This window comes from Lachnoanaerobaculum sp. MSX33 (genome assembly GCF_000512995.1).
Taxonomy (GTDB): Bacteria; Bacillota; Clostridia; order Lachnospirales; family Lachnospiraceae; genus Lachnoanaerobaculum.
The window spans coordinates 1-57,671 of sequence record NZ_AZXX01000007.1; the positions used below are offsets into that span (position 1 = coordinate 1).

The 57,671-nt window shown below is 36.0% G+C and carries 43 protein-coding genes and 1 tRNA gene (1 of these 44 running past the window's edge); 21 read left to right on the forward strand and 23 right to left on the reverse strand.

Annotation, left to right across the window (positions count from 1 at the left end; genetic code table 11):
- Positions 1–32 precede the first annotated feature (32 nt).
- From carB to HMPREF1495_RS00610, 3 genes are read right to left on the reverse strand one after another with little or no spacing between them, the layout of a single operon-like run.
- Complete coding sequence (gene carB, locus HMPREF1495_RS00600) at positions 33–3,224, reverse strand: carbamoyl-phosphate synthase large subunit (RefSeq protein ID WP_034211180.1); 3,192 nt, start codon at positions 3,222–3,224, stop codon at positions 33–35.
- A gap of 1 nt (position 3,225) precedes the next feature.
- Positions 3,226–4,293, reverse strand: a complete 1,068-nt coding sequence (locus HMPREF1495_RS00605) for a carbamoyl phosphate synthase small subunit (protein ID WP_034211181.1) — start codon at positions 4,291–4,293, stop codon at positions 3,226–3,228.
- Between the two features lie 51 nt (positions 4,294–4,344).
- Positions 4,345–4,932 carry a uracil-DNA glycosylase family protein gene (locus HMPREF1495_RS00610; protein ID WP_007594882.1) on the reverse strand — a complete coding sequence of 196 codons (588 nt, stop codon included), beginning with the start codon at positions 4,930–4,932 and terminating at the stop codon, positions 4,345–4,347.
- A 203-nt stretch (positions 4,933–5,135) separates the two neighbouring features.
- Between HMPREF1495_RS00610 and HMPREF1495_RS00615 the strand changes: the two genes are divergently transcribed.
- From HMPREF1495_RS00615 to HMPREF1495_RS00630, 4 genes are all read left to right on the forward strand, one after another.
- Positions 5,136–5,215, forward strand: a tRNA-Leu gene (locus HMPREF1495_RS00615).
- A 173-nt stretch (positions 5,216–5,388) separates the two neighbouring features.
- A complete protein-coding gene (locus tag HMPREF1495_RS00620) occupies positions 5,389–6,690 on the forward strand; it encodes a DUF1576 domain-containing protein (protein WP_034211183.1) in 1,302 nt (433 codons plus the stop codon).
- 75 nt (positions 6,691–6,765) lie between these two features.
- Complete coding sequence (locus HMPREF1495_RS00625; RefSeq protein ID WP_007594886.1) at positions 6,766–7,302, forward strand: acyl-CoA thioesterase; 537 nt, start codon at positions 6,766–6,768, stop codon at positions 7,300–7,302.
- Positions 7,302–8,165 (forward strand): DUF3881 family protein, encoded by an 864-nt coding sequence (locus HMPREF1495_RS00630; RefSeq protein WP_007594896.1) that lies wholly within the window; start codon positions 7,302–7,304, stop codon positions 8,163–8,165. The genes HMPREF1495_RS00625 and HMPREF1495_RS00630 overlap by 1 nt, the downstream gene beginning before the upstream one ends.
- 116 nt (positions 8,166–8,281) lie before the next feature.
- Here HMPREF1495_RS00630 and tuf read toward each other — a convergent pair whose 3' ends face one another.
- The 5 genes from tuf to HMPREF1495_RS00655 form a co-directional block, all read right to left on the reverse strand.
- Positions 8,282–9,481: an elongation factor Tu gene (tuf, locus tag HMPREF1495_RS00635; RefSeq protein ID WP_007594898.1), complete on the reverse strand. Its 1,200-nt coding sequence runs from the start codon at positions 9,479–9,481 to the stop codon at positions 8,282–8,284.
- Positions 9,482–9,587: 106 nt separating this feature from the next.
- Complete coding sequence (gene fusA, locus HMPREF1495_RS00640; RefSeq protein ID WP_034211185.1) at positions 9,588–11,705, reverse strand: elongation factor G; 2,118 nt, start codon at positions 11,703–11,705, stop codon at positions 9,588–9,590.
- 14 nt (positions 11,706–11,719) lie between these two features.
- Positions 11,720–12,190 carry a 30S ribosomal protein S7 gene (rpsG, locus tag HMPREF1495_RS00645; protein WP_007594900.1) on the reverse strand — a complete coding sequence of 157 codons (471 nt, stop codon included), beginning with the start codon at positions 12,188–12,190 and terminating at the stop codon, positions 11,720–11,722.
- Positions 12,191–12,330: 140 nt separating this feature from the next.
- Positions 12,331–12,750 (reverse strand): 30S ribosomal protein S12, encoded by a 420-nt coding sequence (gene rpsL / locus HMPREF1495_RS00650; protein ID WP_007594901.1) that lies wholly within the window; start codon positions 12,748–12,750, stop codon positions 12,331–12,333.
- Between the two features lie 220 nt (positions 12,751–12,970).
- The gene (locus HMPREF1495_RS00655; protein WP_034211188.1) at positions 12,971–19,408 is read right to left on the reverse strand and encodes a MucBP domain-containing protein; all 6,438 of its coding nucleotides are present in this window, start codon (positions 19,406–19,408) and stop codon (positions 12,971–12,973) included.
- A 497-nt stretch (positions 19,409–19,905) separates the two neighbouring features.
- Between HMPREF1495_RS00655 and HMPREF1495_RS00660 the strand changes: the two genes are divergently transcribed.
- Positions 19,906–20,448, forward strand: coding sequence for a biotin transporter BioY (locus tag HMPREF1495_RS00660; protein WP_007594905.1), 543 nt, complete (start codon positions 19,906–19,908; stop codon positions 20,446–20,448).
- Positions 20,449–20,486: 38 nt separating this feature from the next.
- On the opposite strand, the gene HMPREF1495_RS00665 is transcribed toward HMPREF1495_RS00660, so the two are convergent.
- From HMPREF1495_RS00665 to HMPREF1495_RS00725, 13 genes are all read right to left on the reverse strand, one after another.
- The gene (locus HMPREF1495_RS00665; RefSeq protein WP_007594907.1) at positions 20,487–20,990 is read right to left on the reverse strand and encodes a DUF4446 family protein; all 504 of its coding nucleotides are present in this window, start codon (positions 20,988–20,990) and stop codon (positions 20,487–20,489) included.
- Positions 20,991–20,994: 4 nt separating this feature from the next.
- On the reverse strand, positions 20,995–21,924 hold the full coding sequence (locus HMPREF1495_RS00670; protein ID WP_034211189.1) for a ParB/RepB/Spo0J family partition protein: 930 nt from the start codon (positions 21,922–21,924) through the stop codon (positions 20,995–20,997).
- 2 nt (positions 21,925–21,926) lie between these two features.
- Positions 21,927–22,697 carry a ParA family protein gene (locus HMPREF1495_RS00675; RefSeq protein WP_007594911.1) on the reverse strand — a complete coding sequence of 257 codons (771 nt, stop codon included), beginning with the start codon at positions 22,695–22,697 and terminating at the stop codon, positions 21,927–21,929.
- Positions 22,698–22,868: 171 nt separating this feature from the next.
- Positions 22,869–23,813, reverse strand: coding sequence for an alpha/beta fold hydrolase (locus tag HMPREF1495_RS00680; protein ID WP_034211190.1), 945 nt, complete (start codon positions 23,811–23,813; stop codon positions 22,869–22,871).
- A 386-nt stretch (positions 23,814–24,199) separates the two neighbouring features.
- Positions 24,200–24,925: a 16S rRNA (guanine(527)-N(7))-methyltransferase RsmG gene (gene rsmG / locus HMPREF1495_RS00685; RefSeq protein WP_034211191.1), complete on the reverse strand. Its 726-nt coding sequence runs from the start codon at positions 24,923–24,925 to the stop codon at positions 24,200–24,202.
- Positions 24,918–26,807, reverse strand: a complete 1,890-nt coding sequence (mnmG, locus tag HMPREF1495_RS00690) for a tRNA uridine-5-carboxymethylaminomethyl(34) synthesis enzyme MnmG (RefSeq protein ID WP_034211192.1) — start codon at positions 26,805–26,807, stop codon at positions 24,918–24,920. Before mnmG ends, rsmG begins: the two co-directional genes overlap by 8 nt.
- A 32-nt stretch (positions 26,808–26,839) precedes the next feature.
- The gene (mnmE, locus tag HMPREF1495_RS00695; protein WP_034211193.1) at positions 26,840–28,210 is read right to left on the reverse strand and encodes a tRNA uridine-5-carboxymethylaminomethyl(34) synthesis GTPase MnmE; all 1,371 of its coding nucleotides are present in this window, start codon (positions 28,208–28,210) and stop codon (positions 26,840–26,842) included.
- Between the two features lie 100 nt (positions 28,211–28,310).
- Positions 28,311–29,243 (reverse strand): RNA-binding cell elongation regulator Jag/EloR, encoded by a 933-nt coding sequence (jag, locus tag HMPREF1495_RS00700; RefSeq protein WP_034211195.1) that lies wholly within the window; start codon positions 29,241–29,243, stop codon positions 28,311–28,313.
- Between the two features lie 10 nt (positions 29,244–29,253).
- On the reverse strand, positions 29,254–30,510 hold the full coding sequence (locus HMPREF1495_RS00705) for a YidC/Oxa1 family membrane protein insertase (RefSeq protein WP_034211197.1): 1,257 nt from the start codon (positions 30,508–30,510) through the stop codon (positions 29,254–29,256).
- A gap of 56 nt (positions 30,511–30,566) precedes the next feature.
- The gene (gene yidD, locus HMPREF1495_RS00710; RefSeq protein WP_007594919.1) at positions 30,567–30,803 is read right to left on the reverse strand and encodes a membrane protein insertion efficiency factor YidD; all 237 of its coding nucleotides are present in this window, start codon (positions 30,801–30,803) and stop codon (positions 30,567–30,569) included.
- On the reverse strand, positions 30,784–31,137 hold the full coding sequence (gene rnpA, locus HMPREF1495_RS00715) for a ribonuclease P protein component (protein ID WP_007594920.1): 354 nt from the start codon (positions 31,135–31,137) through the stop codon (positions 30,784–30,786). Before rnpA ends, yidD begins: the two co-directional genes overlap by 20 nt.
- A gap of 162 nt (positions 31,138–31,299) precedes the next feature.
- Complete coding sequence (rpmH, locus tag HMPREF1495_RS00720; RefSeq protein ID WP_007594921.1) at positions 31,300–31,434, reverse strand: 50S ribosomal protein L34; 135 nt, start codon at positions 31,432–31,434, stop codon at positions 31,300–31,302.
- 118 nt (positions 31,435–31,552) lie between these two features.
- Positions 31,553–32,182 carry an ECF transporter S component gene (locus tag HMPREF1495_RS00725; protein WP_007594922.1) on the reverse strand — a complete coding sequence of 210 codons (630 nt, stop codon included), beginning with the start codon at positions 32,180–32,182 and terminating at the stop codon, positions 31,553–31,555.
- Between the two features lie 520 nt (positions 32,183–32,702).
- Here HMPREF1495_RS00725 and dnaA point away from each other — a divergent pair.
- From dnaA to tpiA, 13 genes are all read left to right on the forward strand, one after another.
- Positions 32,703–34,091, forward strand: coding sequence for a chromosomal replication initiator protein DnaA (gene dnaA, locus HMPREF1495_RS00730; protein WP_034211209.1), 1,389 nt, complete (start codon positions 32,703–32,705; stop codon positions 34,089–34,091).
- 192 nt (positions 34,092–34,283) lie between these two features.
- Positions 34,284–35,393, forward strand: a complete 1,110-nt coding sequence (gene dnaN / locus HMPREF1495_RS00735; protein ID WP_034211211.1) for a DNA polymerase III subunit beta — start codon at positions 34,284–34,286, stop codon at positions 35,391–35,393.
- Positions 35,394–35,402: 9 nt separating this feature from the next.
- Positions 35,403–35,615 (forward strand): RNA-binding S4 domain-containing protein, encoded by a 213-nt coding sequence (locus HMPREF1495_RS00740; protein WP_007594926.1) that lies wholly within the window; start codon positions 35,403–35,405, stop codon positions 35,613–35,615.
- Positions 35,590–36,681, forward strand: a complete 1,092-nt coding sequence (gene recF, locus HMPREF1495_RS00745; RefSeq protein ID WP_007594928.1) for a DNA replication/repair protein RecF — start codon at positions 35,590–35,592, stop codon at positions 36,679–36,681. The genes HMPREF1495_RS00740 and recF overlap by 26 nt, the downstream gene beginning before the upstream one ends.
- Before the next feature lie 278 nt (positions 36,682–36,959).
- A complete protein-coding gene (locus HMPREF1495_RS00750) occupies positions 36,960–37,223 on the forward strand; it encodes a SemiSWEET family transporter (RefSeq protein WP_007594929.1) in 264 nt (87 codons plus the stop codon).
- A 156-nt stretch (positions 37,224–37,379) separates the two neighbouring features.
- A complete protein-coding gene (gene gyrB, locus HMPREF1495_RS00755) occupies positions 37,380–39,293 on the forward strand; it encodes a DNA topoisomerase (ATP-hydrolyzing) subunit B (protein ID WP_034211213.1) in 1,914 nt (637 codons plus the stop codon).
- 16 nt (positions 39,294–39,309) lie between these two features.
- Positions 39,310–41,784 carry a DNA gyrase subunit A gene (gene gyrA, locus HMPREF1495_RS00760; protein ID WP_034211215.1) on the forward strand — a complete coding sequence of 825 codons (2,475 nt, stop codon included), beginning with the start codon at positions 39,310–39,312 and terminating at the stop codon, positions 41,782–41,784.
- Positions 41,785–41,796: 12 nt separating this feature from the next.
- Positions 41,797–43,068 carry a diaminopimelate decarboxylase gene (locus HMPREF1495_RS00765; protein WP_034211217.1) on the forward strand — a complete coding sequence of 424 codons (1,272 nt, stop codon included), beginning with the start codon at positions 41,797–41,799 and terminating at the stop codon, positions 43,066–43,068.
- A 48-nt stretch (positions 43,069–43,116) separates the two neighbouring features.
- Complete coding sequence (locus HMPREF1495_RS00770) at positions 43,117–45,774, forward strand: glycosyl hydrolase family 28-related protein (protein WP_034211227.1); 2,658 nt, start codon at positions 43,117–43,119, stop codon at positions 45,772–45,774.
- Positions 45,775–46,075: 301 nt separating this feature from the next.
- Entirely contained in the window at positions 46,076–47,734 is a 1,659-nt protein-coding gene (locus HMPREF1495_RS00775; protein ID WP_034211229.1) for a Na/Pi cotransporter family protein, read from the forward strand.
- A 123-nt stretch (positions 47,735–47,857) separates the two neighbouring features.
- On the forward strand, positions 47,858–48,889 hold the full coding sequence (gene gap / locus HMPREF1495_RS00780) for a type I glyceraldehyde-3-phosphate dehydrogenase (protein WP_034211231.1): 1,032 nt from the start codon (positions 47,858–47,860) through the stop codon (positions 48,887–48,889).
- A 76-nt stretch (positions 48,890–48,965) separates the two neighbouring features.
- Positions 48,966–50,180, forward strand: coding sequence for a phosphoglycerate kinase (locus tag HMPREF1495_RS00785; RefSeq protein WP_034211233.1), 1,215 nt, complete (start codon positions 48,966–48,968; stop codon positions 50,178–50,180).
- A 55-nt stretch (positions 50,181–50,235) separates the two neighbouring features.
- On the forward strand, positions 50,236–50,985 hold the full coding sequence (gene tpiA / locus HMPREF1495_RS00790) for a triose-phosphate isomerase (RefSeq protein ID WP_034211235.1): 750 nt from the start codon (positions 50,236–50,238) through the stop codon (positions 50,983–50,985).
- Between the two features lie 91 nt (positions 50,986–51,076).
- Here tpiA and HMPREF1495_RS00795 read toward each other — a convergent pair whose 3' ends face one another.
- Positions 51,077–52,678 carry a response regulator gene (locus tag HMPREF1495_RS00795; RefSeq protein WP_034211237.1) on the reverse strand — a complete coding sequence of 534 codons (1,602 nt, stop codon included), beginning with the start codon at positions 52,676–52,678 and terminating at the stop codon, positions 51,077–51,079.
- Positions 52,675–54,456 carry a sensor histidine kinase gene (locus HMPREF1495_RS00800; RefSeq protein WP_034211239.1) on the reverse strand — a complete coding sequence of 594 codons (1,782 nt, stop codon included), beginning with the start codon at positions 54,454–54,456 and terminating at the stop codon, positions 52,675–52,677. Before HMPREF1495_RS00800 ends, HMPREF1495_RS00795 begins: the two co-directional genes overlap by 4 nt.
- A gap of 191 nt (positions 54,457–54,647) precedes the next feature.
- Here HMPREF1495_RS00800 and HMPREF1495_RS00805 point away from each other — a divergent pair, with 191 nt between their 5' ends.
- From HMPREF1495_RS00805 to HMPREF1495_RS00815, 3 genes are all read left to right on the forward strand, one after another.
- On the forward strand, positions 54,648–55,913 hold the full coding sequence (locus HMPREF1495_RS00805; RefSeq protein ID WP_034211241.1) for an ABC transporter substrate-binding protein: 1,266 nt from the start codon (positions 54,648–54,650) through the stop codon (positions 55,911–55,913).
- An 85-nt stretch (positions 55,914–55,998) separates the two neighbouring features.
- Complete coding sequence (locus HMPREF1495_RS00810; protein ID WP_007594961.1) at positions 55,999–56,877, forward strand: carbohydrate ABC transporter permease; 879 nt, start codon at positions 55,999–56,001, stop codon at positions 56,875–56,877.
- A gap of 12 nt (positions 56,878–56,889) precedes the next feature.
- On the forward strand, positions 56,890–57,671 hold the 5' portion of the coding sequence (locus tag HMPREF1495_RS00815; RefSeq protein ID WP_007594962.1) for a carbohydrate ABC transporter permease. It continues 73 nt past the right edge of the window; the window shows 782 of its 855 coding nt (coding positions 1–782); the start codon lies at positions 56,890–56,892; its stop codon lies beyond the right edge, outside the window.

A 57,671-nucleotide genomic window follows, 5' to 3' on the forward strand; every position in this document is an offset into this window, starting at 1 on the left:
AGTGGTTTTACAGCTTTAAGCCGTCTGTGTACTTACAGCTTTGTAATATCCACTACATCTGTTTTTTGCTCTTTGTTTTCCAAAGAACTTACCAGCACTTTTGCAGTATCAAGTGAGGTGAGCACATTCACTCCGGTCTCTATGGCATTTCTTCTTATTATAAATCCGTCTTTACTTCTTGCCACTCCCTGTTTAGGTATATCTATGACAAGGTCTATCTCATGACTTAGTATAAGATCCAGTATATTCGGACCCTCCTCCTCAAGCTTTCTTACATAAATTGCATTAATTCCTCTTTCATTTAAAAACTTTGCCGTACCGCTTGTGGAATATATCGTATATCCGAGATCGGAAAATCTTTTGGCAATTTCCACGGTTTCAGCCTTTTCGCTGTCTCTGACTGTAATAATCATTTTCTTATGCCTCGGCAATCTTATTCCGGCTCCTACAAAAGCCTTATACAAAGCTTCATTAAAACTTTTTCCTATACCTAAACATTCACCTGTGGATTTCATCTCAGGCCCCAGAGAAATATCTGCTCCCTTTATCTTTTCAAAAGAAAATACCGGCATCTTTATAGCTGTTAATTTTGATTCCTTTGCAAGCCCTGTTCCAAATCCCATATCACTTAATTTTTCTCCGCATATCACTCCTGTTGCAATAGATATTACAGGTATACCTGTCACTTTACTGATATATGGAACGGTTCTTGATGAACGCGGATTTACCTCTATAACATAAACCTTCTCACCGTCAACAATGAACTGTATATTTATCATCCCCTTTACATGTAAAGCCTTAGCCAACCTCTTGGTATAAAAAGCTATCTTATCCTTTATAGCAAGACTTAAGGTCTGTACCGGATATACACTTACAGAATCGCCTGAATGTACTCCTGCTCTTTCTATATGTTCCATAATCCCCGGAATAAGTATATCCTCTCCGTCACATATGGCATCCACCTCTATTTCTTTTCCTACAATATATTTATCTACCAGTATAGGATGATCCTGTGCGATTCTGTTTATAATATCAATGTACTCCTTAGTATCGCTGTCATTTATTGCTATTTGTATACCCTGACCTCCAAGTACATAAGAAGGTCTTACAAGCACCGGATATCCGAGTCTGCCTGCCGCCTCCAGTGCATCTTTAACCGTATATACAGTTTCTCCGCTTGGTCTGGGGATTTCACATTCTCCAAGTATTTTATCAAAAAGCTCTCTGTCCTCTGCGGCATCCACATCCTTTGCATCTGTGCCAAGTATCTTTACTCCCATTTTTATCAGGCTTTCCGTCAGCTTAATTGCAGTCTGCCCTCCAAATTGCACCACAGCACCGTCAGGTTTTTCTATATCCGCTATACTTTCAACATCTTCAGGTGTAAGAGGCTCAAAGTAAAGCTTGTCTGCAATATCAAAGTCCGTACTTACAGTTTCGGGATTGTTATTTATTATAACGGTCTCATACCCCCTTTTTCTAAACTCTAGAGTGCAATGTACACTGCAAAAGTCAAACTCTATTCCCTGTCCGATTCTTATAGGACCCGATCCAAGTACAAGTACTTTTTTCTTTTTATTTGATTTTGCCTCATTTACTCCGTCATAGCAGGAATAATAATAAGGTGTTTGTGCCTCAAACTCTCCGGCGCAGGTATCAACCATCTTATAAGCCGCTCTTATGCCTAACTTAAGCCTTAGATTCTTTATATCCTCTTCATTTTTTCCTGAGAGTATTCCTATAAGTTTATCTGTAAATTCAAGCCTTTTTGCCTCCCTTAAAAGCTCTTTTTCAAGGCTTTCACATGACAGCCTCTTTTCCATCTTTACAATATTGAAGATTTTTGAAATAAACCAATTATCAATTTTTGTTATCTTATATATCTCATCAAATGAAATTCCTTTTCTGAGTGCTTCGGCAATTACCCATATCCTCTTATCATCTACTTTTTTGAGCTCTTCTTTTAAACCGGCTGTATCAAAACCGCTGTAGTCATAGCTTAAAAGACTGTCTACATGTTGCTCCAGTGAGCGTATTGCCTTCATAAGAGCACCTTCAAAATTGGTGCATATGCTCATCACCTCACCGGTTGCCTTCATCTGTGTACCAAGAACTCTCTTTGCACTTATAAACTTGTCAAACGGCAGCCTTGGCATCTTAACAACCACATAATCAAGCATAGGTTCAAATGCCGCACAGGTCTTTTTTGTTACGGCATTTTTTATTTCATCCAAAGTATATCCAAGTGCAATTTTTGCCGCCACCTTTGCTATCGGATATCCTGTTGCTTTACTTGCAAGAGCTGAGGATCTTGAAACTCTCGGATTTACTTCTATTACACAGTATTCAAGGCTTTCGGGATTCAAGGCGTACTGAACATTGCATCCTCCTGTGATTTCAAGCTCTGTGATGATATTTAAAGCCGAGCTTCTAAGCATTTGATATTCCTTATCACCAAGAGTCTGACTCGGTGCCACCACTATTGAATCTCCGGTATGTACTCCCACAGGATCTATATTTTCCATATTGCAGACAGTGATAACATTACCTATACCGTCACGCATTACCTCATACTCTATTTCTTTCCAACTGGCAATACATCTTTCTACAAGTACCTGACCCACCCTTGAGAGTCTGAGTCCGTTTTCAAGAGTTTCTCTAAGCTCTTTTTCATTGTATACTATGCCTCCTCCGGATCCTCCCAGAGTATATGCAGGTCTTAATACCACAGGATAACCAAGAGACTTTGCATAGTTTATTCCGCTTTCAACGTCCTCAACCACATTTGATGCGGCTATGGGTTCTCCTATCTTTTCCATGGTTTGCTTAAATGTATCTCTGTCTTCCGCCTTTTTTATGGTTAATGCCGTAGTACCTATCAGTTTAACATTCTCATTTTCAAAAAATCCCTCTTCATAAAGCTCCATTGCCAGATTAAGCCCCGCCTGACCTCCAAGAGTCGGTAATACCGAATCAGGTTTCTCTCTTCTTATAATCTCTTTTATATAATCCGTAGTCAAAGGCTCTATATACACCCTGTCTGCAATATCCTTGTCCGTCATTATTGTGGCAGGATTTGAATTTATCAATACAACCTCCACTCCCTCTTCCTTTAAAGAAAGGCAGGCCTGAGTACCTGCATAGTCAAACTCGGCGGCCTGTCCTATTACTATCGGTCCCGAACCTATCACCAATACTTTTTTAATATCTTTATTTTTCGGCATGTCAGTCCTCCATCATCTTCATAAACTTATCAAACAAATATGAACTGTCTCCGGGTCCGGGGCTTGCCTCAGGATGGTATTGAACAGTAAATATATTCTTATTTATATATCTTAATCCCTCATTTGTTGAATCATTTACATTTATAAATGCCGGCACACATACATTTTTGTCTAATGTACTCTCATCCACCGCATATCCGTGATTTTGTGAAGATATGTATGTTCTTCCGGTTTCCAAATCCTTTACCGGATGATTTCCGCCTCTATGTCCGTACTTTAATTTATACGTATCGGCACCTGTTGCCAATGCCATAAGTTGATGCCCGAGGCAGATTGCAAATATCGGAATATCAGTATCATAAAGCTTTTTTATTTCTTTTATTATAGCTGTATTTTCCTTAGGGTCTCCTGGACCGTTGCTTAACATAATACCGTCAGGTCTTAAATTTATTATATCCGCTGCACATGTATCATATGGCACAACTATTACTTCACAACCTCTTTTTTGCAGTTCTTTTGCAATGCTTTTTTTGGCTCCGAAATCCATCAAAACAACCCTCTTTTTATTTCCCGGTAGAGTATATATTTTTTCTGTAGAGGTTTTCTTTACCACTCCCTTTACTCTGTATTCATTTATCCTTTGAGTGATTTGAGCCATGTCAAAAGATGATTCACATACTATCATCCCGTTCATAGTTCCATACTCTCTAAGCCTCTTTGTCAAATCTCTGGTATCAATACCGCTAATACATGGAATATTATTTGATTTTAATAAATTTTGAACACTGTCTTCATTCCTGAAATTAGATGCGAACTCAGATAATTCTCTTACTATAAATGCGTCTACCCACGGTCTATTTGATTCTTTATCGTCATAACAAACACCGTAGTTTCCAATCAACGGATATGTCATAACAACAGCCTGTCCGGCATATGACGGGTCGGTCAATACCTCCAAATACCCTGTCATGGAGGTATTAAACACTATTTCACTGACCACATTCTTATCAGCCCCGACACTTTTTCCCTCATACATACTTCCATCTTCCAAAATCAGATATGCTTTCATTTTTCCCTCGACTAAAAATATTGTTAAATTTGAAATGTTTTATTTGGTTTATTACTTCAGATATTCTTTGATTTTATTTTTTAGAATCGGTACTACATCTTCTTCAAACCACGGATTTTTCTTCAGCCATATCATATTCCTTGGTGAAGGATGTACTATAGGTAAATACTTCGGTAAGTATTCATTATATGCTTTTACGGTCTCTGTCAGATTGGACTTTTCTTTATCGCCCAAATAGTATTTCTGAGCGTATTGTCCTATTAGAATAATTAGATCAACTTTAGATAATTCTTTTAATATTTTTGGATGCCACTTGGCTGCAAAATCTTTTCTTGGAGGTAAATCTCCGCTTTTACCTTTTCCTGGATAATAAAAGTCCATCGGTACAATGGCGAAGATATCAGATTCATAAAAAGTCTTTTCATCTACCCCCATCCATTCTCTTAGCCTGTCACCGCTTTTATCAAACCAGTACTTTCCGGCCTCCTGTGCTTTGATTCCCGGAGCCTGACCTACAATCATTACTCTGGCATTCTCCGGTGCCGAAAACAGCGGCTCTATTCCGGCTTTTGTAAATTTTTCATTTTCCTTGTCCGACATTATCTCATCAAATATCTTTTGAACATTTCCTGAAAACATAAGTCTCCTTATCCACATTTAAAAATGACTATCAACATTTGTCTTGCAGCGCATATACTCCCGTACACATCTTCATATATGATATGCCATAAAATAGAGATTTTCAAACTGAAAATAAATTCGTAATTCTAAAAAAAATACAGATTGATATTCTACATTATTATTGACATCAATTTTGTTTTAAAGTATAATTTTTCAAGTATGCGGGTGTGGTGGAATTGGCAGACACGCAAGATTTAGGTTCTTGTGGGCGACCGTGCAGGTTCAAGTCCTGTCACCCGCAGTAAAGCTGTTACTTATGTAGCAGCTTTTTTAATATTGTAAATTTCTTATATTTTTCTTTATACCGACTAAAACATTTGACTAAACTATCCTGTATTAATTATAATTATAATAAAAAAGATAGAGGATAGCATACAAAAATAACTAATTGCAATCCTGAAACGGGAGTTTCTTATGGCGTTTTTGGATCATTACAGAGCCACCAAAACATTAACTTATACTCAGAGATTTTTGCTCATCTCTACAGTACCTATTTATTTTATGGTTTTTGCATTGATTTTTTCCCCGATAGATGAAATCTTACCGGGATTATGGCAGATAATCATACAACCCGACCTTTTGATTACAGATTATATTGTTGTCGGAGGAATAGGTGCGGCATTTTTTAATGCAGGAACGCTCACACTTATTTTACTTTTCCTTTTACACCATTTTAAGGTAGAGTTTGACAGACATATTGTTGTGAGTTCCTACCTTATTTTCGGTTTCTCGCTCTTTGGAAAGAACGTGGTAAATATTTGGCTGATACTCTTCGGATTCTTTATTTATGCCAAACTGCATGGATATTCACTTAAGAAATATATCTATTATGGATTATACGGAACCAGCCTTTCACCTGCAATTACTTTGGTAATGCAGACCTTGCATAGTAATCCTGTAATTGAAATCATTATTGCAAGTATTACCGGACTTCTTATAGGATATGTATTGCTTCCTATATCCATTCATGTAAAATCTTCACATAAGGGATATTCTCTTTACAATGTAGGATTTTCATCAGGTATTATAGCTACAGTGCTTGTATCCATATTCCGCTCTTTCGGTATAGATATTGAAACAAGACTTATCTGGGACAGATCACATACTCCGCTTTTTGCGGTTGCACTGTTTGTACTGTTTTCATATATGATTATACTTGCAATAATACTTGACGGCAAAAAATTAATACCTTCATACTTCAATCTTTTAAAAGAAACCGGAGTGCATGGAACTTATAAACACGAATATTCAGATGCCGTATATATCTTTAATATGGCTGCAAACGGAATAATTGCTACTTTATTTGTCTTGTTTACAAAAGGTGATTTAAACGGACCTACTATCGGATCTATATTTACAATTGTAGGATTTTCTCCGGCAGGTAAACATATGAGAAATATCCTACCTGTAATGGTGGGTGTATGCTTCTCGGCATTCTTAAAACAATGGTATATCAATGATCCGGCACCTACACTTACCCTCCTTCTTTCCACCACTCTCGCACCTATTGCAGGAGAGTTCGGTATTATAGCAGGGCTTATAGCAGGTTTTATACATTCATCGGTAGCTTTAAATGTAGGTATTGTTTATAAGGGATTGAATCTTTACAATAACGGCTTTGCAGGCGGTATCGTAGCTATTTTCATGGTTCCTGTCATAGAGTCGATTATTGAAAAAAGAAAAAATGATAAAGAAAAAAAATTAAATAAATCGTAGTTATTAAGTATAGGCTTTAGTTTATAATAAATTTATTATAAATTAAAAGCCTATAAATTTTAAACAGGAGTAAATATGGAAAATATAACTGATGATATGATTCAAAATCTTTCACCATGGAATGACGGTATAAAACCCGGTGATATTACAAAAACCGTAAAAGAGTCGGCATGTGAACAGGCCTATCAAGTCAGTCCAAGGTATTTAAATGCGGCAGGCAGACTCTTTGGAGGAGATCTGCTCTCATGGATAGACCTTACAGGCGCCCTTGCAGCAAAGAGACATTGCAATATGCCTGTTTCCACTGTTGCCATTGACAATATACATTTTGCCAAGCCCTTGCACCTTGGTGATATTGCCATTCTTATTTCGAATGTAACTCACGTAGGAAACAGCACTATGGAAGTCAGAGTAAACAGCTATGTTGAGGATCTTGCCACCGGTCACAGATCGCTTGTAAATACGGCATATCTGGTATATGTGGCATTAAAAGATGAAAAACCTTCAAGAGTACCGAGACTTATACCTGAAACCGATATAGAAAAACGTGAATGGTTTGCCGGTGAAAAAAGAAACGAAATAAGAAAATCCCGTAGAAAAGAGGGAATATAATGCAAAATTATATAAGAAGCATCGGTTTCTCAATGTATAAAAAGAAGACGGAAGTCAGGGAACTTCTGGATAAGATTCAGAGAGAAAATATAGCATCTGCAAAGATTATAGTCACTACTGAAAAAGAAAGACTCTGGGAGATACGAAAGAATATCTCTCCTTCACTCGGACTTTGTATATTCGGTTATCTCGAAAATCTCGGTATCTTTGTCAGAGAAGGTTATTTTCCCTATATAAAAGATACTGCTGTCAGTTCTACTGCCAAATGCAGCATTGAAAGACATATAGACAGTACTTTTTATTCAGGTATGATTGATGATAACAGACTTGGTATGTCTTTGATATTCAGACTTTCAAACAGCTTTGACTATCTGGACAATATAAGTACAAGAATAAAGTCAACCGTTCTTTACGGATTCTGCGCAGACGGAAAAATATTATTACCGATAAAAAAGACCTTGGCACAGATGGAAATCTCAAAGCAGAAGCTTATGAACAGAAATATGCTTATAGAAGCAGCAAAACTGGGGGATGAAGCCGCTATAGATACCCTATCCACCGATGATTTGATTACTTACACCACTTTAAATACAAGAATACAAAATGAAGACCTCTACAGTATAGTGGATACTCTCTTTATGCCCTTCGGTATGGAAACCGATATGTATAGTATTATAGGCAATATTTTGGATATAAGTCAGGAAGAAAATTCCATTACCGGAGAAAGTGTATTGCTTCTTAAAATAGAATCCGGTGATATTATATTTACGGTAGCTATAAAAAAGGATGATTTACAGGGCGAAGCCCGAATAGGACGACGTTTTAAAGGCAATGTATGGCTGCATGGTAAAATAAATATTTAAACAAAAAAGGACTCCTTCGGGAGTCCCTTTTTTATACGCAGGTATTATAGATTACCTAGTACCATCCCTGATACATCACTGTATAACCGATATAATACCCTTTGTTCTATTTTAAATTACTCGATGATAGATGCAACTCTACCTGAACCTACTGTTCTACCACCCTCACGGATAGCGAATCTAAGACCCTGCTCGCAAGCAACAGGATGGATAAGCTCGATAGTCATCTCTACGTTGTCACCAGGCATGCACATTTCTGTACCTGCAGGAAGGTTACAAACACCTGTAATATCTGTTGTTCTGAAGTAGAACTGTGGACGATAGTTGTTGAAGAAAGGTGTATGACGTCCACCCTCGTCCTTTGTAAGAACGTAAACCTGAGCTGTGAACTTCTTATGGCAAGTTACTGAACCCGGCTTAGCAAGAACCTGACCTCTTTCGATCTCTGTTCTCTGAACACCTCTAAGAAGTGCACCGATGTTATCTCCGGCCTGAGCCTGATCAAGAAGCTTTCTGAACATCTCGATACCTGTAACAACAGTTGACTTCTTATCCTCATGGATACCAAGAATCTCTACTGTATCGTTAAGGTTAAGTGTACCTCTCTCTACTCTACCTGTAGCAACTGTACCACGACCTGTAATTGTAAATACGTCCTCAACAGGCATAAGGAATGGCTTATCTGTCTCTCTCTCAGGATCAGGAATATAGCTGTCAACAGAATCCATAAGTGTCATGATCTTATCACCCCACTCACCGTTTGGATCCTCAAGAGCCTTAAGAGCTGAACCCTGAACGATAGGTGTATCATCACCAGGGAACTCATACTCGTTAAGAAGATCTCTGATCTCCATCTCTACGAGCTCAAGAAGCTCCTCATCGTCAACCATATCACACTTGTTCATGAATACAACGATATATGGAACACCTACCTGTCTTGAAAGAAGGATATGCTCTCTTGTCTGAGCCATAACACCGTCTGTAGCAGCAACTACAAGGATAGCTCCGTCCATCTGTGCAGCACCTGTGATCATGTTCTTTACATAGTCAGCGTGTCCGGGACAGTCAACGTGTGCATAGTGTCTCTTCTCTGTCTCATACTCGATATGAGATGTTGAGATTGTGATACCTCTCTCTTTCTCCTCAGGAGCCTTGTCGATCTTATCGAAATCAACGATCTTGTTTGTCTCTGAAGGTAATCTTGTAGCAAGAACCTTTGAGATAGCTGCTGTAAGAGTTGTTTTACCGTGATCTACGTGTCCGATTGTACCAATGTTAGCATGAGGCTTTGTTCTATCAAATTTTGACTTTGCCATTGTTAATTCCTCCTTGAATTAAACCTAAAATTAATAGTAAATTTTGTTTTATTATATAGTATTAGCCAGGATTTAGCAAGTTAATAAACTTTCTCAACCCGGGTTTTTAAGATTTCTTATCATTAAGAACTTTTTCTTGAACAGACTTTGGAACCTGCTCATATTTTTCAAAGAACATAGAGTAGTTTCCACGACCCTGAGTTCTTGAACGAAGGTCTGTTGAGTAACCGAACATCTCTGAAAGCGGAACAAATGCATTTACCTGCTTACCGCTTGGGATATCCTCCATACCCTCTATACGACCTCTTCTTGAGTTGATATCACCGATAACATCACCCATGTACTCCTCAGGCATTGTTACTTCGACCTTCATGATAGGCTCAAGAAGTACAGCACCGGCCTTGCTCATAGCATCCTTGAATGCCATAGAACCTGCTATATGGAATGCCATTTCTGATGAATCGACTTCATGGTATGAACCGTCATATACATTTGCATGTACACCGAGTACCGGGAATCCTCCAAGGATACCTGACTTTGTAGCCTCCTCGATACCCTCGCCGACTGCAGGTATATATTCCTTAGGAATAGCACCACCGACAACGGTTGACTCGAACTTGAATGTCTCTTCTCCGTTCGGATCCATCGGTTCAAACTTAACTTTACAGTGACCGTACTGACCACGTCCACCTGACTGTCTTGCATACTTGGAATCAACGTCAACAGCCTTAGTAAATGTTTCCTTATAAGCAACCTGTGGTGCACCTACATTTGCTTCTACATTAAACTCTCTAAGAAGTCTGTCTACGATAATCTCAAGGTGAAGCTCACCCATACCTGATATAATGGTCTGTCCTGTTTCAGTATCTGTCTTAACTCTGAATGTAGGATCTTCCTCAGCCAGCTTAGCAAGTGCATCGATCATCTTTGCCTGACCTGCCTTTGTCTTTGGCTCGATAGCGATATCGATAACCGGCTCAGGGAATTCCATTGACTCAAGGATTACAGGATGCTGTTCGTCACAGATTGTATCACCTGTTGTTGTAAGCTTAAATCCTACAGCAGCTGCGATATCTCCTGAGTAAACCTTGTCAATTTCTGTTCTCTTATTTGCATGCATCTGAAGGATACGACCGACTCTCTCCTTCTTACCCTTTGTAGCGTTGAGTACATATGAACCACCGTTAAGTGTTCCTGAGTAAACTCTGAAATATGCCAACTTTCCTACGAAAGGATCTGTCATAATCTTAAATGCCAAAGCTGAGAAAGGCTCCTCATCTGATGAATGTCTCTCAATTTCATTACCGTCAAGGTCAACACCCTTAATTGCAGGGATATCTGTCGGTGCAGGCATGAATTCAACTATAGCATCAATAAGCTTCTGAATACCTTTGTTACGATAAGCTGTACCGCAACATACAGGGATTGCCCTGTTCTCACAAGTTCCCTTTCTGAGAGCAGCCTTAAGCTGTTCTACTGAAGGCTCCTCACCCTCAAGGTACATCATAGTAAGTTCGTCATCAAGCTCACAAATCTTTTCAACAAGTTCCCCATGGTATAACTCAGCTTCGTCTTTTATCTCATCCGGTATATCAACGATAGATATGTCATCACCCTTGTCGTCATTGTAAATATAAGCTTTCATTTCGAAAAGATCTACAATTCCCTTGAAATCATCTTCTTTTCCGATAGGAATCTGAAGCATGATTGTGTTTTTACCAAGTCTTGTATGAATCTGCTCTACAGCTGCATAATAATCAGCACCCATAACGTCCATCTTATTGATGAATGCCATTCTAGGTACATGATATGTATCCGCCTGTCTCCATACATTTTCAGACTGTGGCTCTACACCTTCTTTTGCAGAGAATACACCTACCGCACCGTCAAGTACACGAAGTGATCTCTCTACCTCTACTGTAAAGTCAACGTGTCCCGGAGTATCGATAATGTTTATACGATTTTCCTTCTCACCCGGCTTTACTTTGTTAAATTCCTGTAATGTCCAGTGGCAAGTTGTAGCAGCTGAAGTAATTGTAATACCTCTCTCTGCCTCCTGCTCCATCCAGTCCATTGTAGCGGTACCCTCATGGGTATCACCGATCTTATAATTTACACCAGTATAATATAGGATACGCTCAGTAAGTGTGGTTTTACCGGCATCTATATGAGCCATGATACCAATATTTCTGGTTCTCTCTAAAGGATATTCTCTTCCAGCCAATTGGTTTCCTCCTATTAGAATCTATAATGAGCAAATGCCTTATTAGCCTCTGCCATCTTATGCATATCTTCTTTTCTCTTCACTGCAGCACCTGTGTTGTTTGCTGCATCCATTATCTCATTTGCAAGACGATCGATCTGTGTCTTCTCGCCTCTTTTTCTTGAAAAGAATGTAAGCCATCTAAGAGCAAGAGCTTGTCTTCTCTCAGGTCTTACCTCGATAGGAACCTGATATGTAGCTCCACCGATTCTTCTCGCTTTTACCTCAAGTACAGGCATGATATTGTTCATAGCTTCCTCGAAAACCTCTACAGGATCCTTTCCTGTCTTATCGGAAACCTTATCAAATGCTCCGTACACAATCTTCTGTGCAACACCCTTCTTACCGTCTAACATGATAGTATTTACAAGCTTTGTAACTACCTTGTTATTGTATAAAGGATCTGCTAATACATCTCTTTTTAGTGTATGTCCTTTACGTGGCACGTTTCTTCCCTCCTTAATATTTAATTAGATCTCAGGTACTCGCTTTTTGCGTCCTCGTGCCTATATTTTTTGCAACCAACAAAAAATCGGCACTATCTAATTTGAAAGCTTTGCTTTCTTTTAAAAGACTAGCTTTTTTCTTATTTCTTATCTTTTGGTCTCTTAGCACCGTACTTTGAACGAGCCTGTTTTCTGTTAGCGACACCTGCAGTATCTAAAGTACCACGAATAATATGGTATCTTGTACCTGGCAAGTCCTTTACTCTACCTCCACGGATAAGCACAACGCTATGCTCCTGAAGGTTATGTCCCTCTCCCGGGATATAGCTTGTTACTTCGATTCCGTTAGAAAGACGAACTCTGGCAATCTTACGAAGCGCTGAGTTAGGCTTCTTAGGTGTTGCAGTCTTAACAGCTGTACAAACTCCTCTTTTCTGTGGTGAAGAGATATCGGTTGACTTCTTGTGAAGTGAGTTGAATCCCTTCTGAAGAGCAGGAGCTGTAGACTTTTTAACTGAAGTCTGTCTGCCTTTTCTAACTAACTGGTTAAATGTTGGCATTCCTTTTTCCTCCTTTTTTATTGGTTGCTTTACATTTTTGTTTTAGTGAACATCATCGCCTATTCACTGTATGTGCAAATATCATCGCCTACTTACACAGTATTTAATTCTACTAAAATAAATCTGTATTGTCAATTGTATTTACCTGTGATAAATCTGACTATTTTCTTACAATGTAACAATAAGTCCCGACCTTTCAGCCGGGACTTATTTAAAAGATTTAATCTTCCTTATTCTTTACTCTTGCAAAGGCCGTCAAAGATATTGTAAGCATCAACAGATAAATATATATATTGTTTCTGTCTTCTGTCTTCGGTACAGGCAGCTTCTCTCTTCCTACCGCACTTCCTTTTGCGACAACCTGTCTGTCTACGTTTGCAGGCTGTGCATTTGGAGTTTCTATAGGTTTATCTTCAGGATTCTCTTTCTTTATTCCTGAATCTATAAGCTGTACCACTCTTTCAGCTCTTATATTTGCATTTGAGCTTCCTCCGGAACTTCCTCCTCTTCCTGCATTTGATCTTGTTGCTGTTGACGGTGTCGCTCTGTTCGGTCTTATGATGTAATCATTGTTTCTGTCTCCCGGTATTGTTACATTGCTTGGGGTTGCAGGTATCAGAGGGTTTGGTATTATGATTACACTTGGATCCTTTAAGTATACATATGTTACTTCCTGATCATCCACTCTAAAGATTCCGTCTGTATTTCCTTCCGATCTTAAGAAGTGATAGCCGTTTATCTCTATTGCACTTGTACTGTATGGTAAGCCAAGTTTTCTGCTTCCGTTTAATACATCATCCGCACTTAAGCTTCTTCCTGCCGGATCTACATAATGGATTGTTACATTTCCGGCATTCTTTCTTCTATATACATACACTACTGTTTGCTCATCCTCAGTAAATACTCCGCTTGCATTTGCAGGCATACTTATTAAATCCAGATTTTCTATTGTTTCTACATCTGTTGTATAGTTAAGGCCAAGCTTTCCTGCTCCGTCTATTACCTTTGGTGAAACCAAGTCTTCTCCGCTTTCCTCATCCACATAGAATACTTTGACGTTTCCTCCGTTTTTTCTTCTATATGTATAAGTTACTGTCTGTGGACTTGATGTTATTACTCCGCTTGCATTTGCAGGCATACTTATAATTTCATAGTGAGCTATTGTCTTTGCTGTTGTTGTATATGGTAGGCCTGCATTTTCCACTCCTGATATATTCTCAGCATTTGCAAGCTCTACTCCGGCCTCATCTACATATACGGCTTTTACTTCTCCTCCATCCTTTCTCTTATATACATAAGTTACATTCTGGCTTGAAGTTGTGTATACTCCGTTTGCATTTGCAGGTAGGCTAAATATCTCATAGTCAGGTATTGTAGCCATACTTGTGCTGTAGGCAAGACCAAGCTTTCTGCTTCCGTCAAGTACTTCATTTGCTATAAGATCACTTCCGTCATACTTTGATATATGATGTACTGTTACATCTCCCGCATTCTTTCTTGCATACTCGTAGTTTACTGTCTGTGTTCCTACATTAAACACTCCTGTTGCATTTGCAGGTACTGTTATAAGATCGTATAGATTTATGTTTTCACTGTTTGTACTGTATGGTAAGCCAAGCTTTCTTGTACCGTTAAGTATTGTAGAGGCATATAATACATCACCTGTTCCAACCTCTATATGATTTACAATTACATCTCCGGCATCTCTTCTTCTGTATACATATGATACCGTTACATTTGTATTTGAGAAGGTGCCTGATTTATTTGCAGGTACTGCTACTAAATCATAGTCTGCAAAGGTCTTTACCTCCGTATCATATGGGAGTCCGAGCATTCCGTCTCCGCTTTGTCCTACAGGGGCATGAAGTGCGCTTCCGTCCGCTTCGTCAGTATATGTTGCTATTACATTTCCTGCATTCTCTCTCTGATAACGATAGGTTACTACTATTTCCGCTCCGGTTTGGTATGTTCCTGTTGCATTTGCAGGCATACCGCCCACAAGCTCATAGTTTGGTAAATCTGCTGCTGTCTTTGCTGCTGTTGTATAAGTAAGTCCAAGTCTTCCTGTTCCGCTTAATACTTCATCCGGGGCAAGGCTTGCTCCTGTTATTGCATTTATATGCTTTACTCTTACATTTGCAGCATCTCCACGCTTATATTTGTATTCTACAAGCACATTTCCGGTTCCGAAAGTTCCGGATTTGTTTGCAGGTACCGCTATAAGATTATAGTTTGCAAAGCTCTTTTGATCTGTATCATAAGCAAGACCAAGTTTATTTGTACCGCTTTGTACTACAGGGGCATGAAGTACATCGCCTGTTATATCATCTACATATGTTGCCGTTACATCACCTGCATCCTGTCTCTTATAAAGATATATTATCTCTACAGGTGTTGCCTGCTCTATATAGCTTCCCGTTACCGATGCGGGAACTCCCGCTACCAATTCATAGTTTGGAAGCTGTGCCGTTGTTCTTGCCTGTGTTGTGTACGGTAATCCAAGTTTTCCTGTTCCGTCCAATACCTCATTAGGATAAAGCACTGCGTTACTTCCCTGCTCCAGATGCTTTACTATTACATTTGCAGCATTCTTTCTTCTATATACATAGTTTACTGTCTGCTCTGTTGTAGTAAATGTTCCTGTCGCATTTGCAGGATTTGCTGTTAACTCATAGTTTGCTACCGTTTTTGCTACTGTAGTATATGGGAGTCCAAGCTTTCCTGCTCCGTTTTGTGTCTCTTCAGTTGCAAGTACCGTATTTGTTGTATCCTCTAAATACTTTGCTACTACATTTCCTGCATCCTTTCTCTTATAGTAATAAGTGATGGTTATAGGTGCTGTAGTATATACTCCGTTATCATTTGTCGGAAGATTTGTTGTATCAAGGTCAAAGTTTGCTATTGTTTCTGCACTCTCTGAATATGGGAGACCAAGCTTCTTTGTTCCGTCAAGTATCTTATCTGCATGTAACTGAGTATTTGTACCTGTTTCCAAGTACTTAACTGTTATATTTCCTGCATTCTTTCTTCTATAGTAGTAATCCACTGTCTGAGCTGCTGCTGTGAAGGTTCCGTTCTTATTTGCCGGCTGGGCTACCAACTCATAATTATTTATGGTTTCCTCATTTGTAGTATATGCCAATCCAAGCTTATTTGCTCCGGACTGTACTACTGTGGTCGCAAGCTCTGTTGTAGTATTCTCCTCATAGTGATGCACTGTCACATCTCCCGCAGCCTTTCTTACATAGTAGTAAGTTACTGTGGTATCTGTAAGTCCATACTCTCCGGTTGCATTTGTCGGAAGTGGAGTCTCCGCCTCATAGAAGTTATCTGTTACAGGGACTGTTGTATATGGTGTGCCGTTTGGCTGTCTTGTTGTTACCGTCGGTGAAAGTTCGGTATTGTCATCCCTCTTTATATGCTTTACAACAAGATTTGTATATACCGACTTAAGTCCCAAGTTCTTTATTTTATTTGTATTTGTTCTTGTAAGAGGAACATCAAGTTCTACCCAGTTTACATTCGGTACAGGTACCTGATTTTCCTTCATCTTTGACGGAAGACTTACTGTATTGGTAAAGTCATTTCCTATCATTGTTGCCGTACTTGCATTTAAAGGTCTGATAATATCTCCGGCTAAGGTCTCGATATATACCTTATAATCACCTTCAGTACTTATCTTATCTTTAAATGTATAGTTTCCGTCATTATCTGTAATTATTGTATCTATAACGGTCTCAACACCGCCGTCTACCTTTACAAGTCTTACAGGTCTGTTTGCCGCTACAATATCTCCCGTATTGAAGCTTCCGTTTTCATCTACATCATAGTATGCCTTACCGGCTATGATGTATTTATTTATAGTAACCTTTGAGATAAGTGACTCTGAAGCACCGTTTAGATTGTTTCCATACCATGAAGCCACTGAGTTATTTGCACTTGAACCTGCTTCAAGTTCCTTTGTCTCAGGTATCTTCACTCTATAAGTGAATACGTCCGTACTTCCCGGAACCAACTGATAAGAAGTATTCATCACAGCCTTAAACATAGTAACGCTTGACCAGTCTGTGATTGCTCCTGCCTGCACCCAGTTGGCTGCCGCATTTGCCTCTATTGTTCCTGACGGAGCGTCTGTAGAATAGTAAACTGTATAGCCTGCAGGTGCAGTTACCGGACCTTGCAAAACAGGATACATCTTTGAGCCTCTGGCTACATAGTTTCCATGCTCGTCTTTTACTATTTCCTTATCGTTTTCATATGGGAATATATCCATTACATTGAGTTCTCTGGCATTGTCAATGGAGTTATTCCATGCTGATAATTTGTACTCTACTATATCGCCGCTCTCCGCATTGATAGCACTGTTATAATTTGTCTCTGTAGTAAGCTTTTGCTTCTTTGTTAAGATAACTGCTCTTGGCGGAATAAAGTTAAACTTAAAGCTCTGGTATGAAAGTCTGTCAGTAGTGCTTCCGTTATTATTTGCATCATACTTATCAAGGAAATCCACAGTTGCACTTGAATATACTGTATTTGGAGCAAAACCGCTTGCATCTGTTGAGTTATTATCCCATGTCATAAATGACTCTACAGTGTGTTCACCGCCTTCAAGACTGGTAGTAGGCTTAAAGTTAAAATACAATCTATCTACACCACTGAAAGTACTTGTTCTCTTTGGCAGTGTAAAATTATCTAAATCAAACACATATGCTGTTTTTCCGGTACCCTTATAATTATCCACTCTCTGTGGTGTAGTATTTAGGGTAAATCTATATTGAGCCTGATAATTATGGTGCAATGCACTGTCAAACTCCAGCTCCGGATCCACAAGGAATATAATCTTTGCATTTTGCACAGTTCTATCCACACCGACAAATGCATCATAAACCGTATATACATGATAATTTATCTTATCACCTAATTGAACATTTGTAAGAGAAGGATTACCATTGATATTCTGTGAGTGCTTATCCATTCTGATTTTTGCATAATCTCTTTGATAATGTCTCCTTATCACAGCGTCTCTCATACTGTCTCCTGTATTTGAAAGAACCCTTCCTCTATTATATGCTGTATAGAGCTGTCCTGCAGCAAGTCTGTTTTCAATAGTTGTTACTGCCTGAGGAGTAAGTTTTGTCTCTAAAAATAAACCGACAGCGTTTTCTGCATAACCTGAAATAGTTATCTCATCATTGAAATCAAGTCTTACTGCTTTATAATGCTTTGCTGTCATAGAATGGTCAGTATCCCATTTAAAGTAATCAACCTTATTTGTTACAGGAGTATAATTTATATTGGTAGCAATAACTTCTTCACTGCCGTCATCATTTATTCCTATAAGCTTATTTTGATTTAACTTTGCAAGATTTGCCGCATCAAACATTGATTCCCAAACTCTGAAACCATAACCGGTAAAATCCACCATTTCATTAGGGGTATCAAGTATTGATTTAAACTTTACTGTTGATCCTGTAACAGGAGTAGCACCCCAATACTGTGATACATTTATCATCCATTTGTTTTTACCGTCATTATCTCCTAAGTGTACATATCTGTCACCATTATTGTTCTGACCGCTTGAATCTGTTTCAGGGAATATATTCCACTTAAAAAGATAAATCTTTTGAGCATATCTATAGGATTTATAAACCCTTGATTTTCTTTCAGTACTCATATCCACACTACCGTCATCATTTATAAGATAGTTGGTCTGTGGTATATAAACAGTTGTATAATTGGATGCATTTACGCTTTGAGTACCGTCATGTTTTGCAGTAAACTTTGTAAAATAGCTTATTGCACCCGGCGGCATATCAATATCTTTTGTTATGGTATGCGCTACAGGGTCATATGTCCAGTCTGCATTATCCGGTAGACTCGGATCCCATATAATACTTGATGGCAAAGTAAGGATTGTTCTTGTCTTTCTTCTGTCTGCACCGTAGTTACTGGCTGTTATTTCTGTATCATTTACATGCTTTGTACCGTTTTGTGCATATGTATACCAGGTATCTGTAAATCCATTCTTTATATGTGAGTGGTTTGCATCTGTTTCATCATCGGATATAATCACATTTGTATCTGTTCCACCTCTACTCCAGCCTCTAATAGTTCCATCATCATGGCTGTTTACACCCATAACATAGGTTTCTGCAGTAAATTGCTTTGTGTTGTTTGCAAGCTCTACACCATCCTTTGTAAAAAGTCTGGTCTCTAATGTAGCTGTCTCACCATTTGCAAACTTACGACTTGTCATAGTGGCTCTGAACGGATTCGATACCATCGGTCCCGGTGCCAGTATATTATACATAACTTTTATTTTCCAATATGCAGCATCCCATGTCACAGACACATTCTTTATAGTAGGAGAGCCTGATACATCAGCAGGTCTTGGCTGATTAAACTCACTTCTTTTTAAATATATTATTGAATACGGTTCTGTATAAGTATCACTTGAAACAGTTACATTCAAATAATACGATTCCGGCTTTCCCGGAAGGGAAGTAGTCTGAGTTCCTTCAATATACGATATATTCGTAGTAGCGGAAGTTCCACCACCCATAGCCAACGTATCTATAGCGAAGAATTTTGATATCAAAAAAAGAATCGTTAATATAGTAAATATTAGAATATTTACTTTTTTACTAATCCTAAACAAAATACACCTCCATATTTTTTTATTTTATCACCCTATATTTGCCGTGTTTCAAGTCTAAATACCGAGTCTTTTGCATTAAATAAAGAGCTACATTTCAGCAAAAATTTATATAACATGTAACTCTTTAAAACATTTCTTCACCTATATAGCATAACATTTTAAAGAAATGAATTCTATTCTTTTCATACCTATTCAAAAATTTTGGCAAATAGCATTATTTATTTGAAAAACTACAGATATTTTTCATCTTAGGTTTTTACAAATAATCATATACTGTTTTTTGTGATGATTTTCTATTCATTCATTTGTAGAATGCTGAAAGTTTTTATCAAATCAATATTTATCTTTACTTTGGTGTACCTGACATTTTTTCAATATTAATCATTTTAATAAATAGGTTTTGTTTAAATTGTTAACTTTGTTATATTATAGGTTGACAATTATCCTTTTTTATAATATCATCTTCTTGTATTTTATTTTTATAGTAGGAGATTTTTATGGCAAAGACTATTACAATAAAGAAAATGGCCATAGTATCGCTTATGACAGCCATACTATGTATTTTATCACCCATATCCGTACCTGTTTTTATAAGTCCGGTACCTATTTCTTTAGGCGTACTTGCAATCTATCTGACTGCATATGTACTTGAACCTGTAGAAGCTCTTATATCGGTAGTTATCTTTTTATTACTTGGTATATTCGGATTGCCTGTTTTTTCAGGATATTCAGGCGGTATCGGAAAAGTACTTGGACCTACAGGTGGGTATATTATAGGATTTTTATTTACAGTATATGCAAGTTCAGTTTTTATTCATTTAAAGAAGGGTATTGCCTTTGATATTATAGGGATGATAATCGGACTTGGAATTTGTTATTTCCTTGGTACAATGTGGTTTTCATTACAACAGGGAAAAGGCTTTATAGCTTCACTATTATTATGTGTAGTACCGTTCTTAATAGGAGATGCAATAAAAATTGCTGTTGCAGCTATTATCGGACCTGAGATAAGTAAAAGATTGAATAAATTGAATATATAAAAATACGGCTATGAAATTTGATTTTCATAGCCGTATTTTTATCTTTCTCTATAGCCCAAAGCCTGCTCCAATACTATTTTTTCTTCATCTGTAAGTACCTGATCTGTCTGACCGTTTTCAACTATTTTTATATAATTAAAAGTAGTCTCTCTGGAGTGAATACTGTTTATTATATATCCGGAATTTCTGTAATCCAAAAGACAAAGTGCAAAACTTAATTTACCACCCATCCCTTCAAATGCGTCATATTTCAATATTCCCATTTTTTGCAGACAGTTTCTTTCAAGTCTGTTCAGCTCTCTTATGGCATCTCTGTTTAATCTGCTTTCACTTTTTAAACTGCGGATATCTTTTCTAAGCAGAATTATAATATCCTCCAGATTCTTTGCAGATTTGCCCGCCATAAAATTATCATAACTCTTGAAAAGTCTTCTGTACTTTACTCTATGTTTTACCATAGATATAAATAATATAAAGTTAAAAATAGCCACCACCAGGATAAAGCCAAACAAAACTCTATTATCAATTGTCAAATTTATCATCTTTTTATCCTAATGTCTTAAAAATATCCATTATTCTATCAAGCTCTACTTGAGAATAATATTCTATTTCTATTCTTCCTTTATTTTTATCTTTCTGGTTTATATGCACCTTCGTTCCAAGAACTCCCTGAATGCTGTCTTCATACTCCTTATAAAATAAAGATAAATCTCTTGCAGTATCATCATCCCCCTTACTTAACTCTTCAAGATCCACCTTTTTCTTTTTTGATAAAGCCTTTGCAGCTTTTTCAGTATCTCTTACACTGAGACTTCTCTTAATTATATCCAGAGCAAGCAATTCTCTTTTTCCTTCATCCTCAAGACTTAACAAAGCTCTTGCATGTCCTGAAGAGATCTGCCCGTCTATCATATACTGCTGTATATTTTTACTGAGTTTTAAAAGTCTTAGAGAATTGGTAATAGTAGAGCGGTTTTTTGCCACCTTATCCGATAATTCTTCCTGAGTCAAATTATATTCCTCAATCAAACTTTTATATGCCAAAGCTTCTTCAATAGGGTTCAAATCCGTTCTCTGAATATTCTCTATAATAGCAATTTCCTTAGCTTTTTGCTCATCATAATCTCTGACAACTACCGGAACTTCTGAAAGTCCTGCCGCCTGTGCGGCTCTCCACCTTCTTTCACCGGCAACTATTTCATATCTGTTACCTACTTTTTTCACCAATATAGGCTGTAATACTCCATATTGTTTTACCGAATTTGCAAGTTCATCAAGGCTTTCCTTATCAAACATCTTTCTGGGCTGATTTCTGTTCGGCTCTACCAATGAGATTTTCACCATTAACTCACCGGCGCCTTTACCTGCATCTTCTTCTATATTTCTGTCAGTTGTTTCGTCAATAGCCGCTTTGGTTCCGTTGATATTTCTAAGAAGAGCATCAGCTCCCTTTCCAAGTGCCATTCTCTTTGCCATTTTTACCTCCCGCTTTTACTTAGTACTTCTGATGCCAACATTCTATATGCCTGTGCTCCGGTTGAAGTAGTGTCATATTCTGTTATTGGCATACCGAAGCTGGGAGCCTCCGCCAATTTAACATTTCTCGGTATTATAGTTTCAAAAATATTCTCATCAGATATAACGCTCTTAACACCTTCTATAACCTGTCCGCTTAAGTTATTTCTTGCATCGTACATTGTAAATACAATGCCTTCAATTTCAAGTGTAGGATTCAGTCTTTCTCTTATAAGATTTACTGTTCTAAGCATCTGGTTTAATCCCTCAAGAGCGTAATATTCACATTGAATAGGAATAATCACACTGTCAGATGCCATAAAAGCATTTATAGTCAGAAGACTCAAACTTGGTGGACAGTCAATTAATATATAATCATACTGCTTATATATTTCACTGATTTTTCTTCTCAAAGTTCTTTCTCTGTCTTCAAGTTCCAAAAGCTCAATTTCCGCACCGGATAAATCTACATTACTTGGAATAATATCAAGATTTTCCACCTCGGTATTTAGTATGGTATCATTTATATCTTCATCACCTATAATAACTTCATATATAGTCTTTTCCGTATTTAATTTATCTATTCCAAGTCCACTTGATAAATTCCCCTGTGGATCAAAATCTATTGCCAAAACACTTTGTCCTGCCTCCGCTAAAGCAGCTGAAAGATTAACAGCAGTAGTAGTTTTACCTACACCACCTTTTTGATTTGCAAATGAAATAATTTTTGTCATAATATCCTTCAAGCAATTGCTTGTCCTTTCTATATTTATGTTTCCCGTGAAACATTTTTATTCTTATTATTTTAGTTCTTTATTTTGTCCGAAAAGAGCTATATATTTCCTTGCCTTTTCGAATTTCCAATATAATATCTTTTTAAATAAATATTTCCCGTGAAACATTCTTTATAGATATATATTCAAAGCTTTTAAAAATTCCTTTTCGTTCTCTATGTGAGGATATTTGTTGGAATCATCTATTATCACAGTTTCAATAGCAGGATTTATCTTTACATATTCTTTGGTTATATCCGAAGAATCTCTATTAAATCTACCCTCAAATATTATTATACTGTTATCTATTTGAGAAAGTTCAAACTTTATATTTTTCTTGGTATAAAAACATACAATACTTGAATATAGTGACTTTGGTGATAAACCTCTATGTGCAGCTTCATAACATTTATCCAACATATCATCTGTGAATTTTTCTTTTTTATAGAAGTTCGGTTTTATATTATGTTTTATATTAATTTTGTATACCGCTATATTATATAGTAGAGTTCCTAAAATTGATGTACTGAGTATTGCTTTATATGTTCTGGCCCTTTTTCCCGGTATAAGATGACCATTTGACAATTTTTCAGGTGAGACAAGTATTATTTTCTCAAACAATGTGCTATCATTATCACATGCCGCAATAACAAAAGAAGAGCTGTTTCCACTGGTTATTACCGTTGTCCTTTTGCCTATAACTACCTTTATAAAATCAGAGATTAACTGGGAAAATATATGATTTGTATATGTCATAAAAGGCTTTTCAGAAAGGCCGCAACCAAGCAAATCAATAGTATATACAGTATGTGTTCTCGCAAGATTATCTATTACTTTGAACCATTCCTCGGATGATGATGCCACCTCCAAAGAGTGTACTAGCAGAATAGGATTACCATGCCCTTTTTTTCTGTACTTTATATTTCCAAATCTCCACTCAAACTCTTTTGTTTTATCTTTCTCAAGAAGATTTTTTGAAACTGCATGAATTTTTGTAATTTTATTTAATAATGATACACCTATCAATGTAGAGGATGAAATCACCATAGCAGTTAAAATTTTTAGGTATTTTTTCACTTTTTAAACCCCTTATTTTATAGAATAATATAAGCCGACAATTGAATTCTGTACTTATATTCATTCGATATATAATTACTTTTATATTTTATCATACTAGTATTTTCTAATCAATGCGATAACATTAAAATAAATTTTTATTTTTTATGTTTCACATGAAACATTACTTTGTTTCACACTATAAATTATACAATTATTTATAATTATATATTATTAAAAGAGACCGAACTTAAAATCATTGAGATATATGTGCTTTCTTAAAATATTGCTATGTTAAAAAATACATTATGACTATAATATATGCAAATAAAAAATCCATACAGTATAATGTTTCACATGAAACATCACTGTATGGATAAAATACATGTTTCATGTGAAACATATATTTACTTTATAGGTTCCTTGGTCGGTAAACCGGCTTTTCTCGGATATTTATCAGGTGTGGATTTTATTTTCTTTATATCAAGTAAAATTCTTTCTCCGTATTCACCCAGCTCAAACTTTTCAATATTTCCTGTTTCTCCACCCAGCACTTTTATTGCCTTTTGTGCCTCGGCAATTTCTACTTCATACCCCTTTGATTTATATGATATGAAACTTCCGCCAATCTTTACCAGAGGTAAACAATATTCTGAAAGTGATGCCAGATTTGCAACAGCCCTAGATACACATATATCAAACTTCTCTCTGTAATCTTTATTTCTGTCTATATCCTCAGCTCTTGAATGTATTGCATTTACATTTTTAATATCCAATATTTCACAGGTTTCTTTTATAAATTTTATCCTTTTATTAAGGCTGTCTATTAAAGTCATATTAAGATTCGGATATACTATAGCTAAAGGTATTCCCGGAAAACCTGCACCTGTACCCATGTCCGCTATATTATAATTCTTACTTCCGAGATCTTTTACGGATTTTTCCAAAGCAATACTGTCTATAAAATGTTTATATGTAAACTCCTTGATTTCTGTTATTGAAGTAAGATTCATAACCTTATTTTTCTCAACCAAAATCTCATAGAATTTATACAGCTTTTCTTTTTTCTCATCAGATATATCAACATCAAGAATATTGCTTTCCGATAAGTATTTTACCATATCATTATACATTCTTTTTCTCCTTATAAGTCTCTAAATATACCAATAATACGGTTATATCTGCAGGTGACACTCCCGATATTCTTGACGCCTGACCGATAGAGCTTGGTCTTACTTTGCTTAACTTTTGTACCGCCTCTATTCTAAGACTGTTTACATTATTATAGTCTATATCTACAGGTATTTTCTTGTTTTCAAGTTTTTTAAACTGCTTTACCTGTGATTCCTGCCTTTTTATATATCCCTCATATTTTATATTTATATTTACCTGATCTCTGACTTCTTTCCTTAGTTCTTTTCTGTCTTCATCAAGTTCTTTTGTAAGATCGTAATTTAACTCAGGTCTTCTTATAATTTCTGCCAGATTTGCTGAAGTTTGAAGAGGTGTAGATCCGTTTCTTACTAAAAATTCCTGTACTTTGGCATTCGCCCCTACATGGATATTTTTCAATCTATCAATTTCCTCATCTATTTGTCTTTCTTTTTCAAGAAGCCTTTGATATCTTTCCTCTGAAATAAGTCCTACTTCATAGCCTATTTTTGAAAGTCTGATATCCGCATTATCCTGTCTAAGAAGTAGTCTGTATTCAGATCTTGAAGTCATCATTCTGTATGGCTCATGACTTTCTTTTGTAACCAAATCATCTATAAGTACACCTATATATCCTTGATCTCTGCCTATTACAACCGGTTCTTTTCCCATAACTTTCATGGATGCATTTATACCTGCCATAAGTCCTTGAACCGCAGCCTCTTCATAACCTGAACTACCGTTAAACTGACCTGCTGCAAACAAACCATCAATAGACCTGAACTCCAAGCTGTCTTTTAACTGTCTGGCATCTATGCAATCGTATTCAATTGCATATCCGTTTCTTACTATTTCAGCATTTTCAAAACCTTCTATACTCCTGATCATTGCATACTGTACATCCTCAGGCAAAGAGCTTGAAAGTCCTGACAGATACATTTCATTTGTATAAAGTCCTTCAGGCTCTACAAAAATCTGATGTCTGTCCTTATCAGGAAATTTTACAACTTTATCTTCTATAGAAGGGCAATATCTTGGACCTGTTCCTTTTATAGCACCTGAAAACAATGGTGATCTGTCTATATTTTCTCTTATTATTTTATGAGTCTTTTCACCTGTATATGCAAGATAGCATTTTACCTGTTCTTTTTGTATACTCTCAGGATCGGTTTCAAATGAGAAAGGTACTACCGGATTATCTCCATATTGCTCCTGCATCACACTGTAATCTATGGTTCTGCCGTCAACTCTGGCAGGAGTACCTGTTTTAAATCTGTTTAAATCAATACCGTATTCCAAAAGAGAAGATGTCAGATGATTTGCAGATTTTAGACCGTTCGGTCCTGTATATTCAGCCACCTCTCCATATATACATCTTGCATTCAAATATGTACCTGTCGCCGAAATGACCGCTTTAGCAAAGTACTTACTTCCTGACACGGTTTCAACACCTTTACATATATTATTCTCAATTATAAGCTTTGTTATCTCTTTTTGACATATAGTTAGATTTGGAGTATTCTCCAAGGTTTTTCTCATTTCTTTGGAATATTCCTGCTTGTCGGCCTGTGCTCTGAGAGAGTGCACTGCCGGACCTTTTGATGCATTAAGCATCTTGGACTGTATAAATGTCTTATCAATGCATTTTCCCATTTCTCCGCCAAGTGCATCAAGTTCTCTTACAAGGTGTCCTTTAGAACTCCCACCTATATTTGGATTACATGGCATCAAAGCTATGGAATCCACGCTTACTGTAAATATTACAGTCTTCAGTCCAAGTCTTGCGCTTGCAAGTGCCGCCTCACATCCTGCATGACCTGCTCCGACTACCACAATATCATATACTTTTTCTATTATATTCATTAACTACCTCTATTTAATTGTATGCAATTATATTACTTGCCCATACAGAACTTTGAGAATATTTCATTTACAACATCATCATCCACTGTTTCACCTATTATCTCACCCAATGCTTCATAGGCATTTAAAAGATCTATTGTAAAGAAGTCCTCTTCGTATCCTTCTTCGATACTTGAAAGACACATTTCCAAAGATTCCGATACTTCATTTATTATTTCCTGATGTCTTATATTTGTTATAATTACCTGATCATTGAAATTTATCTCTTTTGAAATAAACTTAGCCTTAATCATATCCTCCAATTCATCTACTCCTATATTTTCCTTGGCTGAGAATATTATAACAGCCTTATCACTGTACTTCTTGATATCTTCAACACTTAATTTCAGCTCTCTATCAGACTTATTAAGCAGTATTATTGCATTTTTATCCTTTACACTTTCAAGCAACTCTATATCTTCTTTATCTAAAGGTAAAAGTCCGTCTATTACCACCAAATTTAAGTCTGCATTATTACTTGCCTCTATTGCTTTTTGTACTCCTATACTTTCCACCACATCATCAGTCTGCCTGATACCTGCCGTATCCGTGATATTCAAGCTGATACCTGACAATTTGATATTCTCCGTCAATGTATCTCTTGTTGTTCCGGCTATATCGGTAACTATTGCCCTGTCTGTTCTTGAAAGAAGATTTAAAATGGAAGATTTTCCGGCATTCGGCTTTCCTATTATGACCGTATTTATACCTTCCTTTATAATACTCCCGTCTTTAAATGATTTCTTTAAGTATTCTATTCTTGTATATAATTTCTTTACTATCTTTTTTAATTTATCACTGTATCCGTCCAGTGAATAATGCTCCGGATCGTCAAGTGCTGCTTCTATAAATGCTATCTGTTCCAGTATCTGAGCCCTTATTGTCTTTATATTCTCAGTTACGGCTCCGTTCAACTGTCTGATTCCGGCTTTTAATGCCAGTTCATTCTTTGCCTCTATTATATCTATTATCGCTTCCGCCTGACTGAGATCCATCTTTCCGTTCAAAAAGGCTCTCTTTGTAAATTCTCCCGGAAGTGCCATTCTTGCTCCCGACTCCAGTACAGCATGCAATACTTTTTCAAGTATCAATATACCTCCATGACAGTTTATCTCTACCGTGTCTTCACCTGTGAATGTTCTTGGTGCTTTCATCAGCATTACCAAAACTTCATCTATTATCTCTTCACCGAAAAATATATGTCCGTAGTTGATAGTATGTGAGTCCGCCTCAATCAGTCTTTTCTTTCCGCTGTATATTTTATCGGCTATACTTACGGCATCTTCTCCGCTTATTCTTATTATTCCTATTCCACTTTCTCCAAGTGCTGTCGCTATAGCGGCAATAGTATCTGTTCTCTTCATATTTATATTATCCTATTTTATTACCTTTATATTGTTACTGAAATAAAAGAGGACCATCAATAACTATGTTATTAACAGCCCTCTTTCACAAGACTAATTTTTATTGTATTTCCCTTTTAGGGCTTCTTCTGTTTTGTTTAAAATTCTTCTTCGGATAAACTGTTATATGTCTGAAAGGTTCCTCACCTACACTCTTTGTAGATACCATATTGTCTCCCTGGAGTGCCGCATGTATGATTCTTCTCTCATAAGCATTCATAGGTTCAAGCTCTGTGAACTTACCTGTTTTCTTTACCTTTGCCGCTATATTCTTTGCAAGCATTTCAAGTTTATCTTTTCTCTTTTTTCTGTAGTTTTCAGTATCAAGCTTTATTCTTATATAGCTTTCGCTGCTCTTATTTACTACAAGGCTCAATATATACTGAAGTGAATCAAGAGTCTGACCTCTTTTTCCTATCAATACGCCTAAGTCTTCTTCACTCTCTATTACAATAGAAAGCTCATTTGTCTTAAATGAGAAATTATATACCGCATGTGCAGGAAGATTCATTGCTGCAAAGAAATCCTTTAAGAAAGCATCAGCCCTGTCTCTTATCTGCTCAAGCTCATCATTTGTAAGTACTCGTCTGCTTGTAGAAGAAGGCTCTTCCTCACCGTAAAACTGTGCATATTCATCTACAGCTTCTTCAGAATGTACAGATGTCTCTTTTTCTTCTACTGCAGCTTCTTCTACAACAGTCTCTACCTTTTGTTCTAAAGTTTCCTTTTTCTCTACTTCTTTTTTCTCAATAGGAGATTTTTGTTCCTTCTGCTTTTCGTGTTTCTTTTCTGATGAATTCTTTTTCTCTGTATCAGCAGATTTCTTTATTGTAACCTTAAGAGTCCATGGCTTTGCACCGAAAACTCCCAAAAATCCATTAGTGCCTCTTTCAATTATCTCTACATCCACATTATCACTTGTGGTTCCAAGCTCTATTAAAGCCTTGGTTAAAGCTTCATCATAATTTCTTGCTGAAACTCTAGCACTGTCCATCTCTTTCCTCCTATTTATTTTTCTTAGAATTTGCCTGCTTCTCATTGTACTTTGCTACCATATTAGCCTTTGAAGCAAGTGAACCCGGTTTTGCATCCTTATTGTAATACTCTGTTGAATCCTTTAAATTCTTGGCATTCACTTCGTATTTTTTTGCTCTTTCTTCTTTTTCCTGCTTTTCAATTTCATCCATATGCTTTGCATTTTCGATGACTTTCTTATTTGCGCTTAATGCAGGAAGTCCTTGCTTTGCTCTCTTTGCATTTTGCTTTGCAAGGTTTGACTCTACAAGCTTATCAATATCAAGATCTTTAAGTCTGTAGTTTACAAGTAACTGAATAACTGTTCTTGCAAGTGCTGAAGCTATCCAGTATATACCGATACCTGCAGGGAGAGTAAAACAAAATACTACTGACATGATAGGCATTACAGTATTCATACTCTGCATCTGTTTTGCCATCTCATTCTCAGGCTCTCCGTTCTTCGGCTGGTTTGTTGTCATTACCTTAGTTGATATAAACTGTGTAACTCCGGCCAATATCGGTATTATCCATGCTACATTTATATTGTTCATTCCCTGCCATGGTGACACCGATAAATCAATACCGAGGAATGAATTCATCTGCTTAATAAGAGGAATACTTGTCTCCAAGACATTACTCATATTAGGGAATGTCTCTGACAATGTAGTCCATTTTTCAGGTGTAAATTTATATAATAAATCTATTACCTTATTTGTAATTGTATAGTCATTATTTTCTATAGGAAGTCTTACAGCTTTTGCCAAATCACTTATCTTATTTATATAATCAGACTGTTGCATAAGTGAAGTAGCCACAGTCTCAAATACGCTGCGAACACTTGTTACATATGCCGGTATTCTGTATATAACCTGATAAAGTCCGAACAATATAGGCATCTGTATAAGAAGCGGAAGACAACCGCCTGTCATACTTGTACCGTACTTACTGTACACAGCTCTTGTCTCAGCATTCATCTTCATTGCCGATTCATTATCTGTTTTTCCTTTATATTTATCCTGTATGGCCTTTATTTCAGGTTGAATTACAGCCATAAGTTTTTGTGACTTCTGCTGATTTATAGTCAAAGGTATCATTATTATATTTATTACCAGTGTAAAAATTATAATAGCGACACCGATATTTGTGATTCCCAAATCAAATATCAGATTCATTATAAATCCAAGTATTTCAGCAAACCAACCTATAATAGGTGTGGATGACTTTGTTAACAGTACAACGTCCAAGCTAATTCCTCCAAATTTCATTAGATTTTCTAACTTACTAAATTCCATAAATATACTTATGGCACAGGATCGTATCCACCTTTTGCGAAAGGATTACATCTCAATATTCTCCATATACTAAGTAATGATCCCTTTATTATGCCATGTTTTTTTAAAGCCTCTATGGCATATTGTGAACAGGTAGGAGTATAAATACAATGTGTTCTTACCTTTAGCGGTGACAGATATTTTTGATAGAATCTAATAAGCTTAATCATACCCTTTAATACTAAGCTATTTATTTTCTTCAACATTTTCTCTATCCAGTCTATGTGATTTCAGCAAATGTAAATAGGCATTTTCCAATTTATGATAATCCCCTACATCTGCACCTACTCGTACTACTACTATTATATCTAATCCCTTTTTCTCTATCTTATTCAATCTGAAAATTTCTCTCAATTTTCTTGCAAATGTATGTCTGACTACACTGTTACCGTTTTTCTTTGAAACCGATATACCTATCCTGTTGTAATCCAAATTATTTCCATATACATACATAACAAGAGTTTTATTGGCATACGACTTTCCGTTCTTATATACCCTTTGAAAATCAGCATTACTTCTTAAAGAAGGAAAATTTTTCACATAAACTCCTCAAATGCAAAACGCATCTTATATTAGATTAAATGTAATACTACCATAAACTAAAAGGATAGTCATAAGACTATCCCTAAGTAATCTTCGACAGATAAATTCTTTACTACATAATGTAGTACTCATCTGTTTTCCGGCTGTTGCCTTATTTTTTTAAGCTGATAATCTAGCTCTTCCTTTTGCTCTTCTGGCAGCTAAAACTTTTCTACCGCCTGCTGAACTCATTCTTGCTCTAAAACCATGAACCTTAGATCTTTGTCTCTTCTTAGGTTGGAATGTCATCTTCATGATCTGATACCTCCTTATTTCTTTTCGTTTGTCCAGTCTTTTTTAAGTCTATGTTCTTTACTTTTCCAAAGAACGCACCCTAGTATTATATATAAAGAAGGTATACAAGTCAATAGCTTTATCGCTCTTCACTGATTTTTAATAATGTACCTGCTACAGCTAAAGTAAGGATTGAAGAAACTATCGCCTCTGCTACTCCCTGTGTTCCTATTATACCTACTATTACAACAGGCAACTGTGTCAACTCTCTCCCTGTTGCACTTGCATAATGCTCTCCGAACAGGAAGTATATACCGCTCATTACCAATATTGTGTTTGTTACTGCCGCCATGGCACCTGATACCAGGAGTGCTATTTTCACCTTACCTGTTTTTCTTATTGCTCTAAAAACAAGTGCAGCCACTATACCTACCAGTATTCTCGGAACAAAACATACTATTACAGATCTTATTCCGCCTGTGTATCCTGCTATGGCCGGTGCAAACGGTGAAAAACAAAATGATGTCGGGTTCGGCATGAATGTATTCTTCCACATACTGCCAAGTCCGAATACAAATCCCAGTCCTGCTCCCTCTTTCCACCCAAGTAAGATTGCCCCAATGGCTACCGTTACATGAATGATAGTTGCGTTCATTATACCAAGCGGTATAAATCCCAAAATAGGTACCAATGTCTGAATAATAATTATAGCTATGAAGATAGCCATGATTACCATTCTTTTTGTCTTCTGATAAGAATCTCTCTTCATTTTTTTCTCCTCTCGCTACTACTCCTATTGGATATAATGCACTTAATATTATATATTTAATACTCCGTTTTATCAATATTTTTATTATCTCAAAGTAAGAATATTGTTCCCCGGATTTTCGACTGTTAAAATTCTTATCAACATAATTATCCACATTCACCTGTATATTTTCATTGTTTAAAATCTAAATGTTTATATTTTAGTTATCCACATTTTGTTGATAGTGTGTGGATATTTTATTTTATCTCAATGTTGACATTTCTTATTTTGTTATATTTTAAGCTATTTTTCTTTGTCAACATCGTTATCAACATTCTGTGTATAAGGCTTTTTTACATCTATTTTTATCATTTTTTAATATGGATAATTTATTTTACAATTTTTAATCAACTACGTTGTCCATAACTTTGTGAATATCTATGTTGATAATTTTCTTTTTTACTTTTTCTTTACATTGATATGAATACCTTTTTTTGATATACTTTACCTAGTTTATACTTATCCTAAAGGAGTAAAAAGGATGATAGATAAGATAAAATCCAGTTGGGAGGAAATAATCACATTTTTAAGGGATGATTATGAGCTCTCACCTGTATCATACAATACATGGATAAAACCCATGATTCCGACATCAATAGATAAGGATTCAAAGGGAGTTTATACCTTGGTCATCACTGTTCCTTCACAACCTTTTAAAACTTATGTTACAAAAAAATACTCCCTATACCTTTCGGTATCCATAGAGGAAGTTACCTTAATAAAGTGTAATGTCGTTTTTATAGAAAAGTCGGAGCAGGAAACAAAAAAATATCAAAATACGCTGATAGACAATAAGCGGCATCCGGTAAACAACCTGAAGCTTTTAAGTGCAAATCTGGATCCGCTTTATACTTTTGATACATTCGTAGTAGGTAAAAGTAACGATCTGGCACATGCAACCGCTATAGCTGTAGCGGAATCTCCGGGAAGTCAAAATCCGGGGGAACATTACAATCCCTTCTTTATATATGGAGGCGTTGGTCTTGGAAAAACTCACTTGATGCATTCCATTGCACATTACATATTGGAACACAATCCGGAGGCAATCATTTTATATGTCAGCAGTGAGAAATTCCTTAATGAATATATTGATGCGCTAAAAAACAGCAATTTACAGGAATATCGCTCAAAATATCGTAATGTAGATGTACTTCTTATTGATGATATTCAGTTTATCGGCGGTAAGGATGCAATACAGGAAGAACTTTTCCATACTTTCAATGCATTGTATGAGCAGAAAAAACAGATAATACTTTCTTCAGACCGACCTCCTATGGAACTTAAAAACCTTGAAGAGAGACTTCGTTCAAGATTTGCCTGGGGTGTGGCAGTAGAGATTTTTTCTCCGGACTTTGAAACAAGAATGGCAATTCTTAGAAGTAAGGAAGAAAGAGACGGCAAAAACATTGATAATGAAGTTATTCAATTTATTGCTACCAATATAAAGAGTAATATCAGAATGCTTGAGGGAGCACTAAATAAGCTTTACGCTATGAGCAGACTTAATAAAAATCAGGAAATTGATATAGAGCTGGCAAAAACGGTACTGAAGGATATGATCACTCCCGATGCTCCTACAAAAATAACTTCAGAGTATATTGCAACTGTGGTAGCGGATCATTTCAATATCACCGTGGCGGAATTAAAAGCCAAGGGAAGAAAAGAGCCTGTAGCAACTGCAAGACATATTACAGTTTATCTTTGCAGAAAAATGACCAATGATACTCAAACTAAAATAGGTCAATTTTTGGGTGACAGAGATCACTCCACGATAGTCAATTCCGAGGATGTAATTACTAAGAGAATCGTCTCTGACAGTGAGCTGAATCAGACAATTGAAACTATCAAAAAGAAGATTTCTCCACAGTAATCCAAATTATACGGGTAGTTCCCAAACATGGTGATGTTTACAAAAATAAGCTAAAAAGCAAGTATTTACAAGGCTTTTAAGACTTTTGCACTTATCCACACACTATAATAATACTAATACTAAAATATATTTAATTATTTATCATGGCGAGCGAGCTCCTTACTGAGTAAAAAATCGCCAACCGGAGGAACAATGAATTTAAAATTTCAAAAAGCACAATTGGTAAATGCTTTAAGCATTGTAATGAAGGCTATATCTACCAAGACTTCAAGTGTTATTTTAGAATCAATACTTATAACGGCAGCTGATAACAGAGTTGTTTTAGACGCTACAGATACGGAACTTTCAATTCAAACAGAAGTGGATGCGATTATAGTAAATCCGGGTGGAGTAGTTTTAAATGCAAAACTATTCTCAGAGATTGTAAGAAAGTTTGAAAATACGGATTCTTTAATAGAGCTTGATGTAGATAAGGATTTCAAGACCACTATCAGATGTGAGCAGGCTGTATTTAATATTATGGGAATTGATCCCGTAGAGTTTATACCGATGCCGAAGGTAGACAGGGATGATTTTATCAAGCTTTCACAGTTCAGTTTAAAAGAAGTTATCAGACAGACCGAGTTTTCCACAGCTATAAGCGATATCAACAGAATGATGGGTGGAGAGCTTATAGATATTAAAGACAATGTGGCTAAATTCGTTACTCTTGACGGACATAGAATGTCTATCAGAAATATTGAATTGAACGGAAGTTTTGAAAATCAAAGATGTGTGGTTCCTATAAAGTCCTTACAGGAAGTTATGAGGATAATTGACAGCGATACTCAAAAAGATGTTAATATTTATTTTTCAAAGGATCATATACTCTTTGAGTTTGATAAAACACTTGTATTGTCAAGAATACTTGACGGTGAATATTTCAGAATTGAGACCATGCTCTCGAGTGATTATGATACCAAGGTTACCGTCAGCAGAAACAGATTTCAAAGTGCTATAGAGCAGGCTATGATACTTATCAGGGAAAATGAACATAAGCCTTTGATTCTTAATATAGAAAACGGAATACTTACATTGTCCGTAAATTCATCACTTGGATTTATGGATGCCAAAGTAAATATTGAAAAAAGCGGAAGTGATTTAAAGATTGCCTTTAACCCTAAGTTCTTAGTGGATGCATTAAAGGTAATTGATGATGATTTTGTAGATATTTATTTTACAAACGCAAAATCGCCATGCTTTATTAGAGACGATAAAAATTCATACACTTACCTGATATTGCCGGTAAATTTTGTAGGATAAAGGTGAAATATGCAAGAAGTTAAAATTAGAGATGAATATATAAAGCTGGAGCAGGCTATGAAGCTTGCAGGTGCCGTATCTATGGGTTCGGAAGCCAAGATGGTAATACAGGCCGGAGAGGTTTTGGTAAATTCCGAGGTGGAGCTTAGAAGAGGTAAGAAGCTTAGAGACGGCGATATATTTACATACGAGAACAATGATTATAGAATCGTTGGAGCTTAAGGACTATAGAAACTATGAGAGTTTGAATATCCAGCTTTCAAGCGGTGTAAATATATTTTACGGTGACAATGCGCAGGGAAAGACAAATATTTTGGAGTCAATATATCTTGCCACCACTTCAAAGTCTCATAGAGGAAGTAAAGATAAAGATATTATAAAATTCGGAAGCAATGAATCGCATATCAAGCTGATGATAGAAAAAAACAACTCATCTGTAAGACTTGATATGCATTTGAAAAAGAGCAAGTCTAAGGGAGTTGCTATAAACGGTATTCCGATAAGAAAGCTTAGTGAGCTTTTCGGTACCTGTAATGTTGTATTTTTCTCTCCTGAAGATTTGAATATTATCAAGAGAAGTCCTAAGGAAAGAAGAAATTTTGTGGACATGGAGCTTTGTCAGTTAAATAAGCTCTATGTTTCCACTTTAGTTACCTACAATAAGGTGCTTGATCAGAGAAACAAGCTTTTAAAAGAAATCGGTTTTAAGAGCGGTGTTGAGGATACTTTGGATATCTGGGATATGCAGCTTGTAAAATACGGTAAGGATTTGATTGCTTACAGAGAAGCCTTTATAAAGGAATTAAATGGGGTCATTTTCGGTATACATTCTTTACTCTCAGGTGGTGAGAAGATAAATGTAGTATATGAAAAGAATGTTGAAAAAGATGATTTTGAAGAAGAACTGAAAAAATCAAGAACAAGTGATATAAGGTATAAGACTACGAATGTAGGACCACATAGAGATGATTTTTCATTTTTTCTAAACGGTGAAATGGATTTGAAAAAGTTCGGATCTCAAGGGCAGCAAAGAAGCCTTGCCTTATCATTAAAATTATCCGAGATAGAGCTTATAAAATCAAGATACGGAGAATTTCCGGTGCTTTTATTGGATGATGTATTATCCGAGCTTGACGGAAAAAGACAGTCTCATCTTTTGGAATCCATAAAACATATTCAAACTTTGATTACCTGTACAGGTGTGGAAGATTTTTTGAATAAATCTTTGGATATTGGAAAGGTGTTTAAAGTAACAAATGGTACAATAAAAGAAAATGAATATAATTAACTCATTGTATACAAGTATTTTATAAAATTGTTTAAATTTTGAGTAATCAAAAAATTTCTTTTTTGTGGTGTTATGTGGATGTAAAATAAAAATAAAAACTTACACCTTGTTAAAAATTAATAAAAATATAGAATATAAAAATGATAATATATAAAAAAATAATGTTAAAATCTTCGTAAAACTCTGTTAAAATTTGCAGACTTCAAAATTGTGTGTTATATTATCACACATAAATTCACACATGTATATTTATAAACTGATTTCGGAGGTAATATTCAATGACAAAAAAGAGAATTAATACATTCATAGGATCTATAGGAGCATTTATCGGAGTTTTAGTATTCTTATCTTATATACCGCAAATTATAGCAAATATAGGTGGTGAGAAATCTCAACCGCTGCAGCCGCTTGTAGCGGCAATATCTTGTTTGTTATGGGTTATATATGGCTTAACAAATGAACATAAAATAGATTATATCCTTATTATACCGAATGCGGCAGGTGTAGTTTTCGGATTTTTGACTTTTATAACAGCTTTGTAATAATGTATATTTTAGGGGTGCGTGGCACCCCTTTTTTCTTATTTATATGTAGTAATTTTATTCCACATTTTCAAAAAAAATGTTATAATATATCGATATGACATTAAGAGTAAATTTTCCTGAGAATATATTCTCAGATGATTTAAAGGAGATAGTATGAGTACAGAGTATGATGCATCCCAAATTCAAATACTGGAAGGTTTAGAGGCCGTTAGAGTAAGACCCGGAATGTATATTGGTTCAATATCATCAAGGGGTCTTCATCATCTTGTTTATGAGATAGTAGATAACTCTGTAGATGAGGCTCTTGCAGGATTTTGTACCGAGATAAAGGTAAAAATAAATGAAGATAATTCAATCACTGTAAGAGATAATGGTAGAGGTATACCGGTAGACATTCAGCAAAAAGCCGGAAAGCCGGCGCTTGAAGTGGTATTTACAATACTGCATGCCGGAGGAAAATTCGGCGGTGGAGGGTATAAGACCTCAGGCGGATTGCATGGAGTTGGTGCATCTGTAGTAAATGCACTATCTACATGGTTGGATGTAAAGGTTTATAAAGAAGGAAAAATCTATCATATGCGATTTGAAAAGGGTAAAGTCGTAGAGAATATGCATGTGATAGGTGAATGTGATCCGAGTGAAAGCGGTACCGAGGTAAGCTTCTTACCGGATGCCGATATATTTGAGGAAACAGTATATGACTTTGATATATTGAAAGTCAGATTAAGAGAGACAGCTTTCCTCACCAAGGCATTAAAAATTGTTTTGATTGATGACAGAGAAGAAAAAAAAGAAATGTCTTTCCACTATGAGGGTGGTATCAAGGAATTTGTTACCTATCTCAATAAGGGTAAGGCACCTATATATGATGAAGTAATATACTGTGAGGGTGTGAAAGAAAATGTGGTTGTGGAAGTTGCAATGCAGCACAATGACACCTATTCCGAGGGAATTTATACTTTTGTAAATAATATAAATACTCCTGAGGGTGGAACTCATCTTTCAGGATTTAAAAATGCACTTACAAAGACATTTAATGAATATGCCAGAAACAATAAACTGCTAAAGGAAAATGAGGACAATCTCTCCGGAGAAGACATAAGAGAAGGACTTGTAGCTATAATCTCTGTAAAGATACAGGATCCACAGTTTGAAGGTCAGACAAAACAAAAACTTGGAAATTCCGAGGCTCAAACTGCGGTAAATGCCATAGTAAGTGAGAAGCTTACTTATTTCCTTGAGCAAAATCCGGGAATAGCAAAGCTTATAAGTGATAAGGCTATTACAGCGCAAAGAGCAAGAGCTGCGGCAAGAAAGGCAAGAGATCTTACAAGAAGAAAATCTGCACTTGACGGTATGAGTTTACCCGGTAAACTTGCGGACTGTTCAAGTAAGAATCCTGAGGAATGTGAGATATTTATAGTCGAGGGAGATTCTGCGGGAGGTTCCGCAAAATCCGCAAGAAAGAGAGATACTCAGGCTATTTTGCCTCTTAGAGGAAAGATACTCAACGTGGAGAAGGCAAGACCTGATAAGGTATATTCAAATGCCGAAATAAAGTCAATGATTACAGCATTCGGTACAGGTATACAGGAAGATTTTGATATCGGTAAGCTTCGCTATAACAAGATTATCATAATGACCGATGCCGATGTGGACGGAGCTCATATTGATACCTTGATGCTGACATTCATATACAGATTTATGCCTGAACTTATAAAGGAAGGTCATGTATATCTGGCTCAGCCGCCACTGTACAAGCTTGAGAAGAATAAAAAGGTATGGTACGCATATTCTGATGAAGAACTTGATAATATTTTAAAAGAAGTCGGAAGAGATCAGAATAATAAGATACAAAGATATAAAGGTCTGGGAGAGATGGATGCCGAGCAGCTTTGGGAAACAACTATGGATCCTGAACGCAGAGTACTTAAAAAGGTAGTACTTGATGATTCAATGCTTTCAGAAACAGATTTAACATTCACTACTCTTATGGGAGACCAGGTTGCTCCGAGAAGAGAGTTTATAGAAACAAATGCGAAATACGTATCGAATTTGGATATTTAAAAAGGTAGGTTAAAATATGGAACCAAATGTTTTCGACAAGTTTAATGAGATCGACTTAAAGAAAACCATGGAAAAGTCATATATTGACTATGCAATGAGTGTTATTGCAGCAAGAGCGCTTCCTGATATAAGAGACGGTTTAAAGCCTGTACAAAGAAGAGTGCTCTTTTCTATGATAGAACTGAATAACGGTCCTGATAAGCCACATAGAAAATGTGCCCGTATTGTCGGAGATACAATGGGTAAATATCACCCACACGGAGATTCTTCAATATACGGATCATTGGTAAATATGGCTCAGGACTGGTCCATGAGATATCCACTTGTGGACGGACACGGAAACTTCGGATCTGTGGACGGAGACGGCGCGGCTGCCATGAGATATACAGAGGCGAGACTCTCAAAAATCGCAATGGAGATGCTTGCCGATATAAATAAGGACACTGTTGACTTTGCTCCGAACTTTGATGAGACTGAAAAAGAGCCTACAGTACTGCCGTCAAGATATCCGAACCTGCTTGTAAACGGTACTACAGGTATTGCGGTAGGTATGGCCACAAATATTCCGCCTCACAATTTAAGCGAGGTAATAAATGCCGTAGTAAGGATAATAGATAATAAGATAGAAGAAAAAGAATCTACTATCGATGAGATGCTTGATATCATAAAGGGACCTGATTTCCCTACAGGTGCGCATATACTTGGACTTAGAGGAATCAGAGAAGCTTATACTACAGGTAGAGGAAAGATAAAGGTAAGAGCGGTATCTGAAATAGAAGCCATGCCAAACGGCAAAAACAGAATTATAGTTACCGAGCTTCCATATCTTGTAAATAAAGCAAAGCTTATCGAAAAGATTGCCGAACTTGTAAAAGATAAAAGGATAGACGGTATTACAGATCTTAGAGACGAATCAAACCGTGAAGGAATGAGAGTCGTTATAGAACTTAGAAGAGATGTAAATGCCGGAGTTATATTAAACAGATTATATAAGCATACACAGTTACAGGAAACTTTCGGTGTAAATATGCTGGCACTTGTAAATAATCAGCCTAAGGTACTTAATATTTTACAGATGCTTGAGTATTATCTTGCACATCAGGAGGATGTTGTAACAAGAAGAACAAAGTATGATCTCAATAAAGCTAAGGAAAGAGCTCATATTTTGGAAGGTTTGCTTATAGCCCTTGATAATATTGATGAAATCATAAAGATTATCAGAGGCAGTGCAAATGTAAGTGTTGCAAAAGAAGAACTTATAAAGAGATTCGGACTTACCGATGTACAGGCTCAGGCTATAGTTGATATGCGTCTTAGAGCTCTTACAGGTTTGGAAAGAGAAAGACTTGAGTCCGAGTACAATGAGCTTTTGGCTAAGATTTCATATTTTGAGGGAATATTGGCAGACGAGAAGAAACTTCTGGGTGTGATAAGAGAAGAAATCCTTGTAGTTGAAGATAAGTATAAGGATGACAGAAGAACAGGCTTTATACAGGATGATGATATGGAGGATGAGGACCTTATACAAAGAGAAGATATCATCATTGCAATGACAAAGCTTGGATATATAAAGAGAATGAGTCCTGACAATTTCAATGTCCAAAACAGAGGAGGTAAGGGCATCAAGGGAATGCAGACCATTGATGACGACTTTATCGAAGACATTGTTATGTCAACTACTCACAACGATATATACTTCTTCACAAATAAGGGTAGAGTATATACTATAAAGGGATATAAGATTCCGGAAGCTTCAAGGACTGCAAGAGGTGTTGCAATAGTAAACTTATTGAATTTGCAGCCTGATGAGAAGATTTCGGCTATTATACCAAGTGAAGCAAAGTCAAAGGACGGATATCTCTTTATGGTAACCAAGAAAGGTACTATAAAGAAATGTCAGATTAATCTGTTTGACAATATAAGAAAGAACGGACTTGCAGCCATAAATCTCACAGAAGATGATGAGCTGATAGAAGTTAAGGTAACTCATGGTGATGACGATCTTATCATAGTTTCAAAAGACGGTATGTGTATAAGAATCAATGATAAGGATATAAGAGCTATGGGTAGAGGTGCTACCGGTGTTCGCGGTATGAGACTGAATAAAGATGATGAGGTCATCGGAATGCAGCTGGCATCTCAAGGGGAGTATTTGCTTCTTGTTTCTGAGTATGGGTATGGAAAGAGAACAAGGATATCCGAGTTCAAAGTCCAAAACAGAGGCGGTAAAGGTATCATATGCTATAAAGATAATGAAAAGACCGGAAAGTTGGTCGGAGCAAAACTTGTCAATGAAGACAGAGAGCTTTTGCTTATAACCACAGAGGGAATCATTATCAGAATAGAAGTAAGCGGAATATCAGTGCTTGGAAGAGCCGCATCAGGTGTTAAGCTTATGAATATAGACAGAGAAAGTGATACCAAGATTGCAAGTATTGCAAAGGTCAGAGAGGAAAAAAACACCGAATCTGAAGAGGAAAGCAATACATAGAAAGGAAATAAAATGCAAAAAATACCATTTTTGACATTAGATAAAGTAAGAGAAATTGTAAAAACATATCCGACCCCATGGCATATATATGATGAAAAGGGAATCAGAGAGAATGCAAAAAAATTAAATGAAGCATTCAGTTGGAATAAGGGATTTAAAGAATACTTTGCCGTAAAAGCCACTCCGAACCCTTTTATAATGAATATATTAAAAGAATGCGGTTGCGGTATGGACTGCTCTTCTATGACAGAGCTTGAATTAAGCGATGCCTGCGGTTTTAGCGGAAAAGATATAATGTTTTCCTCAAATGAAACTCCTATAGAAGAATTCAAGTTTGCAAATGAACTCGGTGCAATAATAAATCTGGATGATATAACACATATAGAATATGTTGAAAAGGCTTGTGGAAAATTGCCTGAGACTATGAGTGCCAGATATAATCCGGGCGGAGTCTTTACTATGTCAAACGGTATAATGGACAATCCGGGAGATGCCAAATACGGCATGACTCCCGATCAGATTATAGAAGCATTCAATATAATGAAGTCAAAGGGTGTAAAGTACTTCGGTATTCATGCATTTCTTGCAAGTAATACGGTTACAAATGAGTACTACCCTAAACTTGCAAAGGAACTGTTTGAGTTTGCCGTAAGAATAAAGAATGAATGCGGTATATGCGTAAGTTTTATAAATCTGTCAGGAGGAGTGGGTATACCGTATACTCCCGATCAGGAGCCTAATGATATATTTGAAATAGGCAAAGGTGTAAAAAAGGTATATGATGAAGTACTTGTAGCAAACGGTATTAAAGATGTGGCTATTTTTACGGAACTTGGTAGATATATGCTTGGACCATATGGAGCTTTGGTAACTGAGGCAATACATGAAAAGCATACACATAAGGAATATATAGGTGTGGATGCCTGTGCGGTAAATCTTATGCGTCCGGCTATGTATGGAGCATATCATCACCTTAGCGTCCTTGGTAAGGAAGAAGAAATTGCAGACCGTACATATGACATTGTAGGTTCACTGTGTGAAAACAATGATAAGTTTGCTATAGACAGAAAACTTCCAAAGATTGATAAGGGAGATTATATCTATATACATGATACGGGAGCACATGGCTTTTCAATGGGATATAATTACAATGGTAAGCTTAGGTCTGCGGAGTTACTCTTACAGGAGGGTGGAAGTGTAAAGATGATAAGAAGAGCGGAGACTGATAAGGACTATTTTGCAACTTTTGATTTTTGTAATATACTGGATAAGTATTTAAAATAAGATCTGCATATTTTTAAAAAGATAAGAAATCAAGTGGGATAAGTTAATATGATATTTAAAAAAAATCGGTCTGTATATTTTATGTCAATACTGGTTTGTTTTCTGTGTATCTTTTCACAAAGAGCATTGGCATCAACAGGAGTTTATATTCCGGATCCTGTAACAAGTTTTGTGGCAAATGTTAAGGATGCAGCCTATGGTGCAACAGGAGATGGTGTCAGTGATGATACTGAGGCGATACAAAGAGCCATTGATGCAGTTTCTGCGGCAGGTGGAGGAATCGTAGACATTCCGGCAGGAAACTATATGATTAACACATTGTATCAGACAGGAAACAGCTATGAGAAAGCCGGACTGGTACTTAAAAGCAATATTATTGTACGTATTGCAAGCGGTGCAACACTTTATGCGATTCCGAACGGAGAGAAGTCCTATCAGATGTTCAGTATCACACATGTTGACAATGTACATATAATAGGAGGTAGATTAATTGGTGACCGTGATAATCATATCGGAAATCTTGGACAGACCGGATATGGTGTCCGAATCACTGATTCTACAAATGTGGTTATTGAAGATTTGTATGCCGGTGAATTTTGGGGAGACGGAGTATTTTTAGGAGAAAACAGTAAAAATATTACTATCTATAGAGTTGTTTGTGATCACAATCGTCGTCAGGGAATGTCGATTGTAGGCGGTCAGAATGTCAAAATACTTGAGTCGGAGTTTAAACGCTCTGACGGTACACCTCCAAAGGCAGGAATTGATATTGAACCTGAGGGAGATTATCCGATTGCAAAAGATATTGAGGTACGTGGCTGTTTATTTGAAGGGAACGCTACAGGTTTTGTGGTTAGCAACCAGTATGCAAACAGTGTTGCAGCAAATATTACATTTGCCGATAATACTGTTCGTGATAATATAAGCGGAGTAGTCCTGGTAGGATTGAAAGGCGGTCTGGTTACAGGTAATAAAGTTTATAATGATCAAACTATAACAAAAAATGATATACATTGGGGCATCAGACTTCGCAACAACGGACGTTATTCAACAAGTAATGTCAGAGTCAGCGGAAACACTGTATATGGAGGAAATATTATTGACAGTACCGGAGAGAGCAGTAATACGGTTCAAAATAATACTTTTAAGGCTTCAGTCTATGTTCTTGGTATTGCACATGCAGAGCAAACACTTAATGCTAAGGTATATGACGGTGATTATGGAGATCTTCATGTTCATAATTCCATACTTGTTCCCGCATCTTCAATTTCTTCCTATCAGTGGTATGTAGACGGAACAGCTATTAGCGGTGCGACAAATTCAAGCTATATTCCTACAGCGGCAGATGCAGGAAAAGAGATTACTGTAAGGGTTCAGTATACTGATAAAGCCGGAAATGCAGAAGATGCAACAAGCTCTCCTACACTACCTGTAAATTATGCAAATCATGCACCGACTGATATTACGCTAAACCCTTTGTTTATCTACAGTGATGAATATTTGGCGGAAGTGGGACTGCTGACTACAACAGATCCTGATGCAGGAGATTCACATACATATACAGTTGATGATGAGCGCTTTGAGGTAGTATATGGTAATTTACTGCGTTTGAAAGGAGAAAATTATATTCCGTTTGGTTCTGTAAACACTATAACTCTCAATGTAACTTCAACTGATGCACTCGGTGCTTCTTTTACAAAAGCTTTTACAATAGAAGTTGCAAGGCCTAAGAACCAGCCGCCGAAAAAAATCACACTTGCCAACAATACACTAAATGCAGGAAGTCCCGGAGAAATAGTAGGAAAGCTTACAACTATTGATCTTAATGTAGGCGATACTCATACCTACACTTTAAGTGATTCACGTTTTGAAGTAAGTTCTGACAGTATGCTTAAGTTAAAAGATGGTATAAGTGTGGATGCGTCCACAGAGACAAGCATTAACTTGCAGGTAGTAGCAACTGATTCAGGCGGATGGGTTTGTACACAAAATTTCACTTTGCAGGTACAGTCAGAAACAACGAACAATACCGGAGCGACTAATAATACCGGAACTAATAATGGCGGAGCACAAAATAACGGAACAAATAACGGCGGCACAGTAAATACCGGAGCTAATAATAACAGTATCTCAACGCCGTCAGTACCTGAGCGTAGGAGAGGAGGCGGATCGGGAGGCTCCGACAGCAGAGATTCAGGATCTTCTTCACATAGTCGCAGAAGTACCGGTTTAAAGAATGGCAATACTTCATCCAATTCCTACTCTTATATTCAAACAGGCGTTAAAGTATATAATCATGGCAGTTGGAAAAAGAAAGGAAATATATGGCGACTTGAAGTTGACGGTTCATGGGCAAAATCCGTATGGGCATATATCTCGGATAATTGGTATCTTTTAAACGATAGAGGAGAGATGGTGACCGGATGGGCAAACGTTGACGGAAGATGGTATTTTATGGACGATTCAGGTGCAATGAGAAGCGGATGGCTGAAAGATGTAGGTGGAGAATGGTACTATCTGAATCCTATATCTGACGGTACCAAGGGTGCTATGCATGTAGGATGGCATCAAATCGACAACAAGTGGTATTATTTTAATACAGTTTCTAACGGTACACAGGGAAGAATGCTTAAGAGCCAGAGAACACAGGACGGTTATCTCCTTAAAGAGGACGGAAGCTGGGATGAGAGTGTCTCAAAGGAGTAAATTTAATTTGAAAGTGTTTATATATTTAAGAAATAATTCATAATAAGTTCAATGGTATTTCAATTCTTTTACGAAGAAGTATGATAATATTACATCATCATAACGAAGCACTTACAATGAATCCTATATATAGAAATCCTTAAGAAGGCACCCATTAAAAAGGGTGTCTTTTTAATTTGTTGAAATATCATTCTTGTATTGCTTAAAATATTAGAACTTGATAGAATGTACAGGATGTAGCTTTTGGATTTTGATCCTGCAGAGGTTATATCAGTAGGTATGTTTTAAGAGGAGAACAAAAATGATTGATAATGTATCATATCTCTTTGGATTCTTAGGCGGTCTTGGACTTTTCCTGTACGGAATGCATATCATGGCGGACGGTATGCAAAAGACTGCCGGAGGGAAGATGCAACAGTTCCTCAGTAAGATAACGGATAACAGGTTTACAGCCATCTTACTGGGTGCGGTAATAACAGCCATAATACAAAGCTCAGGTGCTACCACTGTAATGGTAGTAGGTTTTGTTAGTGCCGGAATGTTAAGCCTTGTCCAGGCTGTAGGTGTAATCATGGGTGCCAATATAGGTACTACAATTACAGCGTGGATAGTATCACTTGGAACAATAGGCGATTCACTCAAGCTCTTTCAGCCGGGATTCTATGCACCTTTAATGATTGGTATAGGTGCGATATTTATACTGTTTTCAAAATCCGACAAGAAAAAAACTATAGGTGAAATAATTCTGGGACTTGGAATGCTGTTTTTGGGACTTGATCTTATGGCAGGCAATATAAAGCCTTTCACAAGTGCTCCTATATTCTCGGAAGCGTTCAGAGTACTTGGAGGTAATCCGATACTCGGTATCATAGTAGGTATTGTAGTAACAGCTCTTATGCAAAGCTCATCAGCATCTGTAGGTATTTTACAGACACTTGCATTTAACGGTGTGGTAAATACTGCTGCAGCTATATATATAACTCTCGGACAAAATATCGGTTCCTGTGTTACAGCGATTATTTCAAGTTTGGGAAGCTCAAGAACTGCAAAGAGAGCCGCAGCTATACATCTTTTATTCAATACAATAGGTGCTATAGTCTTCGGTATACTTGGATTTATTGTATTTCAAGTGAATGTAAAACTTGCAAATCATACTATCAATGCTGTAGAGATTTCAATATTTCATACATTCTTTAATCTTACAATGACTACATTACTTTATCCTTTTGCGGGACTTCTTGTAAAACTTTCAGGAATGATTGTAAGAGGTAAGGATGATGAAGTTGAGGAAGAGGTAAAAGAGCCTGTACTACAGCTTGATGAAAGAGTTCTTCTAAGCCCGGCTTTTGCTGTACAGACTGCAAATAATGAAGTTGCCCGCATGGGAGAAATTGCTTTAAAAAGTTTAAATGCGGCTATTAGTGCTATCAACAATAAGAGCCTTGAAGATATAGAAACAGTTGCAAAATGTGAAAAGAAGCTTGATGATATGCAGGAAGCTTTGACTGAATTCCTTATAAAGGTAGACAATCTTTCACTCAGTGAAAGCCAGAAGAAGCATATTAACAATCTCTTCAATATGGTAACAGATATAGAAAGAGTCGGTGATCATGCGGACAACCTTTCTGAAAATGCAAAGTATATGATAGATAATAATCTTGAATTCAGTGATCTAGGTAAAGAAGATCTTGCAGAAATTTCAAAAGACAGTATTGAAGCCTTTGAAATCGCACTTAATGCAAGAAGCGGTGATGCTCTTAGAGCTGTGAGAAAGGTCAATAAGCTTGAGGATGAAGTGGATATGCTTGAGGATGAAATGAGAGAGAAACATATTGAAAGATTGTCAAAGGGAGATTGTAATCCACAGGCCGGAATCGCATTCCTTGATATCATAAGTAATTTGGAGCGTGTCTCAGATCATGCAACAAATATTGCGGGATATGTAAAGAATGAAATATAAATAAGAAGTTTTAAAGATTTACTTGCAATTATGTTTATAATTTTGTACAATTAAGAATGATTGATGAATAATTATCAATTGAGATAAACATCATTTTAAGTACTAATTTTAGGAGGAACTAAAATGTCAGTAAAAGTAGCAATTAACGGTTTTGGACGTATTGGTCGTTTAGCTTTCAGACAGATGTTTGAGGCTGATGGATATGAAGTAGTAGCAATCAATGATCTTACAGATCCTAAGATGTTGGCACATCTTTTAAAGTATGATACAGCACAGGGAGGATTTGCAGGACGTATAGGAGAAGGAAAGCACACAGTAGAAGCAGGTGAGGATTCAATCACAGTTGACGGAAAGAAGATTACAATCTACAAAGAGGCAGATGCTTCAAAGCTTCCTTGGGGACAGATCGGAGTAGATGTTGTACTTGAGTGTACAGGATTCTACACATCAAAGGAGAAGTCACAGGCACATATCAATGCAGGTGCTAAGAAAGTTGTTATTTCAGCTCCTGCAGGAAATGATCTTCCTACAGTTGTATTCAGCGTAAACGAGAAGACACTTAAGGCAAGTGACACAGTTATTTCGGCTGCTTCATGTACAACAAACTGTCTTGCACCTATGGCTGATACACTTAACAAGCTTGCTCCTATCCAGAGCGGTATCATGAGCACAATTCATGCTTATACAGGTGATCAGATGATCCTTGACGGACCACACAGAAAGGGTGACCTTAGAAGAGCAAGAGCAGGTGCTGCAAATATCGTACCTAACTCAACAGGTGCTGCAAAGGCTATCGGACTTGTTATCCCTGAGCTTAACGGAAAGCTTATCGGATCTGCACAGAGAGTTCCTGTTCCAACAGGTTCTACAACAATCCTTACAGCTGTTGTAAAGAAGGCAGGACTTACAAAAGAAGATATCAATGCTGCAATGAAGGCTGCCGCATCTGCATCATTCGGATACACAGAGGATGAGATTGTTTCATCTGACGTTATCGGTATGCAGTATGGTTCATTATTTGATGCAACACAGACAATGGTAACACCTATAGCTGATGATTTATATCAGGTTCAGGTTGTTTCATGGTACGATAACGAGAATTCTTACACATCACAGATGGTTAGAACAATCAAGTACTTTGCTGAATTAGCATAATTATAAATAGTATAAGAGACCAAGGTGGTCCGGTCATATTGGGCCGGACCGCCTTTTTTATTAATAAGGAGAAACTATGCTTAACAAGAAAACAGTAGATGATTTAAAGAATTTAAAAGGTCAGAAAGTATTGGTTCGTTGTGACTTCAATGTTCCCTTAAAGGACGGAGTTATCCAGAACTACAATCGTATAGACGGAGCAATCCCTACAATAAAGAAACTCCTTGACGGCGGAGCTAAAGTTATTCTTTGCTCACATCTTGGAAAGCCGAAGGGTGAGCCTTTACCTGAGATGAGCCTTGCACCTGTAGCTCCTGCACTTTCAGAGAGACTTGGAGTAAATGTAAAGTTCGTTTCAGATCCTAAGGTAACAGGAGAAGAAACAAGAAAGCTTGCTGCAGAGCTTAAGGACGGAGAAGTTCTCTTATTGGAGAATACACGTTACAGAGCTGAAGAGACAAAGTACGGTAAGGAAGATTCAGCTGTAGAGTATGCAAAAGAGCTTGCTGCACTTTGTGATGACAATATCTTTGTAAACGATGCATTCGGTACAGCACATAGAGCACATTGCTCAAATGTTGGTGTAACTAAGTTCTGTAAGGAGAATGTTGTAGGATACCTTATGGAGAAGGAAATCAAGTTCCTCGGAGAGGCTGTAGAGAACCCTGTTCGTCCGTTCGTAGCAATTCTTGGCGGAGCTAAGGTTTCAGATAAGATCAATGTTATCAACAACCTCCTTGAGAAAGTAGATACACTTATCATTGGTGGCGGTATGGCATATACATTCTTAAAGGCAAAGGGAGAGGAAATTGGAAACTCACTTTGTGAAGAGGATAAGCTTGACTATGCACTTGAGATGATAAACAAGGCTAAGGAAAGAGGAGTAAACCTTTTACTTCCTGTAGACCATGTAGAGGGTAAGGAATTCTCAAATGATACAGAGTCTAAGGTAGTTGATACTATAGATGCGGGATGGTCAGGATTTGATATCGGACCTAAGACAATAGAGAACTATAAGAAGGCTCTTGAAGGCGCAAAGACTGTAGTATGGAATGGACCTATGGGTGTATTTGAGTTTGAGAAGTTTGCAGAGGGAACACTTGAAGTATGCAGAGCCGTAGCAGATCTTAAGGATGCTACAACTGTTATCGGTGGTGGAGACTCTGTAAATGCGGTAAAGAGACTCGGATTTGCAGATAAGATGACACATATTTCTACAGGTGGCGGTGCTTCACTTGAATTCTTAGAGGGTAAGGAATTACCGGGTGTAGCGGCAGCTGACAACAGATAAAATTTTTAAATATAGGGGAATGCCAAGGTATTCCCCGAAAAGAACGGAGAATATTATGGCAAGAAGAAAAATTATTGCAGGTAACTGGAAGATGAATAAAACTCCTTCAGAGACAACTGCATTAATCAATGAGTTAAAGCCTTTAGTTGCAAATGACGAAGTAGATGTTGTATTCTGTGTACCGGCAATTGATATAATACCGGCAATAGAGGCTGCAAAGGGAAGCAATATTCAGATCGGTGCAGAGAATATGTACTATGAGGAGAGCGGTGCATATACAGGAGAAATCGCACCAAATATGCTTACAGATGTAGGTGTTAAGTATGTTATCATCGGACATTCAGAGAGAAGAGAATACTTTGCGGAGACAGATGAGACTGTAAACAAGAAAGTACTTAAGGCATTTGAGCACGGTATCACACCGATCATCTGCTGCGGAGAGACTCTTACACAGAGAGAGCAGGGTATTGCAATAGACTTTATCAGAACACAGATAAAGATTGCATTCCAGAATGTAAGTGTAGAGAACGCTGCAAACGCTGTTATCGCTTACGAGCCAATCTGGGCAATCGGAACAGGTAAGACTGCTACAACTGCACAGGCTGAGGAAGTTTGCAAGGCTATCAGAGAGTGCATCAAAGAAGTATATGGAAGCGATGTAGCCGAAAAGATCAGAATTCAGTACGGCGGTTCAGTAAATGCAGGAAATGCAGCAGAGCTTTTTGCAGAGGCTGATATCGACGGCGGATTAGTAGGTGGAGCAAGCCTTAAGCCGGATTTCGGAAAGATTGTAAATTATAAATAATAGAAAAAACGGGGGCTGTCGGGAAATGGCAGCCATGAAAGAGGGAGGAGTGGTTCAAAAAGAGTCACTCCTCCATAATCTTTTGATAAATTTATAATGATGAATACTTTTCTCTGTAGCCGGATGGAGATATGCCTAATTGTTTTTTAAAACTTGTGCTGAAATAATATTGGTTTGCGTAACCGCATTTAATACTTATTTCTTTTAGAGATAAGTTTGTTTTAATTAAATATTCCTTTGCTGCATCAATGCGGTATGATGTAATAGTATCGCTTATACTTTGGTTGTTATTTTTTTTATACAATGCACTTAAGTATGATGGACTCATATTTGCATATTTTGCTATGTCATTCAGACTGAGAGTGTTATCTTCAAAATTATTTTTAATATAATTATCTACCAATTCATATGTGTGTTCATGGTAGGATTTTAGAGAAAAATTTAGTTTATCACATACCAAATTGCAAAGTTCTCTCATCCATAATAAAAATTGCTCATATGTGTGAAATGTATCAAAACGGCTATATACAGATATTATTCTTTCTTCCAAGTCCTTAGTATCAATATTTATTTCATATAGAAATCTCAATATTTTGCCAAGCAGAGAATATATACGTATAAACATGATATTTTTGTTTTTATATTTTGTTGATAAATCATCAAAGAAGTTTTTAAGCCATTCTTCAATTGATGAATTATCTTTTTTGCATAGCAGTCCGATAAGTTCATCATCATCTGAATCTGATGTTGATAATAAACTGAATTCTTTACCGGTAGCTTCAACTGCATCAAATATACTTTGGTTAGGATAAAAAAACCTATATTTTAGAGCATGACATGCATTTTCATATGATACATGAAGCTTTGATATACTATCAACAATAGTACCAATTCCAACATTTATATTTAATATTGGAGATTTATAATTATCTATAAAAGATGAAATTACATTATGGATTACATACTGAAAATGTGCAGGTGTTTTACTGTTTTGTGCTATTATAAAGATCAAATTATTTAAGTCCTGTATATAATAGACATTATCAAAAATTTTACATTTACTTAGGAATACATCCGATATATTTAGTATTTCCGTTTGAAATGTTAAAACCCCGTTATTTTCTTCAAGCATAGAAGAACTTTCAATTTCCATTTTGATTATATTAAAATGAGAATAATTTATATCCAATTCCAGATAGCTTATATATTTATCAAAATATCCTAATGTTTTATCAGTTGAGAAATATAGTAACTCATGGAAAAATTTGGTTATCATAAGTTGTCTGCTTTCCTTTACAATAGACAGATTACGCTGCTCCCTATCTATTATTTCAAAAGAACTTTTTATCTTTTTATATAAGAAATCATAATCTATAGGCTTTTCAATATAATCGCAAACTCCAATACTAACAGCCTGTTTTGCATATTCAAATTTATCATATGCACTGATTAGTATTATTTTAATATAAGGATTTATTTTTATAGCCTCGCGGCTTAGAGATATTCCGTTTAAGTTCGGCATTTCAATATCGGTTATTATTAAATCAACATGATTTTCAATTATATAATTAAGTACTTCCTGTCCGTTTTTTGCAATTAAAACTATTTCTGCATTTAATTCATTCCAGTCAATATTTAATTTTATACCTTCCGAGACAATATAATTATCATCGGCTAAAACTACTTTTTTCAAGAGAAATCCTCCATTTGAGCATATTTTATTATAATTTTTGTACCTTTTCTTTCTTCACTTTCAATCAGTACAATACCGTTTCCAAAGTCAGTATTTGAAATTCTTTTATTAACATTACAAATTCCGAAATGTTGGTTATAGTCTACTATATGATTACTTAATTTATATCGGATTTGTTCTAATTTATCATTTGGAATACCACAGCCATTATCCTCTATAGTAATAATAACTTCATCATCTCCATAGCAAACATTTATATTGATATGTATATTTGGTTTTTCAGATGAGTATCCATGTAAAATTGAGTTCTCTAAAAAAGGTTGTAATGTAAACTTACATATTAAAAAGTTCTCTATACCTTCTTCAGCATTTATAGTCCAGCTAAGTGTATCTTGACGACAAAGTTGTTCCATTTCCAGATATAATTTAGAAATTTCCAATTCGTCTTTTATTTTTATCTTTTCATCAGATTTTCTAAGTGACATTCTATAAAAACGAGTAAGATTACTGATCATATGATTGGCTATATCTATTTTTCCTATTGTTTGACAGGTTTTTATTGTTCCCAAAATATTATATAAAAAATGAGGATTTATCTGGGATTGAAGAAGCTGGTACTTAAGCTTTTCTTCGGATAAAGTAAGCTTCAAAATGGATTGCATATTTTTATTAATTGATGATTGCATATTTAAAAATGTCAGTCCAAGTTTATCCACCTCATCAAAAGAGTCCCTGTTATCTGATGCAGATATATAATCTAAGTCAATACTTTTATTACCAAGTTTAAAATTATCCATAGCGGAAGACAGTTTACTGATTCTGCCTGTTAAATTTATTGAAGTAAAAAAAATAACCAACAGTATTATAGGAACAGATAAAAATATTATTATAATAAACGTTCTAAGTAATGTGTATATATGCTTAAAAATGTAATTTTTCGGAATTTCTGTTATATGATACCAACCATTGTCAAGAACAACTATATGATAATATAAGCTGCTGTTTTCAACTATAGTATTATCAGGATTTATATTTAAATCAATGTTATTTATCTTGGTACCTATGAGTTCTTTACTTGTATGTGAAATAACAGTCCCATTTTTATCTATTATATAGCCTGTTAAATCGACACTTTCAAAACTGTCCTGCAGCATTTTTGAAAGCTCATCAGTGCGTAAGAGTACTAAATAAATGTATTCGGTATTACCTGAAACTTGATTATTTAATACATTAAAACAAGCTATTACATCTTGAGGATTTTTTGTGTTATCAATAACATAAGGAAGAGTGTACTGTTTTTTATAAATCCATTTTTGATTGGAATTTATAATATCTTCAAGGCCTATTTTTCTTAGATCGGATAAAGGATGGAAAAAAAGTCCCTCTGAAGCCGCAATATTTTTATCGTCTAAAAAAATATCAATATGATAAAAATCAAAAGTTGATTTAAGTAGAGAAATATTGTCTCTAACATTCGAAACTATTGCAAAATCTTCTCTACTATCAGACATTTTTTGCATCAAAAAATACATATCATATTGAATAGTATCAGATACTTTTTCAGCTTGATTTAATCTGTTATTGATTCTTATATTTAGTTGATCATCTGCAAGTATAATAGAATTTAATATACTGTCACCGGCAATTTTATGTGTAATACTGTACAATACAGAACCCATTAAAATAAGAGGCAGTATGGTACAAATTAAAAAAGAAAAAATCAATCTATGATGATATTTTGAAAATATAAAATTTTTGACATATCTTATAATAGGCATAAGAACCTCCTTGTAATCATATAAACAATTATAGACTGTGAAAAAAAACAAAACAATATAAACAAAAATAATATAAATGAATCATAATATATTGTATTTTTGAAAATTATAAATTCTACTATGATGTAATTATCAAAAAGCATACGTCCTATATGTGTAAGTGAAGTATTTTAGGACAATAAGGAGGAAAGATGAATAAAAGAATAAAAAGCGTAATGTTAAGTACAGTACTTTTAACGGGTCTGTTAGCGGGCTGTGGATCAGGAACAACTCAGGCAAGCAAAAACTCGGAAAATGGTGGAAATTCCAAATATGATTTGACACTATATAGTATCAATACTACAGATGCTGATTTTGCTGAATGGTTAAACAATGTACAAGATGCTACAGGATTAAAGATTAATGTAATTGCTGCCCCTACAGATTCTGATACCAGACAGCAAAAAATCACTACTATACTCTCTACAGGTGATTCAAGTGTAGATATATTGGAAATTAATGATGAAATGAGTGCATCATTTAAAAATTCAGGTTGGCTTGATGGACTTAATGATACAGTTATGACTGATGATATTCGTGGTGAATTTGCAAAGGGATATTTGGAGCAGATGATTACCGATAAAGAAGGAAATGTTATCGGTGTACCCGGATATTCAGGATATTTAGCCTTTTGGGTAAATCAAAAAATAATGGATAATGCCGGAATAACTTCTATAGATACAAAGGAAGATTTTAAAAAATATATGTCAGCTGCTTCAGTAAACGGTACTTATGGGTATGGTGGATCTTGGGAAAAAACATATGTGTTTAATGAAATAGCACAATTTGTAAATATGTTCGGTGGCGATTATTTTGATTGGACAAGACCTGAAAATAAGGAAGCAATACAATTCTTATATGATATGGTAAAAAATAATGAAACACCAATTGATCAAATTGCTGATAAATATGAGCAGATGAATCCAAAGGCAAATGATGGAAAATATGGTTGTTGGTTTATGTGGGGATTGGGATCTGATTATCAGAAAGCAGGTATGCTTGGTGATGATAAGATTCATATGGCTATGGTACCTTCAATGACTGATGACGGTAATAGAGCTATATTTACAGATTCATGGAGTTATGTATTGAATTCTGCATCCAAAAATAAGGAAGCGGCAATAAAGTTTTTAAAGTATATGGCATCTGAGGGTGGAATGGAAGCTTCATATAAAGCTTTTGATCGTTACCCTGCAAGAAGAGATGTTGCCGAGAAGGTAGTTCCTGACAGCGATCCTGCAAAGGAGATGTATACCAGATACGCTTCAGAATGTAATGTACAGGGACGCCCTATGCTTCCGCAAACTATGGAGTTTATCACAGATATGGGAACAATTTATCAGTCTTGTATGAAGGGTGAAATATCAGTAGATGATTTTTGCAAAAAAGCACAGGATTTGGTAGATAAATATAAATAATATATAATCCAAAGAGTGCTACAGCGTAGGAATTTATAAATATAATATTACTGTAGCACTCATTTTATTTATAGGAGGAATTATTTTGAACATAAGCAAAAAGTCAATAAGGTATATACCTATAATTTTGATTTTACCTGTACTTTTGATAAGGGGATTTACCACAATTTATCCTATAATTATTACTTTTAAAAATAGTATGTATAATATTAAAGTTCTGTCAGGTATAAACGAGTTTGTAGGATTTAAAAATTATATAGAGGTGTTTAAAGATGATAAAGTAATTTCCTCTATTGAATTTACTTCTATTTTTGTAGTAGTATCAATGTTCTTTCATGTTATATTAGGTACTATACTTGCATTGATACTTAATTTGAAATTCAGAGGTAGGAGGTTTTTAAGAACAATAGTACTTATACCTTGGGCTATGCCGGCTGTAGTTATAGGAATGGCGGCAAAATGGGGATTTAATAATGATTATGGATTGGTAAATGATTTAATTAGAAGATTCATACCGGAGTTTCAATTTAATTGGTTAATAAATACCGGATCTGCTCGTAGTGCTGTTATAGCAATGGATTTATGGAAAGATTTACCATTTTTTGCAATACTTGTATTATCCGGACTTCAGTTCATTTCAGGTGATATTTATGAGGCGGCTAAAGTAGACGGAGCAAATTCTTTTCAAATATTCTTTAAAATCACATTACCTTTAATTATAAGGAATATTATTACATTATGTATACCTTTTACATTATGGAGATTAACATCATTTGATTTGGTATATGCAATGACATCCGGTGGTCCGGGAGAAGATACATCATTGATAGCTTATCGTATAGCAATGGAGTCTTTTACAAACTTGAATATAGGGTATGCTTCTACTTTAGCTATCATGCTTTTTATTTTAATGGCTTTATTTAGTTGGTTTAATATAAGAGTTATGAATAAATACAGTGAATGATAGGAGAATAATATGAGTAGTAATACTAAATATAAAATATATAAAAAATGTATATCTATAAGCAGATGGTTATTATTTATAGTTGTTGCATTTCTTATCTTATTTCCTGTATATTGGATTTTTATATCATCAATTACTCCTGCAGGAGAATTATTTAAGAAGCCTATAGATTATTTGCCAAATAATCCGACACTTGACAGTTATAAATTTCTTATTGAAAATGTAGGATTGTTAAGTAAAATAGGAAATACAGTAATAATAGTAGGAAGTACATTAATAATAAGCACAATATTATGTACAATGGCAGCTTATGGATTTTCAAGGTTTAATTCAAAATGGATAAGTGTAGCGTTTGCATTTATTCTTGCAACTTTACTTATACCTGAGGTGGTTACTGCAAGGCCTTTATATGAATTTATGAAAAAGGTTGGATTGTTCGATACATATCAAGGTTTGATAATACTATATGTAAGTTCGGTTATTCCGTTTACAGTTTTGATATTAAACAATTTCGTCGGTAAAATACCTGTTTCACTGGAAGAGGCTGCTGCTATAGATGGAGCAAATTTTATACAGATTTTATTTTATATAATATTGCCTTTGATGAAACCTGCTATTGCCACAGTGTGCATTATTAATTTTATAAATTGTTTAAACAATTTTTTTACACCTTTATATTATTCAAACGGAATACAGGTTTTATCTGTAGCGATAGTTCAACTTCCTTTAAGAGATAATATGTATGGTGTACCATGGGATTTAGTCAGTGCAATGGGATGGATAATACTTTTACC

Bases quoted from the DNA above. Each gene is read 5' to 3' on its own strand.
- carB (WP_034211180.1), bottom strand. From the start codon at position 3,224: ATGCCGAAAAATAAAGATATTAAAAAAGTATTGGTGATAGGTTCGGGA.
- HMPREF1495_RS00605 (WP_034211181.1), bottom strand. From the start codon at position 4,293: ATGAAAGCATATCTGATTTTGGAAGATGGAAGTATGTATGAGGGAAAA.
- HMPREF1495_RS00610 (WP_007594882.1), bottom strand. From the start codon at position 4,932: ATGTTTTCAGGAAATGTTCAAAAGATATTTGATGAGATAATGTCGGAC.
- HMPREF1495_RS00620 (WP_034211183.1), top strand. From the start codon at position 5,389: ATGGCGTTTTTGGATCATTACAGAGCCACCAAAACATTAACTTATACT.
- HMPREF1495_RS00625 (WP_007594886.1), top strand. From the start codon at position 6,766: ATGGAAAATATAACTGATGATATGATTCAAAATCTTTCACCATGGAAT.
- HMPREF1495_RS00630 (WP_007594896.1), top strand. From the start codon at position 7,302: ATGCAAAATTATATAAGAAGCATCGGTTTCTCAATGTATAAAAAGAAG.
- tuf (WP_007594898.1), bottom strand. From the start codon at position 9,481: ATGGCAAAGTCAAAATTTGATAGAACAAAGCCTCATGCTAACATTGGT.
- rpsL (WP_007594901.1), bottom strand. From the start codon at position 12,750: ATGCCAACATTTAACCAGTTAGTTAGAAAAGGCAGACAGACTTCAGTT.
- HMPREF1495_RS00660 (WP_007594905.1), top strand. From the start codon at position 19,906: ATGGCAAAGACTATTACAATAAAGAAAATGGCCATAGTATCGCTTATG.
- HMPREF1495_RS00665 (WP_007594907.1), bottom strand. From the start codon at position 20,990: ATGATAAATTTGACAATTGATAATAGAGTTTTGTTTGGCTTTATCCTG.
- HMPREF1495_RS00670 (WP_034211189.1), bottom strand. From the start codon at position 21,924: ATGGCAAAGAGAATGGCACTTGGAAAGGGAGCTGATGCTCTTCTTAGA.
- HMPREF1495_RS00675 (WP_007594911.1), bottom strand. From the start codon at position 22,697: ATGACAAAAATTATTTCATTTGCAAATCAAAAAGGTGGTGTAGGTAAA.
- rsmG (WP_034211191.1), bottom strand. From the start codon at position 24,925: ATGTATAATGATATGGTAAAATACTTATCGGAAAGCAATATTCTTGAT.
- mnmG (WP_034211192.1), bottom strand. From the start codon at position 26,807: ATGAATATAATAGAAAAAGTATATGATATTGTGGTAGTCGGAGCAGGT.
- mnmE (WP_034211193.1), bottom strand. From the start codon at position 28,210: ATGAAGAGAACAGATACTATTGCCGCTATAGCGACAGCACTTGGAGAA.
- jag (WP_034211195.1), bottom strand. From the start codon at position 29,243: ATGGACAGTGCTAGAGTTTCAGCAAGAAATTATGATGAAGCTTTAACC.
- yidD (WP_007594919.1), bottom strand. From the start codon at position 30,803: ATGTTGAAGAAAATAAATAGCTTAGTATTAAAGGGTATGATTAAGCTT.
- rpmH (WP_007594921.1), bottom strand. From the start codon at position 31,434: ATGAAGATGACATTCCAACCTAAGAAGAGACAAAGATCTAAGGTTCAT.
- HMPREF1495_RS00725 (WP_007594922.1), bottom strand. From the start codon at position 32,182: ATGAAGAGAGATTCTTATCAGAAGACAAAAAGAATGGTAATCATGGCT.
- dnaA (WP_034211209.1), top strand. From the start codon at position 32,703: ATGATAGATAAGATAAAATCCAGTTGGGAGGAAATAATCACATTTTTA.
- dnaN (WP_034211211.1), top strand. From the start codon at position 34,284: ATGAATTTAAAATTTCAAAAAGCACAATTGGTAAATGCTTTAAGCATT.
- HMPREF1495_RS00740 (WP_007594926.1), top strand. From the start codon at position 35,403: ATGCAAGAAGTTAAAATTAGAGATGAATATATAAAGCTGGAGCAGGCT.
- recF (WP_007594928.1), top strand. From the start codon at position 35,590: ATGATTATAGAATCGTTGGAGCTTAAGGACTATAGAAACTATGAGAGT.
- HMPREF1495_RS00750 (WP_007594929.1), top strand. From the start codon at position 36,960: ATGACAAAAAAGAGAATTAATACATTCATAGGATCTATAGGAGCATTT.
- gyrB (WP_034211213.1), top strand. From the start codon at position 37,380: ATGAGTACAGAGTATGATGCATCCCAAATTCAAATACTGGAAGGTTTA.
- gyrA (WP_034211215.1), top strand. From the start codon at position 39,310: ATGGAACCAAATGTTTTCGACAAGTTTAATGAGATCGACTTAAAGAAA.
- HMPREF1495_RS00765 (WP_034211217.1), top strand. From the start codon at position 41,797: ATGCAAAAAATACCATTTTTGACATTAGATAAAGTAAGAGAAATTGTA.
- HMPREF1495_RS00770 (WP_034211227.1), top strand. From the start codon at position 43,117: ATGATATTTAAAAAAAATCGGTCTGTATATTTTATGTCAATACTGGTT.
- HMPREF1495_RS00775 (WP_034211229.1), top strand. From the start codon at position 46,076: ATGATTGATAATGTATCATATCTCTTTGGATTCTTAGGCGGTCTTGGA.
- gap (WP_034211231.1), top strand. From the start codon at position 47,858: ATGTCAGTAAAAGTAGCAATTAACGGTTTTGGACGTATTGGTCGTTTA.
- HMPREF1495_RS00785 (WP_034211233.1), top strand. From the start codon at position 48,966: ATGCTTAACAAGAAAACAGTAGATGATTTAAAGAATTTAAAAGGTCAG.
- tpiA (WP_034211235.1), top strand. From the start codon at position 50,236: ATGGCAAGAAGAAAAATTATTGCAGGTAACTGGAAGATGAATAAAACT.
- HMPREF1495_RS00800 (WP_034211239.1), bottom strand. From the start codon at position 54,456: ATGCCTATTATAAGATATGTCAAAAATTTTATATTTTCAAAATATCAT.
- HMPREF1495_RS00805 (WP_034211241.1), top strand. From the start codon at position 54,648: ATGAATAAAAGAATAAAAAGCGTAATGTTAAGTACAGTACTTTTAACG.